At 64.4% G+C, this 56,305-nt stretch carries 50 protein-coding genes and 1 pseudogene; 29 read left to right on the top strand and 22 right to left on the bottom strand.

What is annotated here, in order from left to right:
• Positions 1-28: 28 nt before the first annotated feature.
• Together J5M71_RS15330 and J5M71_RS15325 are read right to left on the bottom strand one after the other, a co-directional pair.
• Positions 29-922, bottom strand: a complete 894-nt coding sequence (locus J5M71_RS15330; RefSeq protein ID WP_207833265.1) for a DUF2950 domain-containing protein — start codon at positions 920-922, stop codon at positions 29-31.
• Positions 919-2,382: a DUF3300 domain-containing protein gene (locus J5M71_RS15325; RefSeq protein ID WP_207833262.1), complete on the bottom strand. Its 1,464-nt coding sequence runs from the start codon at positions 2,380-2,382 to the stop codon at positions 919-921. Before J5M71_RS15325 ends, J5M71_RS15330 begins: the two co-directional genes overlap by 4 nt.
• A 206-nt stretch (positions 2,383-2,588) precedes the next feature.
• Here J5M71_RS15325 and J5M71_RS15320 point away from each other — a divergent pair, with 206 nt between their 5' ends.
• Entirely contained in the window at positions 2,589-2,834 is a 246-nt protein-coding gene (locus tag J5M71_RS15320; RefSeq protein ID WP_207833260.1) for a hypothetical protein, read from the top strand.
• An 11-nt stretch (positions 2,835-2,845) separates the two neighbouring features.
• On the opposite strand, the gene J5M71_RS15315 is transcribed toward J5M71_RS15320, so the two are convergent.
• Positions 2,846-3,505 carry a VIT1/CCC1 transporter family protein gene (locus J5M71_RS15315; RefSeq protein ID WP_207833258.1) on the bottom strand — a complete coding sequence of 220 codons (660 nt, stop codon included), beginning with the start codon at positions 3,503-3,505 and terminating at the stop codon, positions 2,846-2,848.
• A gap of 130 nt (positions 3,506-3,635) precedes the next feature.
• On the opposite strand from J5M71_RS15315, the gene J5M71_RS15310 reads away from it, so the two are divergent.
• The gene (locus J5M71_RS15310) at positions 3,636-3,887 is read left to right on the top strand and encodes a hypothetical protein (protein ID WP_207833256.1); all 252 of its coding nucleotides are present in this window, start codon (positions 3,636-3,638) and stop codon (positions 3,885-3,887) included.
• Positions 3,888-4,000: 113 nt separating this feature from the next.
• Here the strand turns inward: J5M71_RS15310 and J5M71_RS15305 are convergent, their stop codons facing one another.
• Together J5M71_RS15305 and J5M71_RS15300 are read right to left on the bottom strand one after the other, a co-directional pair.
• Complete coding sequence (locus J5M71_RS15305; RefSeq protein WP_207833254.1) at positions 4,001-4,873, bottom strand: DMT family transporter; 873 nt, start codon at positions 4,871-4,873, stop codon at positions 4,001-4,003.
• Positions 4,874-4,981: 108 nt separating this feature from the next.
• The gene (locus J5M71_RS15300) at positions 4,982-5,392 is read right to left on the bottom strand and encodes a RidA family protein (protein ID WP_063914306.1); all 411 of its coding nucleotides are present in this window, start codon (positions 5,390-5,392) and stop codon (positions 4,982-4,984) included.
• A 222-nt stretch (positions 5,393-5,614) separates the two neighbouring features.
• Between J5M71_RS15300 and J5M71_RS15295 the strand changes: the two genes are divergently transcribed.
• The gene (locus J5M71_RS15295) at positions 5,615-5,935 is read left to right on the top strand and encodes a hypothetical protein (protein WP_207833252.1); all 321 of its coding nucleotides are present in this window, start codon (positions 5,615-5,617) and stop codon (positions 5,933-5,935) included.
• 42 nt (positions 5,936-5,977) lie between these two features.
• On the opposite strand, the gene J5M71_RS15290 is transcribed toward J5M71_RS15295, so the two are convergent.
• Together J5M71_RS15290 and J5M71_RS15285 are read right to left on the bottom strand one after the other, a co-directional pair.
• Entirely contained in the window at positions 5,978-6,190 is a 213-nt protein-coding gene (locus tag J5M71_RS15290) for a PLD nuclease N-terminal domain-containing protein (RefSeq protein ID WP_063914308.1), read from the bottom strand.
• Positions 6,191-6,342: 152 nt separating this feature from the next.
• The gene (locus J5M71_RS15285) at positions 6,343-6,813 is read right to left on the bottom strand and encodes an FAD/FMN-containing dehydrogenase (RefSeq protein ID WP_207833250.1); all 471 of its coding nucleotides are present in this window, start codon (positions 6,811-6,813) and stop codon (positions 6,343-6,345) included.
• Between the two features lie 161 nt (positions 6,814-6,974).
• Here J5M71_RS15285 and J5M71_RS15280 point away from each other — a divergent pair, with 161 nt between their 5' ends.
• The gene (locus J5M71_RS15280; protein ID WP_063914310.1) at positions 6,975-7,982 is read left to right on the top strand and encodes a GlxA family transcriptional regulator; all 1,008 of its coding nucleotides are present in this window, start codon (positions 6,975-6,977) and stop codon (positions 7,980-7,982) included.
• A 146-nt stretch (positions 7,983-8,128) separates the two neighbouring features.
• On the opposite strand, the gene J5M71_RS15275 is transcribed toward J5M71_RS15280, so the two are convergent.
• Positions 8,129-8,812 (bottom strand): TetR/AcrR family transcriptional regulator, encoded by a 684-nt coding sequence (locus J5M71_RS15275; protein WP_207833248.1) that lies wholly within the window; start codon positions 8,810-8,812, stop codon positions 8,129-8,131.
• Between the two features lie 145 nt (positions 8,813-8,957).
• On the opposite strand from J5M71_RS15275, the pseudogene J5M71_RS15270 reads away from it, so the two are divergent.
• The 5 genes and pseudogenes from J5M71_RS15270 to J5M71_RS15250 form a co-directional block, all read left to right on the top strand.
• Positions 8,958-9,146, top strand: a pseudogene (locus J5M71_RS15270) (EamA/RhaT family transporter); the annotation flags it as partial.
• 160 nt (positions 9,147-9,306) lie between these two features.
• Complete coding sequence (locus J5M71_RS15265) at positions 9,307-10,287, top strand: aliphatic sulfonate ABC transporter substrate-binding protein (protein ID WP_207833246.1); 981 nt, start codon at positions 9,307-9,309, stop codon at positions 10,285-10,287.
• A gap of 13 nt (positions 10,288-10,300) precedes the next feature.
• Positions 10,301-11,692: an LLM class flavin-dependent oxidoreductase gene (locus J5M71_RS15260; protein ID WP_207833244.1), complete on the top strand. Its 1,392-nt coding sequence runs from the start codon at positions 10,301-10,303 to the stop codon at positions 11,690-11,692.
• A 106-nt stretch (positions 11,693-11,798) separates the two neighbouring features.
• A complete protein-coding gene (locus tag J5M71_RS15255) occupies positions 11,799-12,635 on the top strand; it encodes a bifunctional allantoicase/(S)-ureidoglycine aminohydrolase (RefSeq protein WP_013972924.1) in 837 nt (278 codons plus the stop codon).
• A gap of 162 nt (positions 12,636-12,797) precedes the next feature.
• Entirely contained in the window at positions 12,798-13,397 is a 600-nt protein-coding gene (locus J5M71_RS15250; RefSeq protein ID WP_207833242.1) for an START domain-containing protein, read from the top strand.
• An 86-nt stretch (positions 13,398-13,483) separates the two neighbouring features.
• On the opposite strand, the gene J5M71_RS15245 is transcribed toward J5M71_RS15250, so the two are convergent.
• Positions 13,484-13,906, bottom strand: a complete 423-nt coding sequence (locus J5M71_RS15245; RefSeq protein WP_207833240.1) for an Lrp/AsnC family transcriptional regulator — start codon at positions 13,904-13,906, stop codon at positions 13,484-13,486.
• Positions 13,907-14,093: 187 nt separating this feature from the next.
• On the opposite strand from J5M71_RS15245, the gene J5M71_RS15240 reads away from it, so the two are divergent.
• Positions 14,094-15,146 (top strand): ornithine cyclodeaminase, encoded by a 1,053-nt coding sequence (locus tag J5M71_RS15240; protein ID WP_207833238.1) that lies wholly within the window; start codon positions 14,094-14,096, stop codon positions 15,144-15,146.
• Positions 15,147-15,194: 48 nt separating this feature from the next.
• Here the strand turns inward: J5M71_RS15240 and J5M71_RS15235 are convergent, their stop codons facing one another.
• The 3 genes from J5M71_RS15235 to pobA form a co-directional block, all read right to left on the bottom strand.
• Positions 15,195-16,076, bottom strand: coding sequence for a LysR substrate-binding domain-containing protein (locus J5M71_RS15235; RefSeq protein ID WP_063914323.1), 882 nt, complete (start codon positions 16,074-16,076; stop codon positions 15,195-15,197).
• A gap of 69 nt (positions 16,077-16,145) precedes the next feature.
• The gene (gene ggt / locus J5M71_RS15230) at positions 16,146-17,936 is read right to left on the bottom strand and encodes a gamma-glutamyltransferase (protein WP_207833235.1); all 1,791 of its coding nucleotides are present in this window, start codon (positions 17,934-17,936) and stop codon (positions 16,146-16,148) included.
• A 236-nt stretch (positions 17,937-18,172) separates the two neighbouring features.
• Entirely contained in the window at positions 18,173-19,360 is a 1,188-nt protein-coding gene (gene pobA / locus J5M71_RS15225; protein ID WP_207833233.1) for a 4-hydroxybenzoate 3-monooxygenase, read from the bottom strand.
• A gap of 173 nt (positions 19,361-19,533) precedes the next feature.
• On the opposite strand from pobA, the gene J5M71_RS15220 reads away from it, so the two are divergent.
• The 3 genes from J5M71_RS15220 to J5M71_RS15210 all read left to right on the top strand — a co-directional run bounded on the left by J5M71_RS15220 (position 19,534) and on the right by J5M71_RS15210 (position 21,868).
• On the top strand, positions 19,534-20,412 hold the full coding sequence (locus J5M71_RS15220) for a helix-turn-helix domain-containing protein (protein WP_207833231.1): 879 nt from the start codon (positions 19,534-19,536) through the stop codon (positions 20,410-20,412).
• A gap of 138 nt (positions 20,413-20,550) precedes the next feature.
• Positions 20,551-20,949: a MerR family DNA-binding transcriptional regulator gene (locus J5M71_RS15215; RefSeq protein WP_013972930.1), complete on the top strand. Its 399-nt coding sequence runs from the start codon at positions 20,551-20,553 to the stop codon at positions 20,947-20,949.
• 19 nt (positions 20,950-20,968) lie between these two features.
• Positions 20,969-21,868 (top strand): hydroxymethylglutaryl-CoA lyase, encoded by a 900-nt coding sequence (locus J5M71_RS15210; protein ID WP_207833229.1) that lies wholly within the window; start codon positions 20,969-20,971, stop codon positions 21,866-21,868.
• A gap of 532 nt (positions 21,869-22,400) precedes the next feature.
• Here J5M71_RS15210 and J5M71_RS15205 read toward each other — a convergent pair.
• On the bottom strand, positions 22,401-22,919 hold the full coding sequence (locus tag J5M71_RS15205; protein ID WP_207833227.1) for an MgtC/SapB family protein: 519 nt from the start codon (positions 22,917-22,919) through the stop codon (positions 22,401-22,403).
• 250 nt (positions 22,920-23,169) lie between these two features.
• Here J5M71_RS15205 and J5M71_RS15200 point away from each other — a divergent pair, with 250 nt between their 5' ends.
• From J5M71_RS15200 to J5M71_RS15180, 5 genes are all read left to right on the top strand, one after another.
• On the top strand, positions 23,170-23,409 hold the full coding sequence (locus tag J5M71_RS15200) for a DUF3203 family protein (RefSeq protein ID WP_207833225.1): 240 nt from the start codon (positions 23,170-23,172) through the stop codon (positions 23,407-23,409).
• 121 nt (positions 23,410-23,530) lie between these two features.
• Positions 23,531-24,934: a cytochrome c oxidase accessory protein CcoG gene (gene ccoG / locus J5M71_RS15195; RefSeq protein WP_207833223.1), complete on the top strand. Its 1,404-nt coding sequence runs from the start codon at positions 23,531-23,533 to the stop codon at positions 24,932-24,934.
• Positions 24,935-24,984: 50 nt separating this feature from the next.
• Positions 24,985-26,394, top strand: a complete 1,410-nt coding sequence (gene mapR, locus J5M71_RS15190) for a GntR family transcriptional regulator MpaR (RefSeq protein WP_025338884.1) — start codon at positions 24,985-24,987, stop codon at positions 26,392-26,394.
• A 57-nt stretch (positions 26,395-26,451) separates the two neighbouring features.
• Positions 26,452-28,107 carry a PAS domain-containing sensor histidine kinase gene (locus J5M71_RS15185; RefSeq protein WP_207833220.1) on the top strand — a complete coding sequence of 552 codons (1,656 nt, stop codon included), beginning with the start codon at positions 26,452-26,454 and terminating at the stop codon, positions 28,105-28,107.
• Between the two features lie 63 nt (positions 28,108-28,170).
• Entirely contained in the window at positions 28,171-29,865 is a 1,695-nt protein-coding gene (locus tag J5M71_RS15180; protein WP_207833218.1) for a response regulator, read from the top strand.
• A gap of 9 nt (positions 29,866-29,874) precedes the next feature.
• Here J5M71_RS15180 and J5M71_RS15175 read toward each other — a convergent pair whose 3' ends face one another.
• Entirely contained in the window at positions 29,875-30,621 is a 747-nt protein-coding gene (locus tag J5M71_RS15175; protein ID WP_207833216.1) for an SDR family oxidoreductase, read from the bottom strand.
• Positions 30,622-30,744: 123 nt separating this feature from the next.
• The gene (locus tag J5M71_RS15170) at positions 30,745-31,761 is read right to left on the bottom strand and encodes an FAD:protein FMN transferase (protein WP_207833214.1); all 1,017 of its coding nucleotides are present in this window, start codon (positions 31,759-31,761) and stop codon (positions 30,745-30,747) included.
• Positions 31,762-32,013: 252 nt separating this feature from the next.
• Between J5M71_RS15170 and rsxC the strand changes: the two genes are divergently transcribed.
• Together rsxC and J5M71_RS15160 are read left to right on the top strand one after the other, a co-directional pair.
• Positions 32,014-33,414 (top strand): electron transport complex subunit RsxC, encoded by a 1,401-nt coding sequence (gene rsxC, locus J5M71_RS15165; RefSeq protein WP_207833212.1) that lies wholly within the window; start codon positions 32,014-32,016, stop codon positions 33,412-33,414.
• Positions 33,411-34,358, top strand: a complete 948-nt coding sequence (locus tag J5M71_RS15160) for an RnfABCDGE type electron transport complex subunit D (RefSeq protein WP_207833210.1) — start codon at positions 33,411-33,413, stop codon at positions 34,356-34,358. Before rsxC ends, J5M71_RS15160 begins: the two co-directional genes overlap by 4 nt.
• Positions 34,359-34,391: 33 nt before the next feature.
• On the opposite strand, the gene J5M71_RS15155 is transcribed toward J5M71_RS15160, so the two are convergent.
• The 5 genes from J5M71_RS15155 to J5M71_RS15135 form a co-directional block, all read right to left on the bottom strand.
• On the bottom strand, positions 34,392-35,927 hold the full coding sequence (locus J5M71_RS15155; protein ID WP_207833208.1) for a DHA2 family efflux MFS transporter permease subunit: 1,536 nt from the start codon (positions 35,925-35,927) through the stop codon (positions 34,392-34,394).
• The gene (locus J5M71_RS15150) at positions 35,924-37,117 is read right to left on the bottom strand and encodes an HlyD family efflux transporter periplasmic adaptor subunit (RefSeq protein WP_207833206.1); all 1,194 of its coding nucleotides are present in this window, start codon (positions 37,115-37,117) and stop codon (positions 35,924-35,926) included. Before J5M71_RS15150 ends, J5M71_RS15155 begins: the two co-directional genes overlap by 4 nt.
• A 30-nt stretch (positions 37,118-37,147) precedes the next feature.
• Entirely contained in the window at positions 37,148-37,621 is a 474-nt protein-coding gene (locus J5M71_RS15145) for a MarR family transcriptional regulator (protein WP_207833204.1), read from the bottom strand.
• A gap of 349 nt (positions 37,622-37,970) precedes the next feature.
• Positions 37,971-38,609, bottom strand: a complete 639-nt coding sequence (locus tag J5M71_RS15140) for a response regulator (RefSeq protein WP_207833202.1) — start codon at positions 38,607-38,609, stop codon at positions 37,971-37,973.
• A 6-nt stretch (positions 38,610-38,615) separates the two neighbouring features.
• Entirely contained in the window at positions 38,616-40,022 is a 1,407-nt protein-coding gene (locus tag J5M71_RS15135) for a PAS domain S-box protein (protein WP_207833201.1), read from the bottom strand.
• Positions 40,023-40,216: 194 nt separating this feature from the next.
• On the opposite strand from J5M71_RS15135, the gene J5M71_RS15130 reads away from it, so the two are divergent.
• The 3 genes from J5M71_RS15130 (at position 40,217) to J5M71_RS15120 (ending at position 45,041) form a co-directional block, all read left to right on the top strand.
• Complete coding sequence (locus J5M71_RS15130; RefSeq protein WP_207833199.1) at positions 40,217-41,839, top strand: acyl-CoA synthetase; 1,623 nt, start codon at positions 40,217-40,219, stop codon at positions 41,837-41,839.
• A gap of 135 nt (positions 41,840-41,974) precedes the next feature.
• Positions 41,975-43,744: an acyl-CoA dehydrogenase C-terminal domain-containing protein gene (locus J5M71_RS15125; protein WP_207833196.1), complete on the top strand. Its 1,770-nt coding sequence runs from the start codon at positions 41,975-41,977 to the stop codon at positions 43,742-43,744.
• 289 nt (positions 43,745-44,033) lie between these two features.
• Positions 44,034-45,041, top strand: coding sequence for a FecR family protein (locus J5M71_RS15120; RefSeq protein ID WP_207833194.1), 1,008 nt, complete (start codon positions 44,034-44,036; stop codon positions 45,039-45,041).
• A 14-nt stretch (positions 45,042-45,055) separates the two neighbouring features.
• Here the strand turns inward: J5M71_RS15120 and J5M71_RS15115 are convergent, their stop codons facing one another.
• Complete coding sequence (locus J5M71_RS15115) at positions 45,056-46,375, bottom strand: Na+/H+ antiporter family protein (protein WP_063914345.1); 1,320 nt, start codon at positions 46,373-46,375, stop codon at positions 45,056-45,058.
• A gap of 508 nt (positions 46,376-46,883) precedes the next feature.
• Between J5M71_RS15115 and J5M71_RS15110 the strand changes: the two genes are divergently transcribed.
• Positions 46,884-49,028 (top strand): methyl-accepting chemotaxis protein, encoded by a 2,145-nt coding sequence (locus tag J5M71_RS15110; RefSeq protein WP_207833192.1) that lies wholly within the window; start codon positions 46,884-46,886, stop codon positions 49,026-49,028.
• A 32-nt stretch (positions 49,029-49,060) separates the two neighbouring features.
• Here J5M71_RS15110 and J5M71_RS15105 read toward each other — a convergent pair whose 3' ends face one another.
• On the bottom strand, positions 49,061-50,956 hold the full coding sequence (locus J5M71_RS15105; RefSeq protein ID WP_207833190.1) for a S8 family peptidase: 1,896 nt from the start codon (positions 50,954-50,956) through the stop codon (positions 49,061-49,063).
• 164 nt (positions 50,957-51,120) lie between these two features.
• On the opposite strand from J5M71_RS15105, the gene J5M71_RS15100 reads away from it, so the two are divergent.
• The 5 genes from J5M71_RS15100 (at position 51,121) to J5M71_RS15080 (ending at position 56,083) form a co-directional block, all read left to right on the top strand.
• Positions 51,121-52,137: an ABC transporter substrate-binding protein gene (locus J5M71_RS15100; protein ID WP_207833188.1), complete on the top strand. Its 1,017-nt coding sequence runs from the start codon at positions 51,121-51,123 to the stop codon at positions 52,135-52,137.
• Positions 52,134-52,982 carry an ABC transporter permease subunit gene (locus tag J5M71_RS15095; RefSeq protein ID WP_207833186.1) on the top strand — a complete coding sequence of 283 codons (849 nt, stop codon included), beginning with the start codon at positions 52,134-52,136 and terminating at the stop codon, positions 52,980-52,982. Before J5M71_RS15100 ends, J5M71_RS15095 begins: the two co-directional genes overlap by 4 nt.
• Positions 52,983-53,111: 129 nt before the next feature.
• On the top strand, positions 53,112-53,975 hold the full coding sequence (locus J5M71_RS15090) for a LysR family transcriptional regulator (protein ID WP_207833183.1): 864 nt from the start codon (positions 53,112-53,114) through the stop codon (positions 53,973-53,975).
• 133 nt (positions 53,976-54,108) lie between these two features.
• Positions 54,109-55,026 carry an AEC family transporter gene (locus tag J5M71_RS15085; protein ID WP_207833181.1) on the top strand — a complete coding sequence of 306 codons (918 nt, stop codon included), beginning with the start codon at positions 54,109-54,111 and terminating at the stop codon, positions 55,024-55,026.
• Between the two features lie 205 nt (positions 55,027-55,231).
• Positions 55,232-56,083 (top strand): CAP domain-containing protein, encoded by an 852-nt coding sequence (locus tag J5M71_RS15080; protein WP_085623371.1) that lies wholly within the window; start codon positions 55,232-55,234, stop codon positions 56,081-56,083.
• The last annotated feature ends 222 nt before the right edge of the window (positions 56,084-56,305 follow it).

Here is a 56,305-nt window from a genome sequence, read left to right as displayed (position 1 = left end):
AAAAGCGTTTCGCATTGAGCATGCAGGGTCAATCCCCCGCCGCCACATCCACCACCTTCCAGCTGTCATCCGGGTCAAAGCGTTTCATCTCCTTGGCCAGTTTGTCCCCGTGCGGCCCGAGGTCTTTCTCGAACACCTCGCCGTCATGGCTGATCATGAAGCTCATCACCCCGGTGTCATCGTACTTGGCCGGCCAGGCAACCATGGCGAAGCCGCGGCTCATCTGGTTGCCGATCAGGTAGCTATAAGCACCGCCGGGGGCAGATGGGCCTTGAGCATCGAGGATGCGGAAGTGATAGCCATACCAGGCGTCGCCGACCATGTCCTGGCCGAACAGCGGGCCCAGCGGGCTGACCTGGCCGTCGCCGTCGTCATCCCAGTACAGCCCGTCATGCTTGCCGGGCTCGCTGAAGATCTTCTGCGCGTATTCCAGCGCACCGTTGCCATTGTGGTCCTGGGTGGCGTAGTCCATCTGCGCATCGTGGTAGGCCAGCATCGACTGCATGGCACCCAGCTCGTTGCGGCCAATGCGCCGGGCGCGGATTTCGGCGCTGCCGGCCTTGAGGTCGAAACGCCAACCCTGGTTGCCTCTGGTCAACGGTATGGGCAACGTCCAGTGATCACTGCCCACCGCGAGAATGGCCTTGCTCGCCCCCGACATGTCGATGCTGTGCTGCGCACGATACTGTTCCAGGAACGTGTCCACGTCACTGCGTTGCACACCTCCACGCGGTATGTAGGTACGCCAGTCATCGCCCAGCAACTGGGCCAGGCGGGCTTCATCAGGCTTCTCTTGGCCCAGCGCCGCAACAAAGGCGTCCACGGCCTTCTCCGGCGTCGGGAAGGCTTCCTGCGCAGCGGCCTGGGTCGACCAGGCCATACCGGCTGCGAGTACCAGTGCCGCAATCGATTGACGGTTCATCGACGGCCACCTCCCCCGCGGCGTGCGGGCGCACTGGGCCGGGAAATCTGGTGACCGGCAGCACGCGATGCGCTCGGGCGCTGGGCGAACGACTGGCTGGTACGGCCGCGGCTGGCCTGCGCGCTGGTGCGCGAGGGTGAACGCACACCGTCGAAGGCATTGTTACGCGCCCGGCCAGCGGTATTGGAAGGCCGGTTTTGCGCCAGCTGCCGCCCCTGGCCTTCGCCTTGCCTGCGTTGATTCACCTGGTTGTTCTGCTGCCGTGCCTGGGTATGGCGGGTTTCCTGTCGGCGGTCGGTTGCCCTCGGGCTGTCGCTGCGGGGCTGCATGCGGTTGCCGACCGAATTACCCGCCTGCGCTTCGCGCATCTGCTGGCGTGCCTGCCGGTTGCTGGTGGCCGGCCGTTCGATGCCGGCCCGATCCATCGACGCCCTGGCCTTGTCCCGCGCCTGGGCGCGCTGGGCGTCGTCACCGCGGAAGGCAGTACGCTGGGTGGCTCCGTCCAGCTGGCGGCCGTACTGTTGGCGGCTACGGGAGTCGCGGTACGGCACGCCGTCGCGGTTGGCGGCGTTGTGCTGCCATTTGTTCTGGTTGTTGGTGATGCGGTTGTTGCCGTTGATGTTGTTGTAGCGGTTGACGTCGATGTCGATGTCGTTGTTGCCCCAGTCACAGTCGCCCCACAGCGAGGCGACGATTGCCACGCCGGTACCGAAGGCGAGGCCCGCCACCAGCGCAGAACCAGGGTAGTACATGGGCGGTGGCGGATAATACGCCGGCGGCGAGGCCGGGTAGGCCCAGGTGCCGTAGGTGGTGGTCGGGTTGTAGCTGGGCACGTACACCACCTGCGGGTCGGCCGGCTCGATGATGATGGTGGTGGGCGGGCTGCTGGCAGTGACCACCTGGGTGCTGCTGCCGCTGGAGGCCGGTGCTGGTGCGGGCGCAGTCTGCACGGTCACGTTCTGGTACTGGTTGCTCTGCAGGTTGCCGGCGGCCTGGGCCTGGTGACGCAGGCGCTGCACACCGCCCATGACGTCGTCGGGCTGCGCGAGGAAGGCGTCGCCCAGGCGCTGTACCCAGACCGGGTCCTGACCCAGGGTTGCCAGCACCTGCGGGAAGGCCACCAGCGCTTGTACGCTCGGGTCCCAGGGCTGGCTCGCCACCTTCTTGACGGCATCGTCGCCGGAGGCCTTGGGGTTGGCCTTGGACCAGGTCACCGCTTCGCTCACCTGCCCCGGATAAGTCGAGGCCATCAATACCTGGGCCAGCAGCGCATCAGGGTACAGCGCGATGGGCGCGAGCATCTGGTCCAGTTGCTCCTGGGTGAACACCGGGTCCTTGGCTACGACCGTGTCGGCTTGTGGTGCCGGGTCGGGGGCAGGTACGTCTTCTGCCAGCACCAGGCCGGGCATAGCGCTCAGATACAGGACCGCCGACAGGACCGCTGACAATGGCATGCGCATCGCTTCTCCCCATGAGGTCAGAGCACGTGGGTTAAGGGTAGCAACGGCACTGCTTTTGGCCAGATGCGGGGGCCAAACTGTTCGCGCTCTAAGGGTGGGGGTGGTTGCTGCTTTTGAATCTATACCGGGACTGGGCTGACATCTGTAATTGACTGTACCGGCCCTTTCGCGGGCACGAGGCCATATTCAAAAAGGAGCCCATCCCGATGAACACGCCCCGCCTCATCGCCGTCATCATGCTCGCCGCGCTCTGCACCTCGGCCTGGGCGGCCACCGACCGCGCCGAACGGCGCCGCGAGGCCCGTGATGTACGGCAGGAAACCCGCCAGGACGCGCGGCAGACCAAACAGGACTGCCGCCACGCCGACCAGCAAAGCAACGCCGGCTGCCGGCAGGACAAACGCCACACCAAGCAGCAAGGCCGTGAGCGCGCCCGCGACATAAAATACTGAGCGGGCGATGCTCAGCCGCCCAGGGCGATGATCGCCATGATCAGCGCCGCCCCGACCGCTGCCAGGACCACGCCGGTCAACAGGGTGCGGCCACCGGAATAGCGTGCCAGCAACCAGCCCGCAAGGAAGAGCATGGCCAGGGCGACCAGGTTCGACACGCGAATGGCCGTACCGGTGGTCTCGATCAGCAGGAATGGAATGACCATCGGGAAGGTTGCCAATACCACCAACAGGAAAGTGGCCAGGGCTGCCTTGAGATCATCCAGCCCCAGGCGTAACGGCAGCGGGCGGGCAGCATCACGCAGCATCCGCCCGCGCAGCATCTCCAGGCCGTCTTCATCCAGTGCCAGGCCGATGCGCTCTGGCAGCGCATCGGCAATCAGCCTGCGCCCCTGGCTGGCTTCACCGGCTTGCAGGCGGGCCAACAGGGTCCGGCTACGGGTGCGCTCGGTCCAGGTACGCAGTAAATAGATGACCGCATCGGCCAGGCCCCAGGCCAGGTTGCAGCCGAACGCGGCGATCAGCATCAGCCGGGCATCTTCGCGCCCGGCCGTGGCCACGCTCAACGAGCCAATGAAGGTCATCGCCATCAACAGGCCGAAGATGACTTCGGTGATACGGTCGATCGGTTCCAGTACGCCCCATTTGCGCGGTTGCTCGGCTTGCCCCATCGCACCCTCCCGGTTCCCCTGGAACCATCGATAGTCACTATCGAGAATGGCAATTTCTGCCGAACCACATGGCCGAATAACCTAGCTCCATCGACTCGCCGCTCACGACCCCGGCCCCTGGAGCTACCTGATGAACACCTTGGCCCGCCAGCTGTCCGCCACCCTTGCCGTTTTTGCCATCGCCATCATCAGCGGCTGTGCCAGCCACCCCGAACTGCGCCCCTACACCGCCGAAGAAACCCGTCAACTGCAACTGGAAGCGCTGCAACGCCGCGGCCTGTCGCTGGACGACTATGAGCAGCAACGGCGGGTGATCCAGCGTGCCGGCAACCTGCCTGTGGTGACCGAAGCCACCGACGCTGACCGTTCGACCAGAGGCTGAGTGAATCGCCAGCGGATGCCTCCCGTAACGGGCTACGAGGTGAGGTTGATCCATTATAGTCAGCCATACACTGCGGGCCTCGACAGCCATGCCCTGCCACGTTCCTCACCCCTTCAACGGCGCGGCGCCAGTGCCAGGGCGATACCGCCCAGCACCACCACGCACGCCACCAGCAAGCGCAGCGACAATGGCTCACCGATCAGGCCAACCCCGCCCAACGCCGCAATCACCGGGACGCTTAGCTGCAGGGTCGCCGCCTGCTGCGCACTGACCTGCCTGACCACGCCGTACCACACGGCATAGCCCGCACCCGAGGCCAGCACGCCGGAGCCCAACGCATACAGCAAACCGGGCGGAGTCAGGTGCAAGCCGGCCCCCAGCAACAGCATAGGTACCAGCAGCACCAGGCAAGGCAGGCTCCGTGCGAAATTGCCGGCAGTATCGGCCAGCGGCCTGGGTGAGCCTTTGCCCAGCAGTGTGTAAACGCCCCAGGCCACGCCGGACAGGGCCATCAGCAAAGCACTGGCAAAGGGTGGCGCCGAGGTACCGGGCAACAGCAGCACCAGCAGGCCGGCAAAGGCGATCAGCATGCCCAGCAGCATCCGCGCGGTGATGCGTTCGCCCTTGTACCAGGCGAAGCCGAACATGGTGATCTGCACCGCACCGAACAGCAGCAACGCACCCGCGCCCGCGCCCAGCTGCAGGTAGGCCGCAGAAAACAGGAACGCGTACAGGAACAGGGCCAGGCCGCCCCGCCAGCTGCCCCCCATGGCGAGCGCAGGTTTGCGCAGGCGGAGCAACAGCAGCAGGAACAGTGCACCACTGGCCAGGCGCACCACGGTGAAGGATGCCGGATCGATGGCCCCATCCTTCAGCGCCAGCCGGCAGAACACCGAATTGGCAGCGAAGGCCACCAGGCTGAAAAGTGCAGGCCACACCCAGGCCCGGGTCTTGCGGTCAGCGAGCGTGGTGGTGCCGGTGCTCATGGTGTGGTCACCTCTGAGATCAATTGTTGTTATAGCGGCCATGCTGCTAGGGCCAGCACCGATATACAACACTGTGTTTAGCTGGCGCCACCACCGAATCGCCTACATCTACAGCGCTGCTACCGCCTCGATCTCCACCAGCATGCCGTCCAGCGCCAGCCGGGGTACCGGTATCAGCGTGCAGGTCGGTTTCATGGACGAGCCCCAGGCCTTGTCAGCCTCGATTACCCACTCACGCAGGCGCGTTTCGGAATGCTCGACGATCAGCAGGGTCAGCTTGAACACCTGGGCCAGGCTGGCGCCTTTCGAGGCCAAGGCAATCTCCAGGTTGGCCAGCGCCTGGCGCGCCTGCTCGGCGAACAGCGGCGACAGTTGCCCGTTGCGGTTCTCCCCGCCCTGACCGGCGATGAACAGCAGGCGGCTGTCAGCATGAACTTCGGCGACATGGGAATAGGCATTGCCGCTGGGGTCGTACAGGCCTTCGGGGTTGCTCAGCTGGAACGCGGTTGAATGACTCACGGTAAGCCCTCGATCAGTTGAAAGAACGACGGAGTATCGGACCTTGAGTTAACTTGAGGTCAAGCGCGAAAGAGACGGCTAACGCGAAGCGCGGCACCGCAGTGTAGGACGTTTCGCACAGCGCACTGGCTTTCGTGAACCACGCGTCTGTATGCGCAGTGGCCATCAGGCGCTAGATTGCAAGGCCCGGCATGGAGGCCTGCATGCAACAAGGAAAACACCATGAGCAAACATGAATTTCTACTCGCCTACACCATCAAGCCACGCGACCCGCAGCGGGACGAATACGATGCGGCACAGGCGCGCCAGCATCTGCGCGAGAACATCGGGCTGGACACCGTGGAACACATCGAAACCACCCTGCTCGGGCTGGTGGAACTCGCCGCCATTTCAAAGTCTGACAAGGCCCTCGAAGCCGAGAGGCTTGTCCGTGATCGCATCCACGAGGAGCTCAAGGGCCTGCGGGTATTGTCGAAAGTGAAGTTCTACGGCTGCCTGATGGTGGATGGGCTGGGGCCAGCAATCCGCTTCGACATTGCCTAGCGTATGAGCGGCATCAGGCCCACAGCCTGATGCCGCACACCGTCATTTTTCCTGCAGTACCGCCCTGCCCTTCACCGCGCGAGGCCCGCGCCAGGCCCAGAACAGCAAGCCGGGGAATGGCGCGTAGACCACGAAGACGATCCACAGCATCTTGCGCTCGGCGCGCCGGTCACTGCCGATGATGTGCCAGATGGCCCAGATTTCCAGCAGGACCACAAAGGCCGCGATGACGATCCAGATCGTTCCGATTTCCATGAGCGCTCTCCCATTTGGCATGTAATGGGTTGGGTTGCAGAGGCTGCCGAGGGTTCAGATTGATTTGGCTGATCGTACGGCTCCAAGGTATGCGCTCCCACAGGTTGCGCACATGAGTGCCATCTCCACAGGACGCAACGCAGGGGCTTCACTCAATGCTGTGGTGCATTCTCCAGCGCCGCCTTCAACGCCGGCGCATCGGCAAACGCTCGCTGGCTCACCAGCTTGCCCTGCTCCAGTTGCAACCACTGCACCTGGCCATCCTGCCCGGGATAACGGCTGGCCACCCGCCCTTCACGGTCAAGCAGCACCCGGTAGTTGTAATCGCGCATGGCGGGGATGGCGAACAGCTTGCTGATCAGTGCCGGCATGCGCTGGATGTCGGCAACAAACACCGCATCGCGCGCTTCCAGGTAACCCTTGGGCTGTTCGGCCAGTGCCGCCTTCACCAGCTTGGCACCGTCCATGTCGCGCGCCACCAGCAGAATGTGTGTACCGGCGTCGAGGCTGTAGGCCTGGTCGTACTGGTCCAGCAGCGTCCACGGGGCGAGCTTGTCGCCGGGTTCCAGGGCACTGGCCAGCAATGGCATCAGACAAAGCAACAGGGCAGCGGCGTATTTCATCAGGGGCATCCTCAGTGACGGGAGCATCAGCATAGCGGCAACGTGCCAAGCCAGACAGGTTGCCTGAATACGACCTGGAATACGACATGGCCACCCGGGAGATTGTCTTTCCCCCGACCTACCGCCACACTCTCCAGGCCAGCCAGGAAGCGGAGTCCAGAGTGCCCACGCCACGCCAGTTCAGCAAGAAGACCAGCACCAGCAACATGCTGCGGCTGAAGTCCACCAGCGCCAATGCCCAGGCCCCCTATCGGGTCGATTTCGTATTGCTCGAACACTTTTCGATGGCCAGCTTCACCGTGGCCATGGACGTACTGGTCACGGCCAACCTGCTGCGCGCCGACAGCTTCCAGTTCACCCCGCTGTCGCTCGAAGGCGACCGCGTGCTCAGCGACCTGGGGTTGGAGCTGGTAGCCACCGAGTTGTCCGCCGAGGCGCTGAAGGAGCTGGACCTGCTGGTGATCTGTGGCGGCTTGCGCACGCCCTTGAAGTACCCGGAGCTTGACCGGCTGCTGGACGATTGCGCGGCCCACGGCATGGCCCTGGGAGGGTTGTGGAATGGCGCGTGGTTCCTCGGCCGCGCCGGGGTGCTGGACGACTATGGCTGCAGTATCCACCCCGAGCAGCGCGCCAGCCTGTCCGAGCGCAGCCCGCAAACGCGGATCACCCCGGCCAGCTTCACCCTCGACCGCGACCGCCTCAGCGCCGCCAGCCCCAATGGCGCCATGGAGCTGATGCTCGGCCTGGTGCGCCGGCTGTATGGCGACGGCCTGGCCGAAGGCGTCGAGGAGATCCTGTCATTCTCCGGTGCCCGCTACCGCCAGGTCGGCCCGGGCGCGAAGAAGTCCATGAGCCTGCACCTGCGCACCATCGTCGAGCTGATGGAGAACAACCTCGAGGAAACCCTCAGCCTCGACCAACTGGCCGCCTACAGCGGGCGCTCGCGCCGGCAGATCGACCGCCTGTTCCAGGCTCAGCTGGGTACTTCGCCGCGACGCTACTACATGGAGTTACGCATTACCAAAAGCCGCCGCCTGCTGCAGTATTCCGACCTGTCGGTGATGGAAGTGGCAGTGGCCTGCGGGTTTGTTTCGGTGTCGCACTTCAGCAAATGCTATGCGGCGTACTTTGGCTACCCGCCGTCGCGTGAGCAGCGCCTGGGTGAGTGAGGTTCAAGGCTTGTTGAGGTGTCGCCTGGGCCGGCCCTTTCGCGGGTAAACCCGCTCCCGCAGGTACTGTGCGAATCTTTGGGACAGCGGTGATCCTGTGGGAGCGGGTTTACCCGCGAAGAGGCCAGCCAGGCACTGGAAAACCTTCAGGGGCGGCGCTCGATCTGGATGTACCGCAGCACAGCATCACAAATCATGACCTTGTGACGCAGCTTGACCTGCTCATCGGACAGGTCGATCTGGAAGATCTCGCCAAAGGTGTGGCGGTTCGACACCCGGTAGAAGCAGAACGCGCTCATCAGCATGTGCAGGTCGATGACCTCGATACCGGCGCGGAACACACCTTCCTGTACACCGCGACGCAGGGTATTGCCCAAGGCCTCGAGCACCAGGCTGCTCATTTCGCGAATGGCCGGCGACTGCTTGACGTACTCGCCATAGTGGATGTTTTCGGTGCAGATGATCCGCACGAAATCGACGTTGCGGTCGTGGTGATCGAAGGTGAACTCCACCAGCCGGCGAATCGCCTGCTCGGCCGGCAGCGACTCCAGGTCCAGGCTTTGCTCGGTCTTGCGGATATCGCCGTACAGCTTGACCAGGCACTCGCAGTACAGCTGCTCCTTGCTGCCGAAGTAGTAGTAGATCATGCGCTTGGAGGTGGCGGTGCGCTCGGCGATGGCGTCGACGCGGGCACCAGCCAGCCCTTGCTGGACGAACTCGTGGATGGCGGCCTGGAGGATGTCCTCGCGCGTTTTCTCGGGGTTGTTCTTGCGCGTCTTGCGCCCCCCTTCGGTTTCAGGCTGGCCGAGGCTGACTACGGAATCACTCATACCCACTCACAGGCTGTTTATTGGAATACGGGGATTATCCGCGAGCGCGGCCATGCAGGGAAGCGCGCTGTTGGTCGGGTAGCCATCACCCACGGCTGCTGGGGGGCATGCCTTTGGCTGGGTTGGCGCGGTCAGCCAGCGGGCACTGATTGCCGGCGCCACCCGCGCCATCAGCGTGGAACTCGTGGCCACGCTGGTGGCTGTACTGGTCGGTGCCTTGCTTCCCGATGAAACCGTGAGCCTGTTGCAGGCCGCCGGATGCCTGGTAATCCTGCTTGGCTGCATGCTGGTACTGGGCCTGCTGCCCACACGCAAACGGCGCCTGCCCAACTGAACGCAGGGGGCAATCGCCTTTGGGCGACGGCCCTGATAAAACAAAAGGATATAAAAATAACAAAATAGTCTAACAAACATGCATATTAAAAATTGAAAGCCAAACGCCACCTCCTTAGTCTGGGCACATCGTTTTCCAGCCGATTCAAGGAGCAATACCCATGTCCGCCCGTGCCTTCTCCCCCCTGCGCCGTCTGTTGATCGGCGGCTTGCTGGCCAGTGTCGCCAGCACCCTGCTGCCCTGGTCCCAAGCCCTGGCCGACGAAGCCAAGACCCTGCGCATCGGCTACCAGAAATTCAACAGTATCAACATCCTCAAGGGCAGCGGCGCCCTGGAGAAGGCACTGGCGCCGCAAGGCGTGAAAGTCAGCTGGCACGAGTTCGCCGCCGGCCCGCAACTACTCGAAGCCCTGAGCACCGGCGCCATCGACCTCGGCCATGCTGCCGATGCACCCTCGGTGTTCGCCCAGGCCGCGGGCAAGCCGGTGGTGTACCTGGCCGCCGAGCAACCCTACCCACGCGGCATCGGCCTGGTGGTGCGCGAGCAGGATCACCTGAGCAGCGTGCAAGACCTCAAGGGTAAGCGCGTGGCCACCGGCCGCGGCTGGAACGCCCAGTACCTGCTGGCCGTTGCCCTGGAACAGGCCGGCCTCAGCTACCGGGACATCACCCCGGCCTACGTCAACAACGCCGCCGATGCCGTGGCGGCACTGCAATCGGGCAGCGTCCAGGCCGTGACCCTGTGGGACCCGTTCCTCGCCGCCGCAGAAAGCCAGCCGGGCCTGAAGAACCTGCGCGACGGTAGCGGCTTGTCCAACAACCGCACCTTCTACCTGTCCACCGCCAGCTTCGCCGACCAGCACCGCGCGTTGCTGAAGATCTTCTTTGCCGAACTGGGCAAGGTCAGCCAGTGGGCCAATGCCAAGCCTGCGGAAGTCGCCGCGCTGCTGGCCCCGCAATTGGGGATCAATGCCAACGTACTGCAAGTGGCCAGCGAACGACGCAACTACAACGCCGTGGCCATTACCCCGCAGATCGTTGCCGAGCAACAGAAACTGGCCGATACCTTCCAGGACCTGGGCCTGATTCCACGCAAGCTGCAGGTGGCCGACGCGGTCTACCCGGCTTCCGTCTTGCCTTGAGCGGAGCGCCCCCATGCCCCGCCCGATCCGCTTCAACGCCTTCAGCATGAACGCCGCCAGCCACCAGTCCCCCGGCCTGTGGCGCCACCCGCGCAACACCAGCGTGGCCTTCAACCGCCTGGGTTACTGGACCGACCTGGCCCGCCTGCTCGAACGCGGCCTGTTCGACGCCCTGTTCATCGCCGATGTGCTGGGCATCTACGACGTCTACCAGGGCGGCCCCGAAGCCGCCCTGCGCGGTGGCGTGCAGGTACCGGTCAACGACCCGCTGCTGCTGGTACCAGCCATGGCCGGGGTTACCGAGCACCTGGGCTTCGGCGTCACTTTCTCGCTCACCTACGAACACCCCTATCCGTTCGCCCGGCGCATGTCCACGCTCGACCACCTGAGCAATGGCCGGGTCGGCTGGAACATCGTCACCGGCTACCTTGACAGCGCCGCGCGCAACCTGGGCCTGGCGCACCAGCTGGGCCACGACCAGCGCTATGACCTGGCCGAGGAATACCTGCAGGTGCTTTACAAACTGTGGGAGAAAAGCTGGGACGACGACGCTGTGTTGCTGGAGCGTGACAGCGGGCGCTACATCGAACCCGCCCGGGTGCACCCCATCAACCATGTGGGCGAGCACTTCCAGGTGCCAGGCATGCACCTGTGCCAACCTTCGCCACAACGCACGCCGGTGCTGTTCCAGGCAGGTGCTTCGGCACGCGGCCAGCAGTTCGCGGCGCGACATGCCGAATGCGTGTTCATCAGCGGGCCGACGCCCACCGTACTGCGCCGCTACGCCGACGGCATCCGCGCGGCCAGCGAGGCGGCCGGGCGTGGCCGGGACGAGGTGCTGATCTACGCCCAGGCACTGTTGATTGTCGCCCCCACCCGGGAGGCGGCCGAGGCGCGCTTCGCCGAATACCGCCGCTATGTCGACCTGGACGCTGCCCTGGCGCTACTGTCAGGCTGGACCGGCATCGACTTTGCCAACCTCGACCCCGATGCGCCCATCGAATACGTCGAGAACGATGCCGGTCGCGCAGCCCTGGCAGCCTTCACCGCTGCCGACCCGAACCGCCGCTGGACCGTGCGCGAAGCCGCCGAGTTCGTCGGCCTGGGCGGCCGTGGCCCGGTGCTGGTGGGTGCTGCCAGCGAGGTGGCCGACCAGCTGGAAAGCTGGCTGGACCAGACCGGCATCGATGGCTTCAACCTGACCTACGCGGTGCAACCGGACGACCTGGCCCAGGTGGTCGAGCTGCTGGTGCCCGAACTGCAACGCCGTGGCCGCTACCCGCTGAGCTATGCCGACGGCACCTTGCGCCACAAGCTGTTCGGCCAGGGCGACCGCTTGCAGGAAGGGCACGTTGGCCGCCAGGTTCGCATTCAGCCAGCAAATACCGGGTATTCCAACATTTAATTTGTAGATGGCGCGCGCTCGACCCTATTCTGTCGCCACATCCCCTGCGCCGCACCGGCCGGTGCGGTTCACGGCATGGGGAGAGAACAACAAGTCGAGATCGTCCATGTCGAACCATTCGTACTTCGCCCCCCACGGTGGGCACCCGGCTCAGACCGAGCTGCTGACTGACCGTGCCATGTTCACCGAAGCCTATGCCGTCATCCCCAAGGGCGTGATGCGTGACATCGTCACCAGCCACCTGCCGTTCTGGGACAAGATGCGCATGTGGGTCATCGCCCGCCCGCTGACCGGCTTTGCCGAAACCTTCTCCCAGTACATCGTCGAAGTGGCTCCGGAAGGCGGCAGCGAGCGCCCTGAGCTGGACCCGAACGCCGAAGCCGTGGTGTTCATCGTCGAAGGCGAACTGGACATCACCGTCGAAGGCAAGCACCACACCCTGGTACCGGGCGGCTACGCCTTCCTGGCCCCGGGCGCCGAGTGGAGCCTGCGCAACAACAGCAAGTCCAACGTCACCTTCCACTGGCTGCGCAAGCACTACCAGAAGGTCGAAGGCCTGGACGTTCCCGAGTCGTTCGTTACCCACCGTGACAACGCCACCGTCATCGAGATGCCGGGCACCGAAGGCCGCTGGGTCACCACCCGCTTCGTCGACATGGCCGACATGCGCCACGACATGCACGTGAACATCGTCACCTTCCAGCCGGGCGGGGTGATCCCGTTCGCCGAGACCCACGTGATGGAACACGGCCTGTACGTACTGGAAGGCAAGGCGGTGTACCGCCTGAACCAGGACTGGGTCGAAGTGGAAGCCGGCGACTTCATGTGGCTGCGCGCCTTCTGCCCGCAAGCCTGCTACGCCGGCGGCCCAGGCAAGTTCAGCTACCTGCTGTACAAGGACGTGAACCGTCACGTGCACCTGACGCTGAACCCTAAGCGTTGATGCATTGGGGGGCGCTTTGCGCCCCTTTCGCGACACAAGGCCGCGCCCACAAAAGTACGGTGTATGCCGAACCCTGTGGGAGCGGCCTTGTGTCGCGAAAGGGCTGCAAAGCAGCCCCAGTAGCCGCATACTGAAAATCCTGCCACCCGCGCGGTACCAGCCATGAACCGCTGCCTGCTGCTCGCCGCCCTGCTGCTCTGTCCCCCCGCCCCAGCCGCCGATGACTGGAACCTGGCCTACGACCGCGAAGGCATCCGCGTGTACCTGAGTGGCGTGGCCGACTCGCCCTACCAGCAATTCCGTGGTGTCAGCACCATGAAAGCCAGCATTCGTACGCTCACCGACCTGCAGGAAAACCTGCGGGTGGCCTGCAAGTGGCTGTACGCCTGCGCCGAGATGCGCTTGCTGGATGTGCAAGGCGAAAACACCTGGGTGTACCTGACCACCAACCTGCCGTGGCCGACGATGCCGCGGGACATCGTGCTGAAGGTCACGACCGAACGCCTGGACGACGGCACGCTGCTGCGCCACCTGAGCGCCGAGCCCGGCAGGATCCCCAAGGTAAAGGGACTGATCCGGGTACAGCAGCTCAGCGGCGAGTGGCGGATGAAACCACTGGGGGAGCGCAAGACCGAAGTGACCTACCAACTGCAGGCCGACCCTGCCGGAGATGTGCCGGGGTGGCTGGCCAACCGGTTTGTGGTGGATGCGCCAGTGGTGACGTTGCGTACCTTGCGGGCGGTGGCCGAGCGCCAGCCCTAGAGGGTATTGAAATGCCTGCGCCGGCCCGCGTTCCACCGCAAGTGAAAGTTTGCGCAATGCACCTGCCAGAAGGCTTGCCCCAGCGGTCACATCTTGTAGGTCGAGAGCAGGATACTGGTCTCGGTGTTTTCGATGTGCGGTATCGAGCGGATGGCGTTCAACGCCCGGTCGAAGGCCTCCAGGGTGTCTGCACGCAGCTCTGCCATCAGGTCCCAGCGGCCATTGGTGCTATGGATGGCCACCACGTTGGGATGCCCGCGCAGCGCGTGCTTGACCTCTGCGGCGTGGTGGCCGCTGATGCCGATGCTGGTGATTGCCCGCACGCCCTGCTCCAGCGCATCGGCGCGCAGGCGTACCGTGTAGCCGATGATCACGCCCTGCTCTTCGAGCCGGGTGATGCGGTTTTGCACGGTTGCCCTGGCCACCTTGAGCTTCTTCGCCAGGGTCAGCACGGGGATGCGCGCGTTGTCGCGCAACAGCGCAATCAATTCCCGATCGATAGTATCCATGGATGCCTGCCAGATAATCAGATTGCCATGCTTGGGTGACAAATTGTCTAGAAAGCTGATGAAACTGGCAACCTGCTCTCTTCATCTTGACGCAGCCTGTCATCAGAATGCTCACGTCACTCCAACAATCTCAGGCGTTCGTCCTCCAGGTCAGCGGGGTGACGGCGCAATAACAAGGTGCAAGAGCATGACGTATTTCATTGATGTTCCAACCATGTCGGACCTGGTACATGACATTGGCGTAGCGCCGTTCATTGGCGAACTGGCCGCAGCCATTCGTGAAGATTACAAACGCTGGCAGGAGTTTGATAAATCCGCACGTGTTGCCAGCCATTCGGAAGTCGGCGTGATCGAACTGATGCCGGTCGCCGACAACAGCCGCTACGCCTTCAAATACGTCAACGGCCACCCGGCCAACACCGCCCGCGACCTGCATACGGTGATGGCCTTCGGCGTGCTGGCCGATGTCGACACCGGCTACCCGGTGTTGCTGTCCGAACTGACCATCGCCACCGCGCTGCGCACCGCAGCCACCTCGCTGATGGCAGCCCAGGCGCTGGCCCGGCCAAACTCACGCAGGATGGCGCTGATCGGCAACGGCGCGCAAAGCGAATTCCAGGCACTGGCCTTCCACAAGCACCTGGGCATCGAAGAAATCGTCGCCTACGACACCGACCCGCTCGCCACCGCCAAGCTGATCGCCAACCTCAAGGAGTACAGCAGCCTCACCATCCGCCGCGCCAGCTCGGTGGCAGAAGCGGTGAAAGGCGTGGACATCATCACCACGGTGACCGCCGACAAGGCCTACGCCACCATCATCACCCCCGACATGCTCGAACCCGGCATGCACCTGAATGCCGTGGGTGGCGACTGCCCGGGCAAGACCGAGTTGCATGCCGATGTGCTGCGCAACGCCCGGGTGTTCGTCGAGTACGAGCCGCAAACCCGCATCGAAGGTGACATCCAGCAGTTGCCGGCGGACTTCCCGGTGGTCGACCTGTGGCGCGTGCTGCGCGGTGAAGCCGAGGGCCGCCAGAGCGACAACCAGGTCACCGTGTTCGACTCGGTGGGCTTCGCCCTGGAAGACTACACCGTACTACGGTACGTACTACAGCAAGCCGAAAAACGTGGCATGGGTAGCAAGATCGACCTGGTGCCATGGGTGGAAGATGACCCGAAAGACCTGTTCAGCCATACCCGCGGCCGCGCTGCCAAGAGCCGCATCCGACGCGTTGCCTGACCCTGCACACGCCGATCTGCGATGGGCCGCCAAGCGGCCCCAACCCCGTCAGATCCCGCCGCCTGCAAGCAATTGCGTCATCACCTCGGCCAGCGCCTTGACCATCACATCCGCCGTCGGCCGGTGGACAATGACGATTTCATAGCTGTCTACCTCCGGCAGCCCCTGTTCGGCCCCCAGTACCCGGTGCTCGCCAGTGGCCGCCCGTGGCGGCAGCAGGCTGACGCCCATGCCATCGGCGACTGCAGCCTGGATACCGCTGAGGCTGGAGCTGGTGAAGCTGATACGCCAGCGCCGGCCGATGCCTTCGATGGCCGTTATCATGTCGTCGCGGTACAGGCCACGAGGCGGGAACGTCACCAGCGGGATCGGGTCCAGCTCGAAGGCGGGCGTGCGCGCACTGTCGATCCACTGCAGGCGCTCGGGCCAGCAGGCCACACCTTCGCGGCTGTTGCGCCGCTGCTTGAGCAACACCAGGTCGAGCTCACCGTTGTCGTAGGCCTGGCTGAGGTCGCGGCACAGGCCGCTGGTCACTTCCAGCTTCACCTGCGGGTGCAGCCGACTGAACGCCGACAGCGCATTGGTGGTACGCCCGCCCACGAAGTCCTCGGGCACGCCAAGGCGCACGGTCACGCCAACCATCGCCCCGGCCAAGGCTTCGAGCATCTGGTCGTTGAGGGCCAGCATGTGCCGGGCATAGCCGAGCAGGGTCTGCCCGGCATCGGTCGGCAGCACATCGCGATTGCCACGCACCAGCAGGCGGTGGCCAACCATATCCTCAAGGCGGCGCACCTTCTGGCTGATGGTCGATTGAGTGGAGTGCAGACGGGCTGCAGCCGTGGTGAAGCTGCCGCAGTCAGCCACCACGACAATGGCGCGCAACAGGTCGAGGTCGAACAGGGCCCTATTCGATTTCACGCTGATGGACATCTTGGTATTCGACTTCTGAATGACAAGACTGACTTCTATCACGCCACCTGCTGCACCGCAATGCGCCGGCTAGTCGCCGAGTGCCACGCCTTCGCGCCGGGGGTCGGCACCGCCCGACCAGCCCTCGCCACTGCGCTGGATGATCTGCATGCCACTGGTCATGGTCATCGGCGTCACCTCATGCCCCCAGGCCGCCAACTGCCGGATCAGCGCCGGGCTGGCCAACCCCGCCTCTACTTCGGTGCCGGCATTGCGGCTGCCGAAGTTGGGCAGGCCAGCGGCCTGCTGCGGATCAAGCTGCCAGTCCAGCAGGCCGATCAGTGCCTTGTTCACGTAGCCGATGATCTGCGAACCGCCGGGCGAGCCAAGGCTGGCCACCAGCTCGCCGGAAGCTCGCGAGAACACCAGGGTCGGTGCCATTGCCGACAGCGGCCGCTTGCCCGGTTGCACCCGGTTGGCCACGGGCTTGCCCTGCTCCTGGGGGATGAACGAGAAGTCGGTCAGGTGGTTGTTGAGCAAAAAGCCCTTGACCATCAGGTGCGAACCGAACGCTGCTTCCACCGAGGTGGTCATGGCCAGGGCCTGGCCACGGTCATCCACCGCGCTGAGGTGCGAGGTGGAAATACGCAGTGGCGAGCGGTCAGGCGCCAGGGCCAGGTCGGCGCCCTGCGGCTGGCCCGGGCGGGCGCGCTTCATGCTGTACTCGCCAATCTGCGCGGCACGGCTGGCCAGGTACGCAGAGTCGGTCAGGGCCTTGAGCGGAACCGGCACGTAATCGCTGTCGGCCAGGTACTGGGCGCGGTCGGCATAGGCCAGGCGCTCGGCCTCGGCAACCAGGTGCACGGCCAGCGGCGGGGCCTCCAGCCCGGCCACGGACGAAGTGCGCAGCGGTCGCATGACGGCAAGGTCGCGTTGTGGCGAAGCCTGCTGCAGTGCTTCCAGGATGCCCAGGGTCTGCAGCACCGCCACCCCGCCCGACGACGGCGGCGGCATGCCACATATACGCCAGGCCTTGTAAGGGCCGCACAGCGGCTCGCGCGCCTTGGCCTGGTACTGCTGCATATCCTGCAACGACAGATAGCCGGCATTGGCATGGCTGCGCACCTTGGCGACGATGGCTGCGGCGATCTCGCCGCTGTAGAACACCTCGGGACCCTGCGCGGCAATCTGCTCGAAGGTTTGCGCGAGTTCGGGGTTGCGCAAGGTAGCCCCCACCGCCAGCGGCTTGCCCTGTTCATCCAGAAAGTAGCGGGCCATGGCCGGTGAGCGGGCAATGAACGGGTCGCCCGCCACCAGGGTGTGAAGGCGTTCGGAAACAGGGAAACCGTCACGTGCCAGCGCAATGGCCGGGGCGAACAAGTCGCGCCAGGGCAGCTTGCCGTGCTGCTCATGGGCCAGCTTCAGGGCACGAAGAACCCCCGGTACGCCCACCGAACGCCCGCCAATCTGCGCCGCCCTGAACGGCATCGGTGAACCATCGGCTTGCAGGAACAGGTTTTCCGTCACCGCCGCCGGGGCTGCCTCGCGGCCGTCGAACGCCTGCACGCGCTGGCCATCCCAGTAGAGGATGAACGCCCCGCCGCCAATGCCGCTGGATTGCGGTTCGACCAGGGTCAGCACCATCTGCATGGCGATGGCCGCGTCGATGGCGCTGCCACCGGCACGCAGCATCGCTCGCCCCGCTTCGCTGGCCAGCGGGTTGGCGGCGGCGGCCATGTGCCGGCTGGCATGCACCGACTGCAGGCCACTGCGGTAGCCGGAGGCCAGTTCCGGTGGCGCGGGCAGCACCTGGTCGGCGCAGGCCCAGCCACTGGCAGCTACCAGGCACAAGGCGCCGATCAGGGGTGTGGAGAATGTCATCGTTGTGCTTCCTGCCATTACCTATTCAGCCAGGCACTGTCGGTCATGCGCAAACTTGACTTCAAGCCCTGGCGTGTTTTTCCAGGATGCCTGCGCTGCACCGCGTCGCGAAAGGGCCGCAAAGCGGCCCCAGCAATTTGGCAGGAATACGAAGACCCTGGGGCGCTTCGCCCCCCTTTCGCGACACAAGGCCGCTCCTGCAGGTATTGTGCGTTGGCCAGGCTTTCACGTGCGGGTCAGGCCACTTCTTCGAACGGCAGCCCTACATAGTTCTCGGCAATGTTCACCAGCCCCGCCGGCGAGGTCAGGAAGTACTCGCGGTCGGCCTCCTGCATCTTCTGGTCCCAGGCGTCCTTGTGGCTGCCGAAGTCATGCAGCAGTTGGGTCATGAACCAGCTGAAGCGCTCGCCTTTCCACACCCGACGCAGGGCCAGCGGCGAATACTGCTGCAGCAGGTCGGTGCGCCCTTCGCGGTACACCTTGACCAGGATACGGTACAGGTAATTGACGTCCGATGCCGCCAGGTTCAGGCCCTTGGCGCCGGTCGGCGGGACGATATGCGCGGCGTCACCGACCAGGAACAGGTGGCCATACTGCATCGGCTCGACCACCAGGCTGCGCAGCGGCGCGATGCTCTTTTCCAAAGCCGGACCGGTGACCAGACGCGCAGCCACGTCTTCCGGCAAGCGTGCCTTCAGCTCCTGCCAGAAGCGCTCGTCGGACCACGCCTCCACCTGCTCTTCCAGCGGTACCTGCAAGTAGTAGCGGCTACGGGTGTGCGAACGCTGGCTGCACAGCACGAAGCCGCGCTCGTGGTGTGCGTAGATCAGTTCGTGGTTGACCGGTGGCGTATCTGACAGCATGCCCAGCCAGCCAAACGGGTAGACCCGCTCATACTGCTTGAGGATACCTTCCGGAATGCTCTGCCGCGAAACACCGTGGAAGCCGTCACAGCCGGCGATGTAGTCGCAGTCCACCCGATGCACCTGGCCGTCTTTTTCATAAGTCAGGTAAGGCCGTTCACCCTTGAGCTCGTGCGGCTGGACATTGCTGGCCGAATAGATGATCGGCGCGCCGCTGGCTTCACGTGCCTGCATCAGGTCACGGGTGACTTCGGTCTGGCCGTACACCATCACCGTCTTGCCGCCGGTCAGGGCCTTGAGGTCCAGGCGTTGGCGGCGCCCGCCGACCAGCAGCTCGACACCTTCGTGTACCAGGCCTTCACGGTCCATGCGCTCGGCCACACCGGCCTCACGCAGCAGGTCGACGGTGCCTTGCTCCAGCACCCCGGCACGGATGCGCCCGAGCACGTACTCGGGTGTCTGCCGCTCGATGATGACCGTATCGATACCGGCCTTGTGCAGCAGTTGGCCCAGCAGCAGGCCAGACGGACCTGCACCAATAATTGCGACCTGAGTTTTCATTGTTGTTGTCTCTGTGCGGACGATGCCCGCCCCTGGACTGGCAGTGGGGCGACATCTGCTGTTAGGGTTTGCCCTTGCATTTTTACTGGCAAAAACAGCCATTGAAGTGTGCTATTCCATGCAAAACTTGCACTTTTACAAAAATCGTTCGATTACCGGACAGGTAAACCCGCATGAAATCCAACCTCCCCGGCGTCCCTTTGTTCAAGCTGTATGGCGAAAACCAGGCCTGGCCCGGCACCGACCCGCTGCACTGCGAGTCGATCCCGGCGCGTAGCCGCCTGCACCACTGGGAGATCAAGCCGCACCAGCATGCCGAACTGTTCCAGCTGCTGTACGTGCAGCGCGGCCGTGCCGAGGTGGAGATCGAGGGAGTGCGCAGCACCATCAGCGAAGCGGCGATCCAGGTAGTGCCACCGATGACCGTGCACGGCTTTCGCTTCAGCGCCGATATCCAGGGGCATGTGCTGACCTTTGGCACGGCCCTGGTGGCGAACCTGGAGCAGCGCCTGGGCGCACCGCTGGCGGTGCTGGCGAAAGCCGCGTGTTACCCGCTGGGCCAGGACCGGGTACGCCTGCGCAACCTGATCGATACTCTGCAGCAGGAGTACCAGGGTAACGCCCCGGCGCGTGCTGCCTTGCTCGAGGCACTGGTGACGGCGCTGATGGTTTGGATCAGCCGCCGCCAGCAGCTGGGGCAGGCGCCGCGCAACCGCGATGAGCGTGACCGCCAGTTACTGGGGCAGTACCTGCGCCTGGTCGAGGCGCATTACCGTGAGCACCTGTCGGTGGAGGAGTTTGCCGCGCGGCTGAATATTCCGAGTTTGCAGCTGAACCAGCTGTGCCGGGCGCTGAGTGGGCAGACTGCGCTGCAGGTGGTGCACCAGCGGTTGCTGCTGGAGGCGCGGCGCAACCTGATCTATACGCGGATGAGTATCGGGCAGTTGTCGGATAGCCTGGGGTTTACCGACCCGACGTACTTTGCCCGGTGGTTCAAGCGGTTGAGCGGGCAGACGCCGAATGGGTATCGCAGGTCGGGGTTGTCTGAGTAATTTTTTCGCCTGTGCCGGCCTCTTCGCGGGTAAACCCGCTCCCACAGGTAGTGCACGCCGTCCCTGAACTGCACCCCTGCTTGACGTATACGTCAACCTACCCTCAGGATACCCGCATACCCCACGCCGAGCCCCAGCATGAGCACCCAGACCTACAGCATCTCCGACCTGTCCCGCGAGCTGGACATCACCACCCGCGCCATCCGCTTCTATGAGGAACAGGGCCTGCTGAGCCCCGAGCGCCGAGGCCTGGAGCGCATCTATTCGGCGCGTGACAAGGTCAGCCTGAAGCTCATCCTGCGCGGCAAGCGCATCGGTTTTTCGCTGGCCGAATGCCGCGAGCTGATCGAGTTGTACGACCCCTCCAGCGGCAACCTCAAGCAGCTCAACAGCATGCTGGCGAAAATCGCCGAACGCCGCGCCCAGCTGGAACAGCAGATGCTCGACATCCACCAGATGCAGCTGGAGCTGGACACCGCCCAGGAGCGCTGCGAACAAGCCCTGGCCGCCACCCTGAACAACAAAGACAACCGCTGAACGCCACAGGAAACCCGCCATGTCCTTGCCCAAACACGTCCGCCTGGTCGAAGTAGGCCCCCGCGACGGCCTGCAGAACGAAGCCCAGCCCATCAGCGTCGCCGACAAGGTGCGCCTGGTGGACGACCTCACCGAGGCGGGCCTGGCCTATATCGAAGTGGGCAGTTTCGTCTCGCCCAAGTGGGTGCCACAGATGGCCGGCTCCGCCGAAGTGTTCGCCGGCATTCACCAGCGCCCGGGTGTTACCTATGCGGCGCTGGCGCCCAACCTGCGCGGTTTCGAGGACGCCCTGGCCGCTGGGGTGAAGGAAGTGGCGGTATTCGCCGCCGCCTCCGAAGCCTTCTCGCAACGCAACATCAACTGCTCGATCAGCGACAGCCTCAAACGCTTCGAGCCGATCATGGAGGCCGCGCGCAATCACGGTGTGCGTGTGCGCGGCTATGTGTCGTGCGTGCTCGGCTGCCCCTATGAAGGCAAGGTCAGTGCCGAGCAGGTCGCCCCGGTGGCCCGCGCCCTGCATGACATGGGCTGCTACGAGGTATCGCTGGGCGACACCATCGGCACCGGTACTGCCGGTGATACCCGGCGCCTGTTCGAGGTGGTGTCGGCACAAGTGCCGCGCGAGCAACTGGCCGGGCACTTCCACGATACCTATGGCCAGGCCTTGACCAACGTGTATGCCAGCCTGCTCGAAGGTATCAGCGTATTCGACAGCTCGGTGGCCGGGCTGGGCGGCTGCCCATACGCCAAAGGGGCCACCGGCAATATCGCCAGTGAAGACGTGGTGTACCTGCTGCAGGGGCTGGGCATTGAAACCGGCATTGACCTGGACCGGCTGATCGCCGCCGGCCGCCGCATCAGCAGCGTGCTGGGCCGCGACAATGGGTCGCGGGTAGCACGGGCGCGCAGCGCGCATTAAGTCATACGGGTGTCACATACGTGTGGGTGGAGTGTTACCGCCCCCACGTTTCACAGCAAAAAATCGGGTAACAGGGAAACAAATCGGCAGAATTTCAGGCCAGGCGATTTTGATGAAAATCTCCAAGTGATTGTTTTTAAAGGATTTTCAAAAGTTGGCACGCACCCTGCTATATCTCTGGTACAACAACAAAAAAAATGTGACACCCAATAAAAACAACAGGTAACGGCTCTGACATAACAAGAACAACACGGCAGAGGCGTAGCAAGCAGATTTTTTTGGAGTCGACACGCTTTTCAGGGGTACGCCCCGCGGTCTGGCACAGAACAATAAAACTACCTCCAGGTAGCGGCAGCCAGGTTCGGATCAGCAATGATGAAGGCAGGTCAGCGCTCAAAAAAATACGTTTGCTCTTGACCCCGCATGGGGGTCGCCCGCAACACCAGGACAGGCTGACAAAAACAACAAAAGGCCGGTCCCAATAATAAAAAAAGAGCAGGCAACAACGCTTTGAGGGGAGCTTCGGCTCCCCTCAGTGCTTCCTGCCCTCTTCTTCCTCCTGCTTTCCCTCATCCTGCCCCTCGAGCTTGTCCACCAGCAACGGCATCGTGCCCAGCACCAGCAGGGCCAGTATCGTGCTGATCAACGCCGTGGCTTCGCGGCCCATGCCGGCTGCCGTACCAATGGCGGCGGTCATCCACAGCCCGGCGGCTGTGGTCAGGCCCTTCACATGGCTGGTGTCCTGGCCGTTGCCCTTGAGAATGGTGCCCGCACCCAGAAAACCGATACCGGCGACAATGCCCTGGATCACCCGGCTCAGCGCCTGCTCATCGGCCCCGGCCATACTCGGCGCCAGCACGAACAGCGCAGCGCCCAGCGAAACCAGCATATGCGTGCGCACCCCGGCGGACTTGCCTTTGTGCTCGCGCTCGAAGCCCAGGACGGCGCCGAGCAGGGCTGCCATCAGCAGGCGTACGAGGATTTGCGTGACCTCGCGCTCATCGGTGATGTCGGCGAATTCGGCCTGGATGGCTTGCCAGATGAGGTCCATGGCGTTATTCCCATGCTGAGCATTGTGTTGGCTGGGCCGGCCTCTTCGCGGGTAAACCCGCTCCCACAGGGTTTGCACAAGTTTCAATGCAATGCAGTACCTGTGGGAGCGGGTTTACCCGCGAAAAGGCCGGGCCTGCCATCTGCAAGGGTTGACCTCCGAGCAAATGACAAAGTGCCGCTCAGCTTCCGGATGCAGCAACCCGCCCCTCCCTGTGGTCCACCCTGTACCCCCCCAGGAGGACCACTCCATGCCCATTGAAATCGACGAAACCACCCGCCGCTGCACCCTGCTAGGCGAAGGCCTGCGCATCGAAGGTGATGGCCCGTCCATCGAAATCGTCACCGACGAACAGCTGCGCATGTCAGTGGCCCTGCTCGCGGGCCAGCGTGTGCCCATCACCGAAGCCGAGGCCGACGCACTGACCGTGGCGGGTGCGGTGGATAGCCGCAGGCATCTGAAGGCCAGCACGCCAGGCTCGGTAATCTGAGGCCTGGCGGGGCTTACCCGAAAATCTGATATGGTTTTTATCGCAAAATCTGAGCCTGTGCTGATAACAGCCTCAGGGCCATAGTGCTCATGCCTGATCGAGGCCTGATGAGCACCGAGCCATGAACGATAGAATCCCTTTCACAGAGATCGCCACCGCCCCAGCCAGCCCCCAGCCACGACGCGCCGACAATGGCATCCATACCCGTAGTTTCACCGGGCTGTACCGCAACCTGCGTATCGGCTTCGCCGGCGCCCTGTTCGTGCTGTTCTTCGGCACCGCCTGGCTGAACTGGAACGGCCGTCAGGCCGTGCTGTGGGACCTTGGCAACAGCAAGTTCCACATCTTCGGCGCCACCTTCTGGCCGCAGGACTTCATCCTGCTGTCGGCACTGCTGATCATCTGCGCCTTCGGCCTGTTCGCCATCACCGTGTATGCCGGCCGCGTGTGGTGCGGCTACAGCTGCCCGCAGAGCACCTGGACCTGGCTGTTCATGTGGTGCGAAAAGGTCACCGAGGGTGACCGCAACCAGCGCATCAAGCTGGCCGCCGCGCCCTGGAGCCTGAACAAACTGGCCCGTCGCACATTGAAGCACAGCCTGTGGCTGGCCATTGGCGTGCTCACCGGGCTGACCTTCGTCGGCTACTTCACCCCGATCCGCTCACTGGCCGCAGAACTGTTCACCTTGCAACTGGGCGGCGTGGCGCTGTTCTGGGTGCTGTTCTTCACCGCCGCCACCTACATCAATGCCGGCCTGCTGCGCGAAGCGGTGTGCCTGCACATGTGCCCCTATGCGCGCTTCCAGAGCGTGATGTTCGACAAGGACACCCTGGCGGTCGCCTATGACCCGCGTCGCGGCGAAGCCCGTGGCCCGCGCAAGAAAGGCAGCGACGCCCGCGCCCAGGGCCTGGGCGACTGCATCGACTGCACCTTGTGCGTGCAGGTGTGCCCCACCGGCATCGATATCCGCGATGGCCTGCAAATGGCCTGCATCGGTTGTGCGGCGTGCATCGATGCCTGTGACGGGGTAATGGACAAGATGGGCTACGCCCGTGGCCTGATCGGCTACAAGTCCGAACACAGCCTGCAAGGTGGCACCACCCATTGGCTGCGCCCGCGCCTGCTGGGCTACGCCGCCGCGCTGGGGGTAATGATCGCGGCGCTGGTGATAGCCTTGCAACTGCGTCCGATGGTGTCGCTGGACGTGATCAAGGACCGCGGCCTGTTCCGCGAGAATGCCCAGGGCCAGATCGAAAACATCTACCTGCTCAAGGTCATCAACAAGACCGAACGCACTCGGCACTACGAACTGCGCCTGCTGGACGCCGACGGTTTCAGCTTGCAGGGCAAGACATCATTCACGATCCCGGCCGGTGAAATGAGTGAACTGCCGGTGTCGGTGGCGATGCTGGCCGAACGCCCGGCCAGCAGCTCGCAGACGCTGAGTTTCGAAGTCAGCGAACGCGACGACCCCGCCATCCGCAGCGTGGCCAACAGCCGCTTCGTCGCACCGATGAACCGTTGATCCCTTACACTGATCCCACCTTGCCTGCCAGGCTTCGACAGAAGGCCAGAATGAAACGCTACGAACGCTTTGCCGACGATATTGCCGAACTGATCCGCTCCGGGGTGCTGGGCCCCGGCCAGCGGGTGCCCTCGGTGCGTTATGCCAGCCAGACCCACGGGGTCAGCCCGTCCACCGTGTTCCAGGCCTACTACCTGCTGGAAAGGCGCGGGCTGATCCGCGCCCGGCCGCGCTCAGGCTACTTCGTCAACGCCCACGCCCCGCGCCAGTTCAGCGAACCGCAGGCATTGCAGCCGGTCAGCGAGTCCACCGACGTCGACGTCAGCGCGCTGGTGTTCTCGATCCTCGACTCGATCAAGGACCCCAACACCGTGCCGTTCGGCTCGGCCTTCCCCAGCCCCGAACTGTTCCCGCTGCAGCGCCTGTCGCGCTCGCTGGCCAGCGCCAGCCGCAGCATGGACCCACGCATGGTGGTGACCGACCTGTCACCCGGCAACCCGCAGCTGCGCCGGCAGATTGCCCTGCGCTACATGGTCGGCGGGCTGATGCTGCCGATGGAGGAGCTGCTGATCACCAACGGCGCGCTGGAGGCCCTGAACCTGTGCCTGCAGGCCGTCACCCAGCCAGGTGACCTGGTGGCCATCGAAGCCCCCGCCTTCTATGCCTGCCTGCAGGTACTGGAGCGGCTCAAGCTCAAGGCGGTGGAAATCCCTGTGCACCCGCGCGAAGGCATGGACCTGGGCGTACTGGCGCAGACCCTGGAAAAGCACCCGGTCAAGGCCGTGTGGTGCATGACCAACTTCCAGAACCCGGTGGGCGCCAGCATGCCGGAGGCAAAAAAGCAGGCATTGGTGGAGCTGCTGGCGCGTCATCAGGTGCCATTGATCGAAGACGACGTGTACGCTGAACTGTACTATTCGCAGCAAGCCCCCAAGCCGGCCAAGGCCTTCGATACCCAGGGCCTGGTGATGCACTGCGGTTCGTTCGCCAAGAGCCTGGCACCAGGCTACCGCATCGGTTGGGTGGCGGCCGGGCGCTTTGCGCAGAAGATCGAGCGGCTCAAGCTGATGACCTCGCTGTGTGCCTCGATGCCGGCGCAGGCGGCGATCGCCGACTACCTGCAGCACGGCGGCTACGACCGCCACCTGCGCAAGCTGCGCTATGCCCTGGAAGGCCAGCAGGCCAACATGCTGGCGGCCATTGCCCGGCACTTTCCGGCGCAGACACGGGTCAGCCAACCGTCCGGCGGCTACTTCCTGTGGCTGGAACTGCCCGAACAGATGGACGCCCTCAAGTTGTTCCACATGGCCCTGGCCCAAGGCATCAGCATCGCTCCCGGGCCGATCTTCTCGCCCACCCGGCGCTTCGGCAACTGCATTCGCCTGAACTATGGCAGCCCCTGGCATGAGGATGCCGAACGGGCCATGGAAACCCTGGGGCGGATCATCCGCTCGTTCTGATGGCTGATGACCCGGTGGGCGACTATAGTTGCCCGATCCTCTCACCGGGCCCTCGCCATGCAAGCAGATTCGCTCCCGTCATTGGCACAGCTGCAAGCGCGTGTCGCAGAACTGGAAGCTCGCCTGGCCGAGCGCGAAGACACTGCACATGCCCATAACCAGCTGCTGGGCGAACTGCTCGACAACAGCCTGGCCAACGTGTTCGCCGCAGACCGCAAGATGCGCCTGGTGGCGATCAACCGCATGGCCAGGGAAACCTTTGAGCGTTACCGTGGTTTCGTACCGAAGATCGGCGATTACGTGCCGCAGTTCCTGGTCAACCAGCCTGACATCATGGGCCGCCTGGCACCGGTGTGGCCACGCGTGCTGGCCGGCGAAGCTTTCATCGATACCATCACCTTCGGCCCGCCTGACGCCCCTCGCCATTACGAGATCCGCTACCACCCGCTGCGCGATGCGCAGCAGCGGATCCAGGGCGGGTACATGTTCGCCTATGACATCACCGAGCGCATGGCCGAACAGGAACGCCTGCGCCAGGCCGAAGAAGCCCTGCGCCAATCACAGAAAATGGAGGCGGTCGGCCAGCTGACCGGTGGCATCGCCCACGACTTCAACAACCTGCTGGGCAGCCTGCTTGGCGCGCTGGAGCTGGCAGAGCAACGCCTGGGTCAGCAACGCTTTGCCGAAACCGCCCGCATGCTCGAACTCAGCCGCAGCAACGCACTGCGGGCCGCTGCCCTGGTGCAGCGGTTGCTGGCCTTTTCACGCCAGCAGATGCTGGTGCCCCAAGCGGTCGATGTGCAGCGCCTGGTGGCCGACATGCATGACCTGATCCGCAGTTCGACCGGCCCGCACATTGACTTCCAGGACCAGACCCTGGCCGCGCAATGGTCGATCCTCATCGACCCGCAACAGCTGGAAAACGCCTTGCTCAACCTGTGCATCAATGCCCGTGACGCCATGCCGCTGGGCGGCACCCTGCGCATCGGCTGTGAAAACGCCAATCTCTCAGCGGCCGAGGCCAAGCGCCTGGGCCTGCCGACGGGCCACTATCTGCACATTCGTGTCGAGGACACCGGCCTGGGCATGTCCAGTGCGGTGCGGGAGCGCGCCCTCGAACCCTTCTTTACCACCAAGCCGCTGGGCCAGGGCACCGGCCTGGGGTTGTCCATGGCCTATGGCTTTGTTCGCCAGTCCGGGGGGCAGTTGCTGATCGACAGCGTTGTCGGGCAAGGCACTTGCGTTCACCTGTACCTGCCCCAGCACAAGAGCGCTACCGCAACCTGCCACGACGAGCCAGCCGCATCCCCCACCGAGCCGGTGCAGCCGCGCGTGCGCCGGATCATGCTGGTGGAGGATCAACCGGCCCTGCGCCTGGTACTGGTTGAAGTGCTGACGGAACTGGGCCACCAGGTGCAGGCTTTCGAGGGTGGCGGCCCGGCGCTTGAAGCGCTGCAGGAAGGGCCGCCACCGGACCTGCTGATTACCGATGTCGGCTTGCCTGGGCGGGTCGACGGCTACCAGCTTGCAGGGGCCTACCAGGACCTCGTGGTGCATGCCCCGGTATTACTGATTACCGGCTATGACACCATCGATACGGTGCCCTGTGCCCGGCCCGACAGGCGCACGGAGCTGCTACACAAACCCTTCGACCTGAACACCCTCGGCGAACGGGTCGAGCGGCTGCTGGGCATTGCGCCGCACTCGCCTTGACTGGCTATTCGCCTGCTGGCGAACACGTTAAAGTCTGGGTCTCCTCTTTTGTCGGACCTCGGCATGCCTTCCCGTGACCTGCTTTCACTGCGCCAACAAGTCGAAGCCCTGCAGCGGCAGAACGCGCTGCTGGAGGCCCGCCTGGCAAGCCATCAGGAACACGACCAGGACTTTTACCGCTCGCTCTTCGACACCATGGATGAAGGCTTCTGCATCATCGAGTTCTTCGACGGCCCGCACGGCCCGCTGAGTGACTATGTGCATGTGCTGGCCAATGCGGCCTATGCCAAGCACGCCGGCATCCCCAATGTGGTCGGGCAGAAACTGCGTGAGATGGTGCCCGATGAGGCCGATGACTGGGTCGCCCGTTATGGCGCGGTTCTGCGCACGGGCGAGCCCCTGCATTTCGAGCAGGAGCTGGTCGCCACCGGCCATGTGTTGTCGGTGACCACCTTCCGGGTGGAGCCTGCCGAAAAGCGCCAGGTGGCGGTACTGTTCAAGGACGTTACCGAACGACGGCGGGCCGAGCTTGCCCTGCAACGCCTGAACGAGGAGTTGGAACAACGGGTGAATGCGGCATTGGCAGAACGGGCCAAGGCCGAGGAGGCCCTGCGCCAGGCACAGAAGATGGAAGCGGTCGGCCAGCTCAGTGGCGGCATCGCCCATGACTTCAACAACCTGCTGGGCGCCATCCTGAGTGCCCAGGAGCTGATGCGCCAACGCCTGGAGCAATCCCGTTTCGACAGCCTGGAACCCTTGCTGGAGCTGTCCAGCGGCTCGGCGCAGCGGGCCTCTTCGCTGGTACACCGGCTGCTGGCATTCTCCCGCCAGCAGACCCTGCAGCCCTGCTCCACGCAGGTGGCGACGCTGGTGGGCGGCATGGAAGAGCTGCTGCGCCGTACCATTGGTCCTTCCATCACCCTGACCAGCCAGTTCCCCTACCCGCTGTGGCCGACCTTCATCGACCCGCCGCAACTGGAAAGTGCCCTGCTCAACGTGTGCATCAATGCCCGCGATGCCATGCCTGCTGGCGGTGCGATCGATATCCTCGGTGACAACCTGCTACTCGACGACGAGCAAGCCCATGCACTGGGACTGCCAGCTGGTGAATACATAAGGCTGAGCATCATCGACAACGGCAATGGCATGTCGACGGAGGTGGCCGAGCGCGCAGTCGACCCGTTCTTCACCACCAAGCCGATGGGCCAGGGCACGGGCCTGGGCTTGTCGATGACCTACGGTTTCGTGCGCCAGTCGGGCGGGCAGCTACGGGTGTTGTCGACGCTTGGCGAAGGCACCCGCATCGAGCTACTGCTCCCCCGCCACCACGAGCTCCCCGAAGCCCCGGCACCCAGGCCGCGGCGCACACTGCTGGAAAGTGGCAGCACGGCCGCACAGCGTATCCTGCTGATCGAAGACCAGATTGCCTTGCGCGTGGTCGTCTGCGAGGTGCTGGAGGAACTGGGTTACCTGGTCGACGCGTTCGAGAATGGCCCGGCCGCCCTTGCCCACCTGCAAAATGGCGAGCGGCCAGACCTGCTGCTGAGCGATATCGGCCTGCCCGGCGGCCTGAATGGCCGCCAGTTGGCTGAACGTTGCCGCGAGCGCTACCCCGACCTCAAGGTGCTGTTCATTACTGGCTACGACGAAAGCGCGGCGCTCAGTGACGGCCAGTTGTTGCAAGGCACACAGGTGCTGACCAAGCCGTTCGAGCTGGAAGTGCTGGCCGAACGGGTACGCTCGCTGCTGGAAGATTGACGGGCGCGCTCAGCGCCCGCCGCCCAGGTCGATGAAGCTGCCGGTGGAGTACGAGGCTTTGTCCGAGAGCAGCCAGAGGATCGCCTCGGCCACTTCCTCGGGGCGCCCACCACGGCCCATGGGCAAGCCGGGCTCAAGCTTGCTGACCCGGTCGGGGTCGCCGGACAGCGCATGGAACCCGGTATGAATGTAGCCTGGCCGTACGCCATTGACCCGCACGCCCTCGCCTGCCACTTCCTTTGCCAGGCCAACGGTGAAGGTGTCGAGGGCGCCCTTGGAAGCGGCATAGTCCACGTATTCGTTGGGCGAGCCCAGGCGTGCGGCTACCGACGACACGTTGACGATGGCCCCGCCCTGCCCGCCGTGCCGGCGCGCCATGCGCAGCAGCGCGTGCTTGGCACAGAGCATGGGGCCGACGATGTTGGTCTTCATGACCTTGAGCAGGCGAAATTCGGACATGTCCTCGACCCGGCTTTGCTGGCCAATGGTGCCGGCGTTGTTGACCAGCGCGGTGACCGGGCCGAGCTCTTCGTCCACGCGCTGGAACAGCTGGATGATCTCATCTTCGACGCTGGTGTCGGCGCGTACGGTGATGGCCTCGGCACCCAGGGCACGAACCTGGTCGAGGATGTTCTCGGCGGCCTGGTCGTTGGTGTGGTAGTTGATGCAGATGCGGTAGCCCTGGCGGGCGGCCAGCAGTGCCGTGGCGGCGCCGATGCCACGGCTGGCACCGGTGATCACGATGACTTTCTCCATGGATATGCCAATCGTTTGGGAAGGGAGCATCGACAATAGGGGAAAAGGCTGCGCATGGGAATGACCAAGGTCAGCTCAGCCGCCCCATCGGCTCTTGCCCCTGGGCGATGTGTATTCCTTCAATTACTGCCTGGTCTGGCTCTGCCTCGGAAACAACGACTCGAATCGCGGCGTCGCCCGCGCAACGAAACCCAGGCCCTGGTGCATGATGAAATAGGCGGCGACGTCATGCCGCTCGGCGAAGGCATAGCCTTCCTCCGGGCCGAGCACCATCAACAATGTATCCAGGGCATCGGCACGCAGCACCGAAGGGTCGACCACCGACACTGCCGCCAGTGCGTGCCTGACCGGCCTGCCGACACGTGGATCGAAGGTGTGCGAATAGCGCTGGCCACCTTCCTCGAAGTAGTTGCGGTAGTCGCCGGCGGTGGCAACGCCGTAGCCATCCAGGGCAATGGCGCGCTCCACTTGCTGCTCGCCCTCGCCACTCGGTACCTCTAGGGCGATGCGCCAGAGCGAGCCATCCGGCTTGCGGCCGACCCCCTTGAGTTCGCCGGTGATCTCGACCAGATAGGCCTGGATACCCAGGGCCGAAAGCCTCTCGCCGACCCGATCCACGGCATAGCCGGCGAGCATGCTGTCGAAATCCAGCTGCGCCGCGACATCCTTGCACAGCTTTTCTCCCTCCAGGTGCAAGTGCTGGAGCCCTACCCGGGCCTGCTCCCGTGCCAGCGCCTCGGCGTCCGGCACCTGCCGCCCTCGTGACTGCGGGCCGAAGCCCCAGAGGTTCAGCAATGGCAAAACCGTCAGGTCGAAAGCCCCGCCACTCTCGCGGAACAGCGACTCACCGTACACCAGCAAGTGCCGCATCTCTTCCGGCACCGCCTGACAGGCGCCGGCCGGCAGAGCGTTGAAGCGGGAAACCACAGAATCGCCGCGCCAGTTGGAAAACTGCCTGTCGAGCGCCTCGAGCATCATCTCGACTTCGGCCTTTACCTGCTGCGCACCGGGCGTCTGCGCGGTGGGTACGTACTGGATCGAGTACGTGCTCCCCATGGTCGGCCCGGAAAAGCGCTCGATCCTTTCGCCGCAGCCATACAACAACATCAACAGCATCACCAGCAGGCTTGCGCGCATCATTCGACACCTCGCAGAGTCTGGCCGCCCCTTCGCGGCGCAGGCTATTTCACCAGAAATTGCAAGATGGCAATTGGCCTACCGTTCATCAGCAAGTCTGGTTAAAAACCGAACAAATTCCTCGTTTTACACTCAGAAGTGCGCGGGTGATCAACCATCCCCCTCCCTTTCCGCTAAACGTCCCGGAAGCAATAAAAACCATTGTGCGCATAAGCGCACACGGGCGTTCTTTGCCCCAAAATTGGAGGACAGAATATGTCTAGCCATTCGTTGCAGAGCGTCGAACGCCTGCAGAGCCGCATCCGCGCCCAGCGTCAGCCACAACAGAAACCTCTCTGGCGGCGCCTGCTGGCCATCGCCTCATCGTCTCAGCGTAGTTGGCACGGAGGCATTGAGCTCAAGGGATACAAGGAACTGTCCAACGCCACGCCGGTTGCCCCGGTCGCGGTCGGAAAAATCCAGCTGGCGATTCCGCTCGGGCGGGGTCGCCGGTTTGTCCAGCCTTGCGTGCAGCCGGGACAGCATGTGCGCAAGGGCGAAGTGATCGGTATTGGTGACGACACCACCGCTTGGGTGCATGCCAGCACTTCCGGCATCGTGGAACGGATCGATCTCGCCTTCGCGGCCGACTCGGCCGAGCCAGTCATGGCTGTCATTCTGAACGCAGATGGCCTGGATGAGTGGATCGAACGCCCGGTGCAGGGGCTGCCGCAAACGCCAGCGGCACTGGTCGAACGCGCATTGCAGATGGGCATCGTCGGCCTTGGTGGGGCGGGTTTCCCGACGGCCCTCAAGCTGGCCGACGCCCGGCAGCCCGACCTGCTGCTGATCAACGGTGCCGAATGCGAGCCCTTCCTTACCTGCGATGATCGTCTCATGCGCGAAAATGCCGAAGCGTTGATCGAGGCCGCCGACTATGTCGCCACGCTGCTGGGAATAACCACGACCCGCTTCGGTATCGAAACCAACAAACCGGAGGCGATGGCCACGTTACGTGCCGCCGCTCGCCAGGCGCACACCCAGGTCGAGATATGTCCGCTTCCGGAGCGTTACCCGGCAGGTGGGCAGCCGTTGATGATCAAGAGCCTGAGTGGCCGCAACCTGGCGCCAGGGAGCCGACCTGCCGATATCGGCGTCCTCGCACTCAATGTCGCAACGCTCTATGCACTGGGCCAGGCCGTCTTCCAGGGTGAACCACTGATAAGCCGCGTGCTCACGCTGACCGGGGATTGCAAGCACCCCGGCAATGTCCGGGTGCCGGTGGGTTACCCGGTCAGCGAACTGCGCGCGATTGCTGGCGCGGCCCCCACAGGACAGTTGACCCAGGTCGGCGGCCCGATGATGGGGCAGCCGCTACCGGACGCCACCGCCGCCGTCAGCAAGACCAGCAGTTGCCTGATATTCGGCGCTGAACGCTACCTGCCGGCAACCCGCCCCGCAGGCAGTTGCATTCGCTGTACGCGCTGCGTGGATGTCTGCCCGATGTCGCTCAGGCCGCTGGATCTCTATGCTGCTGCCGAACGCCTGGACAAGGCCAGCCTGCAGGAACTGCGCCTGGATGCCTGTATCGAATGCGGCAGCTGCAGCAGCATCTGCCCGAGCAATATCCCGCTGCGCGAACGCTTCCGCCAGAGCAAGACGGAGATGCGCGCATGAGCCTGATACGCCATCCCATTCCGCAGCGGCTGCGCACGGTGATGCTGCTGGTCATTTTGTGCCTCCTGCCGGGCACCGTCCTGTATGCCTGGCAATTTGGCGTTGTGGTCTGGCTGCAGACCTTCTGGTGCGTGCTGTTCGCCCTGGGCTTCGAAGCTGCCCTGCTGCGCCTGCGCGGGCGTAATGTCCGCGAGGGTTTGAGCGACCTCAGCTGGCTGGTGCTAGGCCTGATCCTGGCTCGGGCATTACCGCTGCTGGTGCCACTGTGGATGATCGCCCTGGCCAGCTTTGCCGCTCTTGCGCTATGCAAGCATGCCAGTGGAGGCCTTGGCCGCAACCGCCTCAACCCTGCCATGGTTGGTCTGGGGATCGTTGCCATCTGCTTCTACCAGCAGTTGTACCCTGCACCCTCGAACCATACCCCCTGGACCGCAACCCTGGGCGCCAAGACGGTTCTTCTACAACAGCTACAGTTGGTGCCACGCCTTGATCTCGATGCGTTCGCCGGCGCCACCCAGTTGGCGCAGAACGAATTCACCCATATCACCCACAACCTGTCGGGGTACGGCTACATCGCCGGCGGCCTGATACTGGCTTCGCTACGGGTGATCCGAATCGAGATTCCGCTGGCGATGCTCGCGAGCACCGTATTGCTGTGTATGGCCGCCGGCCATAGCCTGCAGGAAGCCGTGTACAACCTCAGTCTCGGTGGCTACCTCTTCACCGCCTTTTTCATCGCCACCGATCCGGTCACCAGCCCCAATACGCGTGCCGGTCGCATGCTCTTCGGCGTGACCGTTGGCACGCTCACCGAACTGATTCGCGAATTCGGGCTTTATGCCGACGGCCTCTGCTTCGCCGTGCTGGCCGCCAACCTGCTGGTGCCGCAAATCGACCGGTTGGTGCTGCGCATACAGCGTCCCTGGTACGCAGCGAGTACCTGACGCGGGATTTGCCGGGCCTGCTTCTGGCCCGGCTCAGTGCCCTGCCGACGCGGGCCCCGCCTTGGCGGTAAAGGGCGGTTTGGCGAACCACACCAGCAGGATCAACCCGGCAAACACCCAGGTCATCAGGGTGAAGTAATCCACCGTCGACATCATGTACGCCTGCCCGTTGAGTATCTGCTCCAGCTGCGCATAGCCCTGCGGGTTGGCCCCGCCCAGTTGCTCCAGGGCATGCCGCGTGGCCGGGTCGAACTGGCTGATGTGCTCGCTCAGGTAGGCATGGTGCTGGTCCGCCCGGCGAATCCAGATCCAGGTCGTCAGCGACGCCGCAAAACTGCCGCCCAAGGTACGCAGGAAGGTCGCCAGCCCGGAGCCATCGGCAATCTGGTGTGGAGGCAGGTCGGACAGCAGGATGCTCAGGGTCGGCATGAAGAACAGCGCCACACCAATACCCATGAACAGCTGCACCAACGCCACATGCTGGAAGTCCACCTCGCTGGTGAACCCGGCACGCATGTAGCAACTGCTGCCGATCGCCAGGAACGCCAGCCCGGCCAGCACACGCAAGTCAAAGCGGTGCGCGTACCTGCCCACGAACGGCGACATGAGCACCGGCAACAGGCCGATTGGTGCCACCGCCAGGCCTGCCCACGTCGCGGTATAGCCCATCTGTGTCTGCAACCACTGCGGCAGGATCAGGTTGATGCCGAAAAACCCCGCATAGCCCCCGACCAGCACAATGGTGCCGACGCGGAAGTTGCGGTGCGCGAACAGGCGCAGGTTGACTACCGGGTGACGGTCAGTCAGTTCCCAGATCACGAACACCGCCAGGAACACCACCGAGATCAGGCTACCGACGATGATGAACGACGACTCGAACCAGTCCAGATCATTGCCCTTGTCCAGCACCACCTGCAAGGCGCCGACACCGATGACCAGCGTCAGCAGGCCGATGTAGTCCATCGGCTGGCGGCTGGTGACCACCGGCCGGGTGCGCATCTGCTGGCGCACCACGGCAGCGGCGAACAGACCGATGGGCACGTTGATGAAGAAAATCCACGGCCAGCTGTAGCTGTCGGTGATCCAGCCCCCGAGGATCGGCCCGGCAATCGGCGCCACCACCGTGACCATTGCCAGCAACGCCAGGGCCATGCCGCGCTTGGCCGGCGGGTAGACAGCGATCAGCAAAGTCTGGGTCATCGGGTACAACGGCCCGGCTACCACGCCCTGCAACACGCGAAAACCGACCAGCTCCGGCATTGACTGGGCAATACCGCACAGGAACGAGGCCAGTACGAACAGCAGCGTGGCCCAGATGAACAGTTTCACCTCGCCAAACCGCCGGCTGAGCCAGCCGGTCAGCGGCAAGGCGATGGCGTTGCTCACCGCGAACGAGGTGATGACCCAGGTGCCCTGCTCGTAGCTCACCCCCAGGTTGCCGGAAATAGTCGGCAAGGCCACGTTGGCGATGGTGGTGTCGAGCACCTGCATGAACGTCGCCAGCGACAGGCCGATGGTGGTCAGCAGCAGGCTCGGCGGCGTGAACTGGGCAGCAGCATTGTTGCTCATCGCTGGACCGTCTTGCCGGGTGCGCTGTTTTCGTGGATCAGCCGGGCGATCAGGTTGTCGGCTTCGACCAGCTGGCGGTCATACACCTGGGTGGTGTAGCTGGCCTGCTGCGGTGGTTGCTGGGCCAAGGCCGGCCCGCTCTGGTCGTGCAGGTCGACCTCGACCACGGTGGACAGGCCGATACGCAGCGGGTGGTCCTTGAGCTGTTCGGGGCTGAGGTGGATGCGCACCGGCACACGCTGGACGATCTTGATCCAGTTACCGGTGGCATTCTGCGCCGGCAACAGGGCGAAAGCGCTGCCGGTGCCAGCGCCGAGGCTGTCGACCGTACCGCTGTACCTGACCTCGCTGCCGTACAGGTCGGCGCTGATTTGCACCGGCTGGCCGATACGCATGTCGCGCAGCTGGGTTTCCTTGAAGTTGGCGTCGATCCACACCTGGTCCAGCGGGATCACTGCCATGGTCGCGGTGCCCGGCTGCAGGCGTTGGCCCAGTTGCACGGTACGCTTGGCGACGTAGCCGGTGACCGGCGCCACCAGGGTGGTGCGAGCGTGGTCGAGGTAGGCCTGGCGCAGGTCGGCGGCGGCAGCCATCACCTCAGGGTGCGAGGACACCACGGTGTCGTCGACCAGCGCGCTGCTGGTGCTGAGTTGCTGGCGAGCACTGTTGACGGCAGCCTCGGCCACGCTCAGGTCATCGCGGGCATGGGACAATTCTTCCGCAGCAATCGCACCGCTGTCGGCCAGCACCTTGCGTCGGTTGAAGTCTTGCCGGGCCTTGCGCAGTTCGGCCTGGCGGGTTTCCAGCTGGGCCTTGAGCGAGTCGACGTTGCTGTACAACCCGCGCACCTGACGCACGCTACGCGCCAGCCTGGCTTCGGCGGACTGCAAGGCCACCTCGCTGTCGGCCGGGTCGAATTGCAGCAATACCTGGCCGGCATGGACCAGGTCGCCGTCATCGGCGCCGATGCTGGTGACGGTGCCGGTAACCAGCGGGGTGATCTCGACCACGTTGCCGTTGACGTAGGCATCGTCGGTGCTTTCGTGCCAGCGCCCGACCAGGCTGTACCAGGCCCAGGCGCCGACACCGGCAAGAATCAGCAGCAACAGCAGGCCAAGCAGCCAGGCCTTGCGCTTGCGCGACGGCTCGGGCGCGGCGGAGGAAGTCGGGGTGTCTGCGGGAGTGGCCATGACAATACCTTGGATAATTCGTGACAGGGATCAACGATCGCCGAAGCGGCGGATCGTCAACGGGTCGCCGGCAGCAAGCAGGACCTTGGCCAGCAGGCCTTCCAGGGTCTTGAGCTCTTCGGGTGCCAGCGCACCGCACAACTCGTTCATGGCCGCCGCGCCGATTTCCGGCAGGCGGTCAGCCAGGCGCTGGCCATCGGCGGTAAGGGCCAGGCGCACCAGGCGGCGGTCGTCCGCGCAGCGGTTGCGCACGATCAGCTCCTTCTGCTCGAGGCGGTCGAGCATGCGGGTCATCGACCCACTGTCCAGGCCCAGGTAGCGACACAGCTCGGCCGGGGTATCCACCTGGTACTGGGTGACGATGATCAGCACCTTGAACTGCGCGGCGGTGACACCTTCGGATTCGAGGTGCCAGTCGAGAATGCGGTCCTTGAGGATCGCCGCGCGGCCAAGCAGCATGCCGATGGCACAGGTCTGGAAGTTTTCGGGGGAGAAATGGGCCATGGGAGACTGCTCGAGTATTTGTGTAAAAATATTACTGCTTAGGCAGTGAATGTCAAAGCCTTGATTAGGCTGCTATGTAAAATTTCATGATTCTCTCCTTTTCTCGCTTGCCGAGGGAGGCTTTTGTGGGAGCAACTGTCTTGCTCAATTTCTAAAAGCTGGCGCGCCTCACCCTGTGGGAGCGGGCTTGCCCGCGAACACCGACGCAGCCGGTGCCATGCACCGCGTTGGATTCTTCGCGGCTAAAGCCGCTCCCACAGGGAACGCAGACTGCTTGCGATTTCAGTCATCTACGCGCCAGCGCAGACCAGAGGGCTGGGTCATCTCCCACAGGGAACTGCGACTGCTGTCACTGCCGCGCTTGCAGGCCCAATGCTTCCACCGCCCCGCAGGCAATGGCCATGCCTACCAGCTCGGCCAGGCTATCCGCCTGCAGCCGCTTCATCACCCGCCCCCGGTACAGGTCCACCGTCTTCACGCTGACGCCCAGCCGTTCGGCAATCTCGCGGTTGCTCAAGCCCTGGACCAAAGGCACGAACACGTCACGCTCGCGCGGTGTCAGGCCATCGATGCGCAACTGCACCTCGGCCAGTGCCTGGTCGCCCTGGCGTGCCCGCCCGGCACGCTCCAGCGCGGCCTGTACGCTGTCGAGCAGCAACTGGTCGTTGTAGGGTTTTTCAATGAAGTCGCAGGCGCCAGCCTTGAACGCCCGCACCACGATCGGTACATCGGCATGGCCGCTGACGAAGATCACCGGCAACCCCAGGCCACGCTCGCGCATCGCCTGCTGCACCGCCAGCCCGCCCAGCCCCGGCATGCGCACATCCAGCAGCACACAGGCCGGCCCATCGTCGACGCAGGCGTCGAGAAACGCCTGCCCGCTGGCGAACGGCAGTGCCTGCAAGCCGACCGACTGCAGCAGCCACACCGTCGAATCCCGCATACCCTGGTCGTCATCGACCACATACACTTTCGCTTGCACCGCCATCTCCCCTTATCCCCTGCTGACCGCCAGGCGGCAACACAGTACCAGACCGCCGTTGTCACCGGCTCGCGCCCACAGGCTGCCGCCAAAGCCTTCAATCAGGCTGCGGCTCATGCTCAGGCCCAGGCCCAGGCCGTCGGCCTTGCTGGTGGTGAACGGCGTGAAGATTTCATCCAGGCACTCGGGCGCCACGCCCGGGCCCTGGTCGGCCACCTCGACCAGCACGCCGTCGCCATCGCGTGCGGCGCCGAGCAGGATACGTGACGGCCGCTCGCCATGCTGCTCACGGTTGGCATCGATGGCGTTGCGCAGCAGGTTCAACAGCACCTGCTCCAGCAGTACCCGGTCGGCATACACCGAGGGCAGTTGCGCGCTCATGCGCAGCTCGACCACCACCTGGTCACGCGCGGCCTCCCAGGCGCACAAGCGCATGGCTTCGCCCGCCACTTCGGCCACGTCCAGCGCCTGCAGGCGGCGCGGCCCTTTGCGCAGAAAGGCGCGCAGGCGGCGGATCACTTCGGCGGCATGGGTGGCCTGTTCGCTGATGCGCTGCAGGCCCTGCCCTACCCGCTCTCGGGCCTGCGGGTCGCGCTCCAGGCCCTGCAGGTAGCGCTGGCTGGCGTTGGCGTAGTTGACCACTGCGGCCAACGGCTGGTTGATCTCGTGGGCGATGCCCGAAGCCAGCTCGCCCAGGGTGGCCAACCGGGCACTGTGTGCCAGGCTTTCCTGGGCTTCGATGCGCAAGGTGATGTCGCGGGACACGCTGACCACCTCCACCACTGCGCCGGTGTAGGTTTCGCGGATGGCCCGGCTGGCGATTTCGAACCAACGGTAACCGCCTGTGGCCTGGCGCACCCGACAGGTCATGGTGTGGTAGCCGTCCTGATCCAGGGCGGCGGCGGCCTGGCGCAATACCTGGCGGCGTTCGCGCGGATGCAGCAGGGTATGCACGGCCATGCCACGCAACTGCTCGGGCCACAGGCCAAGCAGGCGAAATGCCGCCGGCGAGGCATCGAGGAAACGGCCATCGGGGCTGTGTCGGGAGATCAGGTCCGTGGTGTTCTCGATGATCAGCCGGTACAGGCGCCGGGCGCGGCTGGCCTCACGTGCGTCGCGGCGCTCGTCACTGGCTTCGCGGCAACGCGCCAGTACCTGCTGGCGCTGGTCGTCAGGGATGAAGCTCCACAGCACGATGCGTTCGCCGACCTGCACTTCGACATCGGCAATCGCCCGGTGCTGGCGCAGGCAGGCGCGCACCAGGGCGGCACAGTTGCCCGGCAGCCAACTGGCCAGTGCCGGGCCTTCATCGACCCAGGCCTGCAACGCCGGGTTGAGTGCCAGCGGCCTGGCATCGCCGGCCAGCATCAGGCTGGGTTGTGGGTCCTTGGCGAGCAAGGGATAGGCAGTGTTGTCCACAATAGGCGGCTCGTTGTTATAGTAGTTTTACTATATTGCTATAGTCGATATTCCTAATACCATAGCGACTCGCGTAAAACTGCGACAAGGGGAGCGGCCCACCGTCCGCCTCCCTGCACCCTGAACAGAGCTAACAATCAGCCACCGGGGGCCAAGCGCACAGGTCGTGCCTGCCTCCCTTACAGGATTACCGCATGTCGATCTATGCCCAGGGCCTGATGCCCGCTGCCGTCAACCATGTCGCCCTCACCCCGCTGAGTTTCATCGAACGCACCGCTGCCGTGTATGGTAACTATCCGGCGGTGATCCACGGTGCCATCCGCCGCAACTGGCAGCAAACCTACCAACGCTGCCGGCGCCTGGCCAGCGCCCTGGTGGGCCGGGGAATCGGCCGTGGCGACACCGTGGCGGTGATGTTGCCCAACATTCCGGCCATGCTCGAAGCCCACTTTGGCGTGCCCATGACCGGCGCCGTGCTCAATACCCTGAACGTACGCCTGGATGCCGAGGCCATCGCCTTCATGCTGCAGCATGGCGAAGCCAAGGTGCTGATAACCGACCGCGAGTTCCACACTGTCATCGAGGCGGCCCTGGCCTTGCTCGAACACCCGCCGCTGGTGGTGGATGTGGATGACCCGGAGTACGGCGAAGGCCGTGCGGTCAGCGAACTGGACTATGAAGCGTTCCTCGCCGAGGGTGACCCGGACTTTGCCTGGGAATGGCCCGATGACGAGTGGCAGGCGATCTCGCTCAACTACACCTCTGGCACCACCGGCAACCCCAAGGGCGTGGTCTACCACCACCGTGGTGCTTACCTGAATGCCCTGGGCAACCAGATGGTCTGGGCCGTGGGCCATCGCCCGGTGTACCTGTGGACCCTGCCGATGTTCCACTGCAACGGCTGGTGCTACCCGTGGACCATCACCGCGTTGGCGGGCACCCATGTGTTCCTGCGCCGGGTCGACCCGCAGAAGATTCTGAACCTGATCCGCGAACACCGGGTCAGCCACCTGTGCGGGGCGCCGATCGTGCTCAACGCCCTGGTCAACATGCCCGAGGCGGCCAAGGCGGCCATCGAGCACCCGGTGCAGGCCATGGTCGCCGGTGCCGCGCCACCTGCCAAGGTCATCGGCGCCGTGGAAGAAATGGGTATCCAGGTCACCCACACCTACGGCCTGACCGAAGTCTACGGCCCGGTGACCGTGTGTGCCTGGCATGACGAATGGGATGAACTGTCGCTGGAGGATCGCGCACGGATCAAGTCCCGCCAGGGCGTGCGCTACCCGACTCTCGACGGCCTGATGGTCGCCGACCCGCAAACCCTCGAGCCGGTGCCGCGTGACGGCAATACCCTGGGCGAGATCTTCATGCGCGGCAACACGGTGATGAAGGGCTACCTGAAGAACCCCGAGGCCACTGCCGAAGCCTTCCGTGGCGGCTGGTTCCACACCGGCGACCTGGCCGTGTGGCACGCCGACGGCTATGTCGAGATCAAGGACCGGCTCAAGGACATCATCATTTCCGGTGGCGAGAACATCTCCACCATCGAGGTCGAGGACGCCCTCTACAAGCACCCGGCGGTGCTGGAAGCCGCAGTGGTAGCACGCCCGGATGAAAAATGGGGAGAAACCCCGTGCGCCTTCGTTGCCCTCAAGCCGGGCCGCGAAGACACCCGCGAAGCCGACATCACCAGTTGGTGCCGCGAGCACCTGGCCGGGTTCAAGGTGCCGAAGACCGTGGTCTTCGGCGAACTACCCAAGACCTCCACCGGCAAGATCCAGAAGTACGTGCTGCGCGACCGGGCCAAAGCCCTTTGATTCCGTAGTGGCCTCTTCGCGGGCACGCCCGCTCCCACAGTTACAGCAACAGGCTCAGGTTTGGTGCGATCCCTGTGGGAGCGGGTTCACCCGCGAAGAGGCCAGCCCGGATTTCCCACTTTTCAAGAGCTACCGATGACCACCTACTCCGCCCCCCTGCGCGACATGCGCTTCGTCCTGCATGACCTGTTCAACGCCCCGGCCCTGTGGGCCCGCCTGCCGGCCCTGGCCGAGCGCATCGACGCCGAAACCGCCGACGCCATCCTTGAGGAGGCAGCCAAAGTCACCGGCCAGCTGATTGCCCCGCTCAGCCGCAACGGTGACGAGCAAGGCGTGCGCTTCGACGCAGGCGAAGTCACCACCCCTGACGGTTTCCGCGAGGCCTGGCACACCTACCGCGAAGGCGGTTGGGTCGGCCTGGGCGGCAACCCCGAACATGGCGGCATGGGCATGCCGAAAATGCTCGGTGTGCTGTTCGAAGAAATGCTTTACGCCGCCGATTGCAGCTTCAGCCTGTATTCGGCGTTGAGCGCTGGCAGCTGCCTGGCGATCGATGCCCACGCCAGCGAAACGCTCAAGGCCACCTACCTGCCGCCCCTGTACGAAGGCCGCTGGGCCGGCACCATGTGCCTCACCGAGCCCCATGCCGGCACCGACCTGGGGCTGATCCGCAGCCGCGCCGAACCCCAGGCCGACGGCAGCTATCGCATCAGCGGCAGCAAGATCTTCATCACCGGTGGCGAACAGGACCTGACCGAGAACATCATCCACCTGGTGCTGGCCAAGCTGCCGGATGCGCCCACCGGCGCCAAGGGCATCTCGCTGTTCCTGGTGCCCAAGTACCTGGTCGAGGCCGATGGCCGCCTGGGTGCGCGCAACGCCGCCCATTGCGGCTCGATCGAACACAAGATGGGCATCAAGGCCTCGGCGACCTGCGTGATGAACTTCGACAGCGCCGTCGGCTTCCTGGTGGGTGAGCCGAACAAGGGCCTGGCGGCGATGTTCACCATGATGAACTACGAACGCCTGTCCATCGGCATCCAGGGAATCGGCTGTGCCGAGGCGTCCTACCAGAGCGCCGCCCGCTACGCCAACGAGCGCCTGCAAAGCCGCGCCGCCAGCGGCCCGCAGGCACAGGACAAGGCTGCCGACTCGATCATCCACCACGGCGATGTGCGGCGCATGCTGCTGACCATGCGCACCCTCACCGAAGGCGGCCGGGCGTTTGCCGCCTACGTTGGCCAGCAGCTGGACCTGGCGCGCTACGCCGAAGACGCCGGCGAACGTGAGCATGCGCAGCGCCTGGTGGCACTGCTGACGCCGGTGGCCAAGGCGTTCTTCACCGACAACGGCCTGGAAAGCTGCGTGCTCGGCCAGCAGGTGTATGGCGGCCATGGCTACATCCGCGAATGGGGCCAGGAGCAGCGGGTGCGCGACGTGCGCATCGCGCAGATCTACGAAGGCACCAACGGCATCCAGGCCCTCGACCTGCTCGGGCGCAAGGTGCTGGCCGACGGTGGCCAGGCGCTGGCCAGCTTTGCCGCCGAGGTACGGGCCTTCAGCGTGGATGCACCGTTGCACCGCGAGGCCCTGCAAGCGAGCCTGGCGCGGCTGGAGGCGACCAGCGCCTGGCTGCGGGCGCGTGCCGGCGAGGATGCCAACCTGGTCAGCGCGGTGGCGGTGGAATACCTGCAGCTGTTCGGGCTGACTGCGTATGCCTATATGTGGGCGCGGATGGCGGCGGTGGCATTGGCCAAGCGCGACGAGGATGCCGCGTTTCATGGGGCCAAGCTTGCGTGTGCCGAGTTCTTCTTCCAGCGGGTCTTGCCGCGGGAGTTGGGGCTGGAAGCGAGTATTCGGGCAGGAAGTGGCAGCCTTTATGGTTTGGAGGCGGCGCAGTTCTGATGAGCCGCTGGGGGTGCTGTGCGCCCCTTTCGCGACACAAGGCCGCTCCCACAGGTACAGCGCTGCCCGTTGGGTTGATGCGATACCTGTGGGAGCGGCCTTTTGTCGCGCTGGGCTGCGCAGCAGCCCCAACGATTTCAGCCTGAATTTGCGTGCGCGAAGGGTTCTCAAACGCTGGAAAACCATTGCCAATCCGACGAAAAACCGGCACAACTGATAGTCATTCGCCATTACCTCGGTTCTCGGCAGCCCTCCTGCAAGGGTAGAATGCGCAAAACCCGGAGCCGCAATGAACCACGACCGCCTCAATCCCAGCCCAGACGATGCCATCACCGACGCCGCCGCGCACTGGTGCATGCGCCTGCACGCCGAAGATTGCACGGCGGCCGAGCGCGAGGCGTTCGCCCGCTGGCTGGCGGCCGACCCGCGGCATATCGAGGAATACCAGGCGATGCTGGAAATCTGGCAAACCGCCGACCTGCTGCCGCGCAACGCCACCGTCATCGACTTCAACCCGCCCGTGCACCCGGCTGCGCGCCCGCGCAACTGGCGGCCGCTGGCGTCTGCTGCCGCCATCGCCCTGGCGGTGTTGCCGCTGGCCGGCTGGGTGGGCTGGGAACAAGGCTGGCTGCCCAATCACTACCAGCACTTCGAAGCCGGCGCGCGCATGCAGACCGTGCAACTGAGCGACGGCAGCACGGTACAGCTCAACCTGAACTCCGAGCTCACCTACCTCAACTACAAGGACCAACGCCAGGTCACGCTCAAGCGTGGCGAGGCATTCTTCAAGGTAAAGCACGACAGCAGCCACCCGTTCATCGTGCATGCCGGTCGTGGCCAGACCCGCGTCACTGGCACCCAGTTCAACGTGTGGAAATACCAGGACCAGGTCAAGGTCACCCTGGTAGAAGGTTCGGTACTGGTGTCCAGCGCCGGCAGCGCCGGTGGCTACCGTCTGGGCCCAGGGATGCAGGCCAGCTATCACAAGGGCGACTTCGAGCCGCAACTGGAGCAGAGCGACGACTACAGCAACAGCCTGGCCTGGCGCGACGGCAAGCTGGTCCTCGACAACCTGAGCCTGGAACAGGCGCTGCCAATGATCAACCGCTACCTCGATGCGCCATTGCTGCTGGCCGATGCCAGCACCGGCCGCATCCGCATCAGCGGCATCTACAACACCCGAGAGGTGGGGCGACTGGTCAACAACCTGCCCAAGGTGCTGCCGGTCTACCTGACCCGCAGCAAAGACGGCAGCACCGTACTCAACCGCATCTCGCCGCCGCCCGACAAGGGCTGACGCCCCTCCCCGCCTTACAGCGTCATCGCCGCCAACCAGCCGAACGCCAGCAGTGGCAGGTTGTAGTGGATGAAGGTGGGCACCACGGTGTCCCAGATATGGTGGTGCTGGCCATCCACATTCAGCCCCGAGGTCGGGCCCAGGGTCGAGTCCGAGGCTGGCGAACCCGCGTCGCCCAGGGCACCGGCGGTACCCACGATGCACACGGTGGCCAGCGGGTCGAAGCCCAGCTGCACGCACAGCGGCACGAAAATCGCGGCCAGGATCGGCACGGTGGAGAACGACGAGCCGATGCCCATGGTCACCAGCAGGCCCACCAGCAGCATCAGCAAGGCACCGATGCCCTTGCTGTGATCGATCCACTGCGCCGAGGCTTCCACCAGGCTCTTCACCTCACCGGTGGCCTTCATCACGTCGGCAAAGCCAGAGGCGGCAATCATGATGAAGCCGATCATGGCCATCATCTTCATGCCTTCGGTGAACAGGTCGTCAGTGTCTTTCCAGCGCACGATGCCCGATAGCGAGAAGATCAGGAAACCGACCATGGCGCCGATGATCATCGAGTCCAGCCACAACTGGACGATGAACGCCGAGGCAATCGCCAGCCCGGCCACCAGCAGGGTCAGCGGGTTGTACTGCACGCTCACCTGCTCCACCTGTTCGATGCGCGCCAGGTCGTAGTCACGCTTCTTGCGGTAGCTGATGAATACCGCCAGCAACAGGCCGGCCAACATACCAGCGGCCGGGATGGCCATGGCGTGGGTGACATTCACACCACTCACGTCGACACCCGCGCGGGCAACGTTGGCCAGCAGGATTTCGTTGAGGAAGATGTTGCCAAAGCCCACCGGCAAGAACATGTAAGGGGTGATCAGGCCGAAGGTGATCACGCAGGCGATCAGCCGGCGGTCGATGCGCAGGCGGGTCAGCACGTACAGCAATGGCGGCACCAGCAACGGGATGAAAGCGATGTGGATAGGCAGGATGTTCTGCGACGATACCGCCACCACCAGCATCAGGCCGACCAGCAACCATTTGACCTTGCCGCCATTGGCATGGCCCTGGCGGTCGATCATGGCCAGGGCGCGGTCGGCCAGGGCATGGGCCAGACCGGACTTGGCGATGGCCACGGCAAAGGCGCCCAGCAGTGCATAGGACAGGGCCACCGTGGCCCCGCCGCCGAGGCCGCCATTGAAGGCCTTGAGCGTACCCTCGATGCCCAGGCCGCCCACCAGCCCCCCGGCCAGGGCCCCGATGATCAGGGCGATGACCACGTGCACGCGGGACAGGCTGAGTATCAGCATGATGCCGACCGCGGCGATCACTGCATTCATGGTTGGCTTACCTCATTGCGACAGAAAAAAAGCGCGCACTCTGAAGCAGTGGGCGGCAGATGTCAAAAGCGCCATGTTGCGGCGCATTACACAGAGGGCAGAAATTTAAATTGAATGTTTGAATAAAGAAAAAATTGTGCGGGCCGATATAGCAAGGAGGCTGGGAGGTGCTTGGCTGGGGATGTGTGTCGCCTGGGAGATCGAGCGCCGCCCGCGCGGCGCATCGCGAGCGAAGCTCGCTCCTACATTTGTTTCGGGCCAGTATCGCCTGTGCCAACGCGCGCGACCGCTTGTTCGTTCGACGCGATATCGAGCCATACGCCAAGGCGTTCGCGCACAATTCCCACAGGAATAATTGGCCCGAAACAAACGTAGGAGCGAGCTTCGCTCGCGATGCGCCGCGCGGGCGGCGCTCGATCTTCCAGGCGACACACATCCCCAGCCAAGCCCCAGCCCAACCCAGATCCAAAGCCATAACCCTTACTGTCCAAAAAAGGGATACGCCCCCATGCCTTTGCGACAATTCTCCATCCAGTGGAAGATCACCCTGCTCGCCGGCCTCTGCCTAGCCGGCATCGTCACCCTGCTCGTCGGCCTGTCGCTGTACCGCATGGACCACAGCTCGGACCTGGTCAAGGCCAGCAGCATGCAGATGCTGACCGAGTCGGCGCAGTCGCGCATCGAGTCGCAGGGCGAGGTGCAGGCGCTGAACATCCGCCGCCAGTTCATGGACGCCTACCAGTACGGCGCCGGTTTCGCCCGTCAGGTGCTGTTCCTGCGCGAGCAGGCGGAAAAGCGTTTTCTCGATGCCTTCGACCTGCGCGAGGACATGACCCGCCAGGTGCGCGCAGCCTTGCAGGCCAACCCCGACCTGCTCGGCCTGTCGCTGGTGTTCGAGCCCAACGCCCTGGACAACAAGGACAGCCTGTTCGCCGGCAAGGCGGAGCTGGGCAGCAATGAAACCGGGCGCTTCGCCCTGTACTGGTCGCAACCGCGTGTCGGCCAGCTGACGGCCATGGCCTTGCCCGAGCATGACATGGCCAACACCGAGATCGGCCCCAGCGGCCAGCCGGCCAACACCTGGTGGGTGTGCCCGCGCACGTCCGGCAAGGTGTGCGTGGTGGAGCCGTATTTCTATGAAATCGATGGCCAGCAGGTGCTGATGACCAGCATCGTCTTCCCGCTGACGGTCGACGGCAAAGTGATCGCCACCCTGTCCATCGACATCAACCTCAACAGCCTGCAGGCCCTGAGCCAAGAGGCCAGCCGCAGCCTGTACGAAGGCCGCACCACGGTCGGCATCCTCAGCCCGGTCGGCCTGCTGGCCGGCTACAGCGCCGATGCCAGCAAGCTGGCCCAGCGCTTCGACCAGGTCGACACAGCCAAAGGTGCCGAGCTGGTGCGCAAGCTGGCCGATGGCAAGCTGACCATCGTGCACGACCAGCAGCGCCTGAAGGTGCTGGCGGCGTTCCGGCCGATCCCGGACGCCCAGCCCTGGGGCGTGCTGCTGGACGTGCCGGAAAACGCCTTGACCGGGCCGGCCGATGCGCTGAAACAGGAACTGGACGCGCTGAACACCAGCGGTACCCTGCTGGAACTTGGCCTGGGCCTGGCGGCGGCGATTGCCGGCCTGCTGATGGTGTGGCTGATGGCCCGTGGCGTTACCCGGCCGATCCTCGGCGTGGCAAGCATGCTCAAGGACATCGCCAGCGGCGAAGGTGACCTGACCCGCCGCCTGACCTACCAGAAGCAGGATGAACTGGGCGAACTGGCCGGCTGGTTCAACCGTTTCCTCGACAAGCTGCAGCCGACCATCGCCGAGGTCAAACGCTCGGTGCAGGCCGCGCGAGGCACCGCCGACCAGTCTTCGGCAATTGCCACGCAGACCAGCGCCGGCATGGAGCAGCAGTACCGTCAGGTCGACCAGGTGGCCACCGCCTCGCACGAGATGAGCGCCACCGCCCAGGATGTCGCCCGCAGCGCAGCGCAGGCAGCGCAGGCCGCCCGCGACGCCGACCAGGCCACCCGCGAAGGCCTGGCGGTGATCGACCGCACGACCCACAGCATCGATGCCCTGGCCGCCGACATGAGTAATGCCATGGCCGAAGTCCAGGGCCTGGCGCAGAACAGCGAGAAGATCGGTTCGGTGCTGGAGGTGATCCGCTCGATTGCGGAACAGACCAACCTGCTGGCACTCAACGCTGCCATCGAGGCGGCCCGCGCCGGTGAAGCCGGCCGTGGTTTTGCCGTGGTGGCAGATGAGGTACGCAACCTGGCCCAGCGTACCCAGGAGTCGGTGGAAGAAACCCGCCAGGTGATCGAGGCATTGCAGAACGGTACCCGCGAGGTGGTCGGTGCCATGGACAACAGCCACCGCCAGGCCCAGGGCGGCGTGCAGCAGGTTGGCCAGGCCGTCACCGCGCTGCAGCGCATCGGCCAGGCAGTGACGGTAATCACCGACATGAACCTGCAAATCGCTTCGGCCGCCGAGGAGCAAAGCGCGGTGGCCGAGGAAATCAACAGCAACGTGGCGACCATCCGTGATGTCACCGAGTCGCTGTCGGGGCAGGCCAACGAGTCGGCGCGGGTCAGCCAGTCGCTGAACAGTCTGGCCAACCAGCAGCAGGCGCTGATGGACCAGTTCCGCGTGTGAATGGCTCAGGGCCGGCACCTGCCGGCCCTGGCTCAGGCCGCGAACCGGCCGCCGCCGAGGATGCGGTCCAGCAGTACCAACGCACCATGCACATTGGGTCGGGCGCCCATCGGCATCACATCGGTATCCGGTAAGGTGGCATCGTCGTAACCAGACTCCATGACCAACTGGTGCATCTGGTTGCCATTGAGATAGACGTGATGCTGCTCCAGGGCGTAGGACTGAATCAGGCTCAGCGCGCCGCACACCATCGGCGTAGCACTGGAAGTGCCAGCATAGCTGTCTGTGTAGTCCCTGCCCTCACCAGACAAGTCCTGCAAGTCCCCATAGGAAAGCGTGACTACGCTATCGCCCCAGGCATTGAGCATGCGGTAAGGGTAATGGTGGTTGGAGTAGGTATGGGGCTTGCCGTCATACGAGCGGCTGGCGCCCACCAGAATGGTGCCCGAATCGCCGTGGTCATTGAAGTAGCGCCAATTGGCCAGATCCACGCCGTGCCCTTCAAAGGTATTTCGTTCTGCAAGGGTCTTGCTGCTGCCATTGGCCGCGGCATTGACCACCACCGCACCGCGCTGGCTCAACTGCTGCATGACGGTCCACCAGGCCTTGTCGTGCAAGGACGGCAGCCGCGTGCTCAGCACGTCGACATTTGCAGCTTGGCGATTGATGCCGACGATGTCCCCGGGTTCTACATTGCGCAGCAGATCCTTGAGCGCCTGGAAATTGCCCTGGGCATCTCTCGCGCGGTTGTTGTACAGGTACAGCTCGCTGTCATGGCTGATCCCCGTGGCGCCGAACCCGTTACGCTTCGCCAGAATGATACCCACTGAAGCAGTGCCATGGCGCGGATCATGGTTTGGCTCAAGCGACACGACGCTCAAGGCCGGGTTGCCACGCAGGTCTTCATGCCCAACATGCAAACCACCGTCGCTGAAGTGAATCCGCGCGCCCTTGCCCGTCACCTTGCCGGCCCAGGCCTTGCGTGCATTAAGGCCCTTCCAGCGGGGGCCGGGCTCGTCGAGGTAGTTCTGGCGTGGTTCGAAGTCGGGCGTGGGTTGGGCATTTTCATCAGCCCTGCTGCCTGCCACCACTGCAGTACCTGTCAGCAAGGTTGCCAACAGCCCCGCCAGCACGAATGCGACAAGGTTTGGTTCCGACGTTACCGGCAACACCTGCATGGATACTACGTAATCCAGCGCGGCCAACGACTTGAGCAATGCCAGATAGGTGTCATTGAGCATGCTGTCAGGCTGGTCCAGGTAATAGTACTGACGGAGTACCTGAAGCCTGTCATCGTCCAGTTCATGTTTGTCCAGGACAGGCCTGGGCGCGATCACCGACTTCAGGTTCGGCCAGTAACGCGACAGGGCAGAGCCCGAAGCGGGCTCCAGGTCTCGAAGGAAGTGCTCATACCCCCCGACACTGAACTCGATGACCAGGGTCGGGTACGAGGTGCCTGGTGCCAATAGGGGCAGCGCAGGGTCGGCCACGTCCGCGGACGCCAACGCCCGCTTGCGACGCCCACTATCAGAGGGCAACGGAACCTTGTCCAGCACACTGCGGTTGAGTTCCTCAGCCTTGATGTCGAGTACCAGCGGCGGCATGTCGATGACACCGGCCCCTCCGACAGGCCGGTTCATCGCCCGCGCATGTTCATCCCGCAACACCACCCTTGGCCGAATGGTGTAGACCCCCGCCTCCTCCTCGGCGAGTAATGTGGCTGGGCAGCCGTGGTCACTGAGTTTTCCGGTGTGGGCCTGGGAATAGGCCGAAACCCCTCTGAAGGACACCGGGCCATCAGGGCCGGCCCGTTCCAGTTCGTAGCGAATGCGACCGACCTTGTGCAGGTCTGCGCCACTGCAACGAACGTGTAGCTTTCCATCAAATCGGAAGTTGCGGTAATAGACGAAATTCAAGTCCAGCGTCATCAGGAATGCCTCGCAAAATGGGCTTGCCAAACGGCACTACGCACCTTTGCAAACCGCGGCCCCCGCTGGCAGCAGGAGCCCGTTCCCTACCGCCGTCGGCAAGGCGCGGGAGGGGTCGTCTACACTTGCCCGCACCTACCCCACGGCAACCGACGAGGGCCCTGATGAAGAAAATTCCAACGCTGCTGGCCGGCCTGCTGCTCGCCGTAGGCCTGGCCAGCACCGACAGCGCCGCGTCGGCAGAGCGCAGCGAGCCCATCCACTTTGGCGCCATCGGCTGGGAAAGCGGCGCACTCACCACCGAAATCCTGCGCCTGATCGTCGAGCGTGGGTATGGCTACCCCACCGACACCCTGCCCGGCAGCACGGTCAGCATGGAAGTGGCGCTGGCACGCAACGACCTGCAAGTGATCGCCGAGGAATGGGCCGGGCGCAGCCCTGCCTGGGTCAAGGCAGAAGCGGCCGGACAGGTGTTCGCGCTGGGCGACACGGTCAAGCATGCCGAAGAAGGCTGGTGGGTACCGGCCTATGTGGTCGAAGGCGATGCCACGCGCAAGCTCAAGCCCATGGCACCCGACCTGCGTAGCGTCGATGACCTCAAGCGTTACCCGCAGGTGTTCCGTGACCCCGAGTCGCCCGACAAAGGGCGTTTTCTCAATAGCCCCAGCGGCTGGACATCCGAGACCGTCAACAGCCAGAAACTCAAGGCCTACGGGCTGAGCGACCTGTATACCAACTTCCGCAGCGGTTCCGGGGCCGCCATGGATGCCGAAATCGGCTCGGCCATCCGCCGTGGCCAACCGGTGCTGTTCTACTACTGGAACCCGACCCCGTTGATGGGCCGCTACAAACTCATACGCCTGGAAGAGCCGCCGTTCGATGCCCAGGCCTGGGCGACCCTCACCGATGCCGGAAACCCCAAGCCCAAGGGCAGCCGCTCGCTGCCGGCCAAATTGTCGATTGGCGTGTCCAAGGCCTTTCGTGACGGCTACCCGGAGCTGGTGAGCGTGTTCGAGCGGGTCGACCTGCCCATCGACCGCCTCAACAAGGCACTGGCCGACATGAGCGAAAAACGCACGCCGCCCCGCGATGCTGCCCTCACCTTCCTGCGCGATAACCGCGAGGTGTGGAAAGCCTGGTTGCCTGCGGACATTGCCACCAAGGTCGAGGGCAGCCTGTGAGCGGCGGCTTCCCCCAAAGCCTGCAGTTCTCCTTTGCCGACAGCGTCAACCGGCTGGTCGACTGGCTGGTGCTGAACTACGGCGATCACCTGCGCAGCCTCTCTGACCAGTTGCTGCAACTGCTGGTCGGCCTGGAAACCCTGCTGCGCCTGCTGCCGTGGTGGCTGCTGCTATTGCTGACAGGCCTGCTCGCCTGGCATGCCAGCCGCAGCTTGCTGCGCAGCGCGGTACTGGTGGCGCTGCTGGCCCTGATCGGCATGCTCGGGTTGTGGGACAAACTGCTGCAGACCATGGCTTTGGTGCTGGTCAGTACCGGCCTCTGCGTGCTGGTGGGCGTGCCGCTGGGCATCCTGCTGGCTGCTCGGCCGCTGGCGAAAAAGCTGCTGTTGCCAGTGCTGGATGTGATGCAGACCCTGCCCGCCTTCGTTTACTTGATCCCGGTGCTGATGCTGTTCGGCCTGGGCAAGGTGCCCGCCGTGTTCGCCACGCTGATCTATGCCCTGCCACCGCTGGTGCGGCTGACCGAACTGGGCCTGAGCCAGATCGACCCTTCGCTGCTGCAAGCCGCCCATGGCCTGGGGGCCAGCCGTTGGCAGCGGCTGCGGCGCATCGCCCTGCCGCTGGCGCTGCCGAGCATCATGGCCGGGCTCAACCAGTCGGTGATGATGGCCCTGTCGATGGTGGTGGTGGCTTCGATGATCGGCGCCCGCGGGCTGGGCGAGGACGTGCTGGCGGGGATCCAGACCCTGAATGTCGGTCAAGGCGTCGAGGCCGGGCTGGCGATTGTCGCCCTGGCCATGGTGATCGACAGGATCAGCCAGGCCTATGGGCGTAATGCACGTTGAACAGCGTTGCCTGCCCGGCCCTGTCGCCGGCCAGACACCACCGGTGAAGTACCTGTGGGAGCTGGCTTGCCGGCGATAGGGCCGGGCCTGACAATGCAGCCCTGTCAGCTTGAAACCGGACCCATCCGCATGTCCCTCAAAGCCCTGCGCACCCTGGTGACCATCGCCCGCCACGGCACCTTCGCCCGTGCCGCCGACCTGCTCAGCCTCACTCCTTCGGCGGTGAGCCTGCACATCAAGACCCTCGAAGACGAGCTACAGGTGACCTTGTTCGACCGCAGCCGCAGGCAGGTGGCGCTGACCGAAGCCGGCCAGTTGGCGGTGGCCCGCGCCGAGACCATCCTGGGGGCCTACGACGAGCTGGCCGACGCCCTGGCCAGCGGGCCGAGCCTGCGCGGCCGCCTGCGCCTGGGGGCGATCCACACGGTGCTGGCCCGGCGCCTGCCCAAGGCGCTGGTGTGGATAAAGGCGCACCACCCACAGCTGCATGTCAGCGTGGCCTCAGGCATGTCGGCAGAGCTGGCACGGCGGGTGGAAGACGGCGAACTCGATGCAGCGATCACCACCGAACCGGTCAGCCCCTACCCGCAAAGCCTGGACTTCACGCCGTTGTTCGAAGACCGCTTCTGGGCCATCGCCAGCCCCGAGCTGGCCGGGCAAAGCGTGCCGCAGCTGCTGGCCAGCCAGCCGTTCCTGCGTTTCGACAAGCGTGCCTGGGCCGGGCGACAGATCGAGCAGGAACTGCGCCGGCAGCATTTGCAGGTAAGCGAGCAGATGGAGCTGGACAGCCAGGAAGCGCTGGCGCGCATGGCGGTGATGGGCCTGGGCGTGGCGATCATCCCCATGGCCGATGACGACCTGCAACGTTTGCCACCGGCCACCTGCCTGCCGTTTGGCGAACCGCAACTGACTCGGCGGGTGGTGTTGCTGGAGCATGAGAAGAGCCAGCGGCGGCATTTGAGTGCGGTATTGAAGACTGCGCTGGAGGCGTGAGACTACCGGGGGCACAAAGCGCCCCCAGAGCAAACATGCATTTTTCCTCAACAGTCAGTAAAGAAAACAACGTTTTTACAGATCGATCCGCACCAGTAGTCTGTGCCCCGTACCCGACCACGGAACGTCGATCATGCTCCACTTGCTGCTGACCACCCTGCTGCCGATCATCCTGCTGATTGCCCTGGGCACTTTCCTGCGCCTGCGCGGCTTCCTCGCCGATAACTTCTGGCCCGGCGCCGAGCGCCTGAGCTATTACGTATTGCTGCCGTCGCTGTTCCTCCACGGTCTGGCCACCGCCAACCTCGATGGCGTGCCGGTGCTGGGCATGGTCGCCGTGCTGATGCTCTCGACCCTGGCCGGGGCCGTGCTGCTGGTGCTCTACCAGGGTGCAATGAACCACGATGGCGCCGACTTCACCTCGGTGTTCCAGGGCGGCATCCGCTTCAACAACTACATCGGCGCCACCCTTGCAGCCGGTATCTACGGCAGCGCCGGCATCGCCCTGGCGGCGGTGGCCAACGCTGCCATCGTGCCCTTGGTCAACCTGCTTTGCGTACTCGTGTTCGCCCGTTTCAGCGCCCGCCATAGCTCACCAGGCAAAGTGCTGCGGGCGATCTTCGCCAACCCCTTGATCGTTGGTTGCGCCGGTGGGTTGCTGCTGCGCGCCAGCGGGCTAGGCTTGCCAGCAGGTATCGAACCTACGGTGAAGGCCTTGGGCCAGGCCGCCCTGCCGCTGGGCCTGCTGTGCGTCGGCGCCGCCCTGGGTGGCGCCCGCCTGGGCCAACAGGTGCACCCGCTGATGGCGGCGTCGGCATTCAAGTTCCTGATCATGCCGCTGACCACCTGGGCCCTGTGCCGCATGCTTGGCCTGGGTGGCCAGGCAGCGGTGGTGGCGGTGCTGTTCCAGGCACTGCCGACCGCGTCATCTTCCTATGTGATGGCCCGGCAAATGGGCGGTAACGCACCGCTGATGGCCACCATCATCGCCCTGCAGACCGTGGTGGCTGCCGCCACCCTGCCTTTGGTACTCATGCTTGCGCTTGGCTAGACTGTGACGGCTGCAAGGTACGGTGTGATACGAACGATTACCAAGTCATCGCACTTTTCCGCCGACCAGTGGTCTACTCCCTCTTTTGCCGCCAGCAACGAATGCCGGCGATTTCATTGCTTTGCACGATCCCGGGCCAAAAGCCCTGGGCTTGTGTAGGATGAGCAGCGCAAACCACGACGCTGCCAGTCATAGGGAGATCCACATGCGCGTCCTGTCATCCGTTGCCGCCTTGTCGCTGGGCCTGGTCGTCTCGACCGGGGCACTGGCTGCCACCGGCGAAGAGGCGCAACTGATCGATTCGATCAATGTCTACCGCAGCAAGGCCCAGCCCTGCGGTGGCGAAGCGTCGTTGGAGCTGCCGCCGCTCAACAGCGATACCCGTCTGGCGCTGTCGCCAGAGGGTACCCGCGACCTGCAGCAGGCCATGACCCGCGCCGCCTACCCAATGGTCAACGTGCAGGCCATCAGCCTGTCGGGGCCGCGTGATGCGCGCGCTGCCATGCATGCCATCGAAGAGAGCTTCTGCCAGGTGGTGCTCGACCCACAGTTCGTCGATATCGGCGTCAGCCAGGAAGGCCGCGACTGGCGCATCGTGCTGGCGCGGCCGCTGCTCAGCGGCCGCCTGGGCGACTGGCAGGCCGAGGGGCAGAAGGTGCTGCAGGAAATCAATGCCGCGCGCAAGGTGCCGCGCCAATGCGGTGGCCAGCCCTTCGCCGCCGCCCCCGCGCTGAGCTGGAGCACGGTGCTGGCCGGGGTCGCCGCCAACCACACCCGGGCCATGGCCAACCAGAACTTCTTCGACCACATCGACAAGGATGGCCGCACCCCCGGTGACCGGGCAGAACTGGCCGGCTACCTGTACCAGCAGATCGGCGAAAACATCGCCGCCGGGCGTGACACTGCGCGCAAGGTGGTCGATGGCTGGCTGGATAGCCCGGGGCATTGCGCGACGCTGATGAACCCGGACTTCCGTGAACTGGGCGCTGCGTATGCGGTGGACCCGAAGAGTGATGCGGGGATTTACTGGACCGGGTTGTTCGGGACGCCGCAGTAAACCCGCTTTCATAGGACTCATTGAATTAGCAGGGTCCCTGTGGGAGCGGCTTCAGCCGCGAACACCGGCGCAGCCGGTGCCATGCAGCGCGGTGGCTTCTTCGCGGGTAAACCCGCTCCCACAGGGTACGTGGACCGCTGGTGAATTCAGCTTTCTACGTGACAGCGCAGTTCACGGGCCGTGCAACCAAACCGTCGCCGCACGCACTTGCCCAGGTAACTG

Source organism: Pseudomonas sp. 43(2021), assembly GCF_017490805.1.
Taxonomy (GTDB): domain Bacteria; phylum Pseudomonadota; class Gammaproteobacteria; order Pseudomonadales; family Pseudomonadaceae; genus Aquipseudomonas.
The sequence above is the reverse complement of the archived record's forward strand: the minus strand, read 5'-3'. Positions and strand labels throughout refer to the sequence as shown.

What these genes read in the sequence shown, in the direction of transcription:
- J5M71_RS15330 (WP_207833265.1), bottom strand. Translation starts at nt 922, where the DNA reads ATGAACCGTCAATCGATTGCGGCACTGGTACTCGCAGCCGGTATGGCC.
- J5M71_RS15325 (WP_207833262.1), bottom strand. Translation starts at nt 2,382, where the DNA reads ATGCGCATGCCATTGTCAGCGGTCCTGTCGGCGGTCCTGTATCTGAGC.
- J5M71_RS15320 (WP_207833260.1), top strand. Translation starts at nt 2,589, where the DNA reads ATGAACACGCCCCGCCTCATCGCCGTCATCATGCTCGCCGCGCTCTGC.
- J5M71_RS15315 (WP_207833258.1), bottom strand. Translation starts at nt 3,505, where the DNA reads ATGGGGCAAGCCGAGCAACCGCGCAAATGGGGCGTACTGGAACCGATC.
- J5M71_RS15310 (WP_207833256.1), top strand. Translation starts at nt 3,636, where the DNA reads ATGAACACCTTGGCCCGCCAGCTGTCCGCCACCCTTGCCGTTTTTGCC.
- J5M71_RS15305 (WP_207833254.1), bottom strand. Translation starts at nt 4,873, where the DNA reads ATGAGCACCGGCACCACCACGCTCGCTGACCGCAAGACCCGGGCCTGG.
- J5M71_RS15295 (WP_207833252.1), top strand. Translation starts at nt 5,615, where the DNA reads ATGAGCAAACATGAATTTCTACTCGCCTACACCATCAAGCCACGCGAC.
- J5M71_RS15290 (WP_063914308.1), bottom strand. Translation starts at nt 6,190, where the DNA reads ATGGAAATCGGAACGATCTGGATCGTCATCGCGGCCTTTGTGGTCCTG.
- J5M71_RS15285 (WP_207833250.1), bottom strand. Translation starts at nt 6,813, where the DNA reads ATGAAATACGCCGCTGCCCTGTTGCTTTGTCTGATGCCATTGCTGGCC.
- J5M71_RS15275 (WP_207833248.1), bottom strand. Translation starts at nt 8,812, where the DNA reads ATGAGTGATTCCGTAGTCAGCCTCGGCCAGCCTGAAACCGAAGGGGGG.
- J5M71_RS15265 (WP_207833246.1), top strand. Translation starts at nt 9,307, where the DNA reads ATGTCCGCCCGTGCCTTCTCCCCCCTGCGCCGTCTGTTGATCGGCGGC.
- J5M71_RS15260 (WP_207833244.1), top strand. Translation starts at nt 10,301, where the DNA reads ATGCCCCGCCCGATCCGCTTCAACGCCTTCAGCATGAACGCCGCCAGC.
- J5M71_RS15255 (WP_013972924.1), top strand. Translation starts at nt 11,799, where the DNA reads ATGTCGAACCATTCGTACTTCGCCCCCCACGGTGGGCACCCGGCTCAG.
- J5M71_RS15250 (WP_207833242.1), top strand. Translation starts at nt 12,798, where the DNA reads ATGAACCGCTGCCTGCTGCTCGCCGCCCTGCTGCTCTGTCCCCCCGCC.
- J5M71_RS15245 (WP_207833240.1), bottom strand. Translation starts at nt 13,906, where the DNA reads ATGGATACTATCGATCGGGAATTGATTGCGCTGTTGCGCGACAACGCG.
- J5M71_RS15240 (WP_207833238.1), top strand. Translation starts at nt 14,094, where the DNA reads ATGACGTATTTCATTGATGTTCCAACCATGTCGGACCTGGTACATGAC.
- J5M71_RS15235 (WP_063914323.1), bottom strand. Translation starts at nt 16,076, where the DNA reads ATGTCCATCAGCGTGAAATCGAATAGGGCCCTGTTCGACCTCGACCTG.
- ggt (WP_207833235.1), bottom strand. Translation starts at nt 17,936, where the DNA reads ATGACATTCTCCACACCCCTGATCGGCGCCTTGTGCCTGGTAGCTGCC.
- pobA (WP_207833233.1), bottom strand. Translation starts at nt 19,360, where the DNA reads ATGAAAACTCAGGTCGCAATTATTGGTGCAGGTCCGTCTGGCCTGCTG.
- J5M71_RS15220 (WP_207833231.1), top strand. Translation starts at nt 19,534, where the DNA reads ATGAAATCCAACCTCCCCGGCGTCCCTTTGTTCAAGCTGTATGGCGAA.
- J5M71_RS15215 (WP_013972930.1), top strand. Translation starts at nt 20,551, where the DNA reads ATGAGCACCCAGACCTACAGCATCTCCGACCTGTCCCGCGAGCTGGAC.
- J5M71_RS15210 (WP_207833229.1), top strand. Translation starts at nt 20,969, where the DNA reads ATGTCCTTGCCCAAACACGTCCGCCTGGTCGAAGTAGGCCCCCGCGAC.
- J5M71_RS15205 (WP_207833227.1), bottom strand. Translation starts at nt 22,919, where the DNA reads ATGGACCTCATCTGGCAAGCCATCCAGGCCGAATTCGCCGACATCACC.
- J5M71_RS15200 (WP_207833225.1), top strand. Translation starts at nt 23,170, where the DNA reads ATGCCCATTGAAATCGACGAAACCACCCGCCGCTGCACCCTGCTAGGC.
- ccoG (WP_207833223.1), top strand. Translation starts at nt 23,531, where the DNA reads ATGAACGATAGAATCCCTTTCACAGAGATCGCCACCGCCCCAGCCAGC.
- mapR (WP_025338884.1), top strand. Translation starts at nt 24,985, where the DNA reads ATGAAACGCTACGAACGCTTTGCCGACGATATTGCCGAACTGATCCGC.
- J5M71_RS15185 (WP_207833220.1), top strand. Translation starts at nt 26,452, where the DNA reads ATGCAAGCAGATTCGCTCCCGTCATTGGCACAGCTGCAAGCGCGTGTC.
- J5M71_RS15180 (WP_207833218.1), top strand. Translation starts at nt 28,171, where the DNA reads ATGCCTTCCCGTGACCTGCTTTCACTGCGCCAACAAGTCGAAGCCCTG.
- J5M71_RS15175 (WP_207833216.1), bottom strand. Translation starts at nt 30,621, where the DNA reads ATGGAGAAAGTCATCGTGATCACCGGTGCCAGCCGTGGCATCGGCGCC.
- J5M71_RS15170 (WP_207833214.1), bottom strand. Translation starts at nt 31,761, where the DNA reads ATGATGCGCGCAAGCCTGCTGGTGATGCTGTTGATGTTGTTGTATGGC.
- rsxC (WP_207833212.1), top strand. Translation starts at nt 32,014, where the DNA reads ATGTCTAGCCATTCGTTGCAGAGCGTCGAACGCCTGCAGAGCCGCATC.
- J5M71_RS15160 (WP_207833210.1), top strand. Translation starts at nt 33,411, where the DNA reads ATGAGCCTGATACGCCATCCCATTCCGCAGCGGCTGCGCACGGTGATG.
- J5M71_RS15155 (WP_207833208.1), bottom strand. Translation starts at nt 35,927, where the DNA reads ATGAGCAACAATGCTGCTGCCCAGTTCACGCCGCCGAGCCTGCTGCTG.
- J5M71_RS15150 (WP_207833206.1), bottom strand. Translation starts at nt 37,117, where the DNA reads ATGGCCACTCCCGCAGACACCCCGACTTCCTCCGCCGCGCCCGAGCCG.
- J5M71_RS15145 (WP_207833204.1), bottom strand. Translation starts at nt 37,621, where the DNA reads ATGGCCCATTTCTCCCCCGAAAACTTCCAGACCTGTGCCATCGGCATG.
- J5M71_RS15140 (WP_207833202.1), bottom strand. Translation starts at nt 38,609, where the DNA reads ATGGCGGTGCAAGCGAAAGTGTATGTGGTCGATGACGACCAGGGTATG.
- J5M71_RS15130 (WP_207833199.1), top strand. Translation starts at nt 40,217, where the DNA reads ATGTCGATCTATGCCCAGGGCCTGATGCCCGCTGCCGTCAACCATGTC.
- J5M71_RS15125 (WP_207833196.1), top strand. Translation starts at nt 41,975, where the DNA reads ATGACCACCTACTCCGCCCCCCTGCGCGACATGCGCTTCGTCCTGCAT.
- J5M71_RS15120 (WP_207833194.1), top strand. Translation starts at nt 44,034, where the DNA reads ATGAACCACGACCGCCTCAATCCCAGCCCAGACGATGCCATCACCGAC.
- J5M71_RS15115 (WP_063914345.1), bottom strand. Translation starts at nt 46,375, where the DNA reads ATGAATGCAGTGATCGCCGCGGTCGGCATCATGCTGATACTCAGCCTG.
- J5M71_RS15110 (WP_207833192.1), top strand. Translation starts at nt 46,884, where the DNA reads ATGCCTTTGCGACAATTCTCCATCCAGTGGAAGATCACCCTGCTCGCC.
- J5M71_RS15105 (WP_207833190.1), bottom strand. Translation starts at nt 50,956, where the DNA reads ATGACGCTGGACTTGAATTTCGTCTATTACCGCAACTTCCGATTTGAT.
- J5M71_RS15100 (WP_207833188.1), top strand. Translation starts at nt 51,121, where the DNA reads ATGAAGAAAATTCCAACGCTGCTGGCCGGCCTGCTGCTCGCCGTAGGC.
- J5M71_RS15090 (WP_207833183.1), top strand. Translation starts at nt 53,112, where the DNA reads ATGTCCCTCAAAGCCCTGCGCACCCTGGTGACCATCGCCCGCCACGGC.
- J5M71_RS15085 (WP_207833181.1), top strand. Translation starts at nt 54,109, where the DNA reads ATGCTCCACTTGCTGCTGACCACCCTGCTGCCGATCATCCTGCTGATT.
- J5M71_RS15080 (WP_085623371.1), top strand. Translation starts at nt 55,232, where the DNA reads ATGCGCGTCCTGTCATCCGTTGCCGCCTTGTCGCTGGGCCTGGTCGTC.